This window comes from Kineosporia sp. R_H_3 (assembly GCF_002198675.1).
Taxonomy (GTDB): domain Bacteria; phylum Actinomycetota; class Actinomycetes; order Actinomycetales; family Kineosporiaceae; genus R-H-3.
In genome coordinates, this window is record NZ_MWLL01000088.1 from 1 (window position 1) to 41,686 (window position 41,686).

The following is a 41,686-nucleotide window of genomic DNA, read 5'->3' on the forward strand; positions in this document are numbered from 1 at the left end:
GCATGCACCGCGCGCCGTCGAAGGCAGGGGTCACGATCTTCACCCGGACGGCGCAGCGCGGGGCTCCGGGCCGGCCGGGGGTAGGCTCCTTCGATCGTGCGGGGCAGGGGGCGGGTCTGGTGGCGGCTGGTCGTCGCCGGCGTCCACGAGTCGGCCGCGTACCGGCTCGCCCTGTTCGGCGGCCTCGTCGCCAACGTGACCTTCGGCTTCCTCAAGTACGGCATCCTCACCGCGACCGTCGCCGCCTCGGGCGGGGTGGTCGCCGGGTACGACGCGAAGATCATGAGCACCTACATCTGGCTCTCCCAGGGGATGCTCGGGTCGGTCAACCTCTTCGGCCGCACCGAGCTCGCCGACCGGGTCAAGAGCGGTGACGTCGCCGTCGACTTCCTCCGGCCGTTGTCGGTGCAGACCGCTGCGTGCCTGCGGGACGTCGGTCGCGGCCTGTTCGCGCTGCTCCCCCGCGGGCTGCCGAGCGTCGCGATCGGGGCGCTGCTCGTCGGCATCGCGCTGCCGTCGTCCGCCGTCGGGTATCTGCTCGGTGCGCTGTCGGTGCTGCTCGCGATCGCGGTCTCCGCGACGACGGTGTACCTCGTCGCGGTGAGCGGCTTCTGGCTCGTCGAGACCCGGGGCCTGCAGGTGCTCTACATGGTGACGTCCGGGTTCTTCGCCGGGCTGTTCGTGCCCGTCGGGCTGCTGCCCGGCTGGCTGCAGGTCGCGGCGTACTCGACGCCGTTCCCCGCGATGATGATGTACCCGGTCGACGTGCTCTCCGGCCGGGTCTCCGGCTGGTCCGCCGCCGGCCTGGTGGCCGCCCAGGTCGGCTGGCTGCTCGCGACCGTCGCCGCCGGTGCCGTGCTGACCGCCGCCGGACGGCGCCGGCTGGAGGTGCAGGGTGGCTGACACCGGCGTTGCCGCTGCCCCGGCCGCCGTCCGCCGGGACCGGTGGCGGCCCTACCGCGCGGTCATCGGCTCCCGGGTCCGCTCCCAGCGCGCGTACCGGGCGAGCTTCCGGATGGACCTGTTCTCCACGGGCGTCATCGGGCTCGTCGAGCTCGCCGAGGTGCTCGTGCTCTACCGCACCGTCGACGCGCTCGGCGGCCTCGATCTCCACCAGATCCTCCTCGTCTTCGGCCTCGCCGACTTCGCGTTCTCGCTCGCCTCGGTCGTCGTCGGGCACGTCGACGAGCTGCCGAAGTTCATCCGGTCCGGCACCCTGGACGTGTTCTTCCTGCGCCCGCAACCCGTTCTCCTGCAGGTGGTCACGAGCGAGCTGAGCCTGCGGCGACTGTCCCGTGCGGTCGTCGGGCTCGCCGCGTTCTGCGTCGGGCTCGTCACCGCGGACGTCCCCGCGACCCCGCGGACCGCCGTCCTGCTGTCCCTCGCGCTCGTCAGCGCGACGGCCATCAGCGCGGCGCAGTACGTCACGGCGGGCGGTCTGCAGTTCTTCCTCGTGAACGGGCACGAGATGACGAACGCGTTCGTCTACGGCGGGCGCTACGCGGCGACCCAGCCCGCGGCGGTGTGGTCGGCCCCGGTGCGGGCCGTGTTCGGCTACGTCTTCCCGATGGCGTTCTGCGGCTACCTGCCCGTGCTCGCCGTGCTCGGGATGCCCGGCCCGCCGGGGCTGCCGGCCTGGCTCGCCTGGTGCACGCCGGTCGCAGCGCTGTGGGCGTGGTGCGCGGCGATGCTGTGCTGGCGATGGGGCACGAGGAGCTACCAGGGGGCGGGCGGATGACCGGTACGCAGAGCAGCACCGATGGCCTGCGGCAGAGCGGCCCGGCGATCCGCACCGAGGGCCTCACCCGGCGGTTCACCCGCCGCGAGGGCCTGCGGCGCGTGACCCTCACCGCCGTCGACGACCTCACGGTGACCGTGGAGCGCGGCGAGTCTGTCGGCTACATCGGCGCGAACGGCGCGGGCAAGTCGACGACGATCAAGATGCTCGTCGGGATCCTCGTGCCGACCTCGGGGACGGCGACGACGCTCGGCAGGGCGCCGCTGCGGGAGCGGGTCGCGCTCGTGCGCCAGGTCGGCGTCGTCTTCGGCCAGCGCTCGCAGCTGTGGTGGGACCTGCCCGTCGCGGAGTCGTTCCGGATCCTCGCCGCCGTCCACGAGCTGAGCGCGGACGACGAGCGCTCGCGCACCGCCGAGCTGCGCGAGCAGCTCGAGCTCGGCCCGTTCTGGACGACACCGGTGCGCCAGCTCTCGCTCGGCCAGCGGATGCGCGCGGAGGTCGCCGCGGCCCTGCTGCACCGGCCGCGCCTCGTCATTCTCGACGAGCCCACGATCGGCCTCGACGTCGTGAGCAAGCAGCGGCTGCGCGAGTTCCTCGTCGCCGAGCGCACCGAGCACGGCACGACCCTGCTGCTGACGACCCACGACATGGGCGACGTCCAGCGGCTGTGCCCGCGCGTGCTCGTCGTCGACCACGGCCGGCTCGCCTACGACGGCTCGCTCGACGGGCTGTCCCGGCTCGTCGGCGCGCAGCGGGTCCTCGTCGTCGACCTCGACGAGCCGGCCGGCGACCTCGTCGGCGTCCCGCACACGAACCACCTCGGCAGCGAGGCCGGCGGTCTGCGGCAGCGCCTCGCCGTCGACTCCGACGCGACGACCGTCGCCGCCGTCCTCGCCGCCGTCACCGACCGGGTCGCCGTACGCGACCTCGCCGTCGAGGAGCCCGACATCGAGGACGTCGTCCGGCGCCTCTACTCCGCGCAGCGCGACGGCTGACCCGGCACAATGGGGTCGATGGCTACCGCCCTGGAGATCACCGCCGCCTCGGTCGACCCTGAGATCCTCGGGCTCCCGTGGCGCACGCCGCTCGAGGAGTGGCCCGCCGAGCGGCTGGCGGCGTTCCCCCGCGGCATCTCGCGGCACGTCGTCCGGTTCGTCAAGCTCGGCAGCGCCGTCCTGGCCGTCAAGGAGATCGACGAGACGATCGCCCGCCGCGAGTACCAGCTGCTGCGGGTGCTGCGCCGGCTCGGGATGCCGTCGGTGGAGCCGGTCGGCGTGGTGAGCGGCCGCACCGACGTGAACGGCGAACCGCTCGACGCGGCGCTCGTCACCCGGCACCTGCAGTTCTCGCTGCCGTACCGCGCGCTGTTCTCCCAGACGCTGCGGGTCGACACCGCGACCCGGCTCGTCGACGCGCTCGCCGTCCTGCTCGTGCGCCTGCACCTGGCGGGCTTCTACTGGGGCGACGTGTCGCTGTCGAACACGCTCTTCCGGCGTGACGCCGGCGCGTTCGCGGCGTACCTCGTCGACGCCGAGACCGGCGACCTGCACGAGACGCTGTCGCGCGGCCAGCGCGAGTACGACGTCGAGCTCGCGGGGATGAACATCGCCGGCGAGGTCATGGACCTGCAGGCCGGGGGCTTCCTCGACGAGGAGTTCGACCCGCTGCGGGTCAGCGAGGTGCTCTCCGAGCGCTACTTCTCGCTGTGGGCCGAGCTCACCGCACCGGAGTCGTTCGAGACCGGGGACCGGTGGCGGGTCGACGCCCGGATCCGCCGCCTCAACGAGCTCGGCTTCGACGTCGGCGAGCTCACGCTGACGACGGACATCGACGGCACGACGGTGAGCATCCAGCCGAAGGTCGTCGACTCGGGCCACCACTCGCGCCGGCTGCTGCGCCTCACCGGCCTCGACGTCGAGGAGAACCAGGCCCGCCGGCTGCTCAACGACCTCGACGCCTTCCAGGCCGCCGAGGGCCGGCAGGCGGACGACGAGGAGGCCGTCGCGCACGAGTGGGTGCAGACCTGCTTCGAGCCGGTGGTCCGGGCCGTGCCGAAGAACCTGCGCGGCAAGCTCGAGCCCGCGGAGATCTTCCACGAGGTGCTCGAGCACCGGTGGTACCTGTCCGAGCAGAACGGCCACGACGTCGGCCTGCTCGACGCGGTCCGCTCGTACGTCGGCACCGTGCTGCCGAGCAAGCCCGACGAGGCCGCCGTGCTCGGTGTCGACACGCAGGAGATGCCGGTCGTCGCCGACCGCCCCGCGGACTGACGGCGCAGCGGGGCCCGCCGGGTCACTCGTCGAGCAGCAGCTCCACGACGACGACGTCCTTCCAGGCGCCGTCGAGCATGCCGTGCCGGTGGTACGTCCCGACCTCGCGGAAGCCCAGGCTGCGGCACAGCGCGAGGCTGCCGGTGTTCTCCGGGAAGATCCGGCTCACGAGCTTGCGGACGCCGGCCGGCGGGCAGAGCGCGAGCAGGCCGGTGAGCGCGACCCGGCCGACGCCGGCGCCGCGCGCGGCCCGGTCGACGTAGACCGAGAACTCGCGGATGTGGGCGTACGCGGCCCGGTTCGGCCGGTACGCGGAGGTCGACGCCCAGCCGACGACGGCGCCGTCGCGCTCCACGACGACGACGGGGCCCTGGTCGGGCCAGCCGGCGACGTCGGACGCCGTCCGCGGCGCGGTCTCGAACGTCGCGGTGCGGTCCTCGATGCCCTGGGTGTAGATCGCCGCGACCGCCTCCGCGTCGGCGGCCGTCATCGGGCGGACGACGAGCCCGTCCGGTGCGTCGCGCCCGCTCAGTGCATCGCGCCCGCTCACCGCGTCGCGCCCGGTCACTGCATCGCGCAGGTCAGCGCCGCCCGCAGCGCCGCGACCGCGGCGGGGCTGCCGGTGACCGTCACGTCGTCCTCGCGGCCGCGGCCCCACAGCCAGGTGTAGAGCGCGGACGGCGCACCGGTCACCGTGGCGTCGGCCGGGGTCGGCACCTCGTGCGTCTCGGTGATCCCGCCGTGCAGCCCGACGGTCCAGTGCCGATCGCCCGCGACGAGGGCGACGAGCTCACCGGTGCCGCCGGCCTCGGCGCCGAGACGGGTGCCGAGCCACAGCCGGACGACCTCGTCGACGCCGTCGAGCGCGACGTCGTCCGGCACCCACCAGACGCCGGATGCCTTGTCCGGCAACGTCTGCGCGACGTCGAGGGCGTGGATCGCGGCCTCGTGCGCAATCCGCCGGCGCCAGAACCCGCACGTCGCGTCCCAGGGCGACCAGGTCGCCGTCGGGGTGTCGGCGCCGCGGTCGTCGAGGAGCTCCTGGAGCGACCGCCAGCCGGCCGCGAACCAGGCGATGAGCTCGGCCGGGGCGGCGTCCGGCGCCGGCTGCGCGACCGTCGCGGGGCGCGGGCGACGTCCGCCCGCGACCCACGCGGCGACGAACCGGTGGATGAAGCCGAGGTGCCGGACGACGTCCGCGACGTCCCAGCCCGGGCAGGCCGGCACGGGCGTGACGAGCGCAGCGGTGTCCGGCGAGCCGTCCTCGGCCCGCACCCGGGCCTCGAGGTCGCGGCACGCCTGCTCGAGCGTGTCGAGGAAGGCCGGCCCGTCCATCGGCAGGCCGACCGCGTCGAGCTCCCAGAAGACGTCGGGGTAGAGCACCCGGCCGCGCAGCGCGGGGTCGTCGGGCCGGTCGGCGGACAGGCCGCGCACCTGGAAGGCGGCGGCCGGCGTCCGCTCCGACGGCCGGCGCAGTCCCCGCCCGGCCGCCGCGACGAACCCGAACCGGGAGTACATCGCCGGGTCGCCCTCGAGCACGACGAACGGCTCGCCGTCCGCGTCGGCCGCCGCGCACGCCGCCTCGACGAGCGCACGCCCGACCCCGCGCCCCTGCGCGTCGGGGCGCACCCCGAGCGGCGACAGGCACAGCACCTCACGGGCCGACCCGTCCTGCGCCTCCAGCGGGACCCGGGTGAGCATGACGTGCCCGACGACGTCCGGCCGCTCGGGGTCGTCCGAGTCGTCCGCGACGAGGGAGTACCGCCGGACGAACCCCTCCCCGGTGCGCAGCGCCGCCACGAGCGCCGGCACGACGTCGTCCCCGAAGGCGTCGCCGTGGAGCGCCTCGACGGCCGCGCGGTCCTGCAGGGTCTCGACCCGGATCAGCATGCGCCCAGCCCACCGCCTCGGGCGTCGTGCGCGCAAGCGCGGAGCCGGTGGCCGTCCTGATGCGGGCGGGCACCCGTCCGGGCCGTGGGTGCATCACCTCGGGGGTGGCGCCGCGGACGCCGCGCCGGCGTGACACCGCACCCGGACGACGCATCTCCGGGTGACGTCGTCTCGAAACGCTGTCGCAAATCACCGCATACCCGATGATAACGTGCCCGTGATGTCCACTTCCGATACCTCCACGAACCAGACCACCACCGCGCTCCCGCCGCCGGTCGCCGTCCGGAGCCTGGCCGGCGGGCTGCTGCTCATGGCCGGCTTCACCGTCGGCTGGGCGAGCCTGGCGCCCTACGGCTGGACCGGCGCCGCGGCCACGGGACCCGTCGTCCTCGCCGTCGCCGCGGCACTCGCGTTCGCCGCCGGAGCGGTCGCGCTGTTCCGCGACGCCGGCCGGTTCCCGCCGGTCACCGACGCCGTCGAGGCGGACCGCGGACGGCGGATCGGCCGCGCGTACGGCCTCACCTTCGGCGTCGAGGGGCTGGCGATCTTCGTCGTCGCCGCGACCCTGTCCCGCACCGGCAACGTCGACTACCAGGTCCCGGCGATCGCGCTGGTCGTCGGCCTGCACTTCTACCCGATGGCGCGGATCTTCGACCGCACGGTCGACCTCTGGATCGCGTCGTGGGTCGTCGCGGTCGCCGCGCTCGGGCTCGCCGCCGTCGCCGGGGCATGGGCCGCCGTCCCGGCGGTGTGGAGCGCCGTCGGCGTCGGCACCGCGCTCGGCACCGCCGCCTACGGCGTCTACATGCTCCGCGAGGGCCGCGGGCTGCTCGGCCGGCTGCACCGGGAGCACCCGCGGGACTGACCCCGGTTCACCCCCGCGGGCTCACTCCGCGGCGCGGCGCCGGGCCACCTCGTACAGCGCGACCCCGGCGGCGACACCGGCGTTGAGCGACTCCATCACCCCGGCCATCGGGATCGTGACGGTGACGTCGCAGGTCTCGCGGACGAGCCGGGACAGCCCCTTACCCTCGGAGCCGACGACGATGACGACCGGACCGGTCGCCGCCTCGAGCTCGTCGAGCGGCAGGTCGCCGTCCGCGGCGAGGCCGACGACGAAGCAGCCGGCCTTCTGCAGGTCGACGAGGGCGCGGGTGAGGTTCGTCGCGCGGGCGACCCGGATCCGCGCGGCCGCACCGGCGGAGACCTTCCACGCGGACGCCGTCATGCCGGCCGCGCGCCGCTCGGGGACGACGACGCCGTGGCCGCCGAACGCCGCGACCGACCGGACGACGGCCCCGAGGTTGCGCGGGTCGGTCACGCCGTCGAGGGCGACGAGCAGCGGCTGGGCGCCGGCGTCGTAGGCGAGGTCGAGCAGGTCGTCCGGGTGCGCGTAGTCGTACGCGGGCACCTGGATCGCCACGCCCTGGTGGACGCCGTCGCTCGTCATCCGGTCGAGGTCGACCTTGCTCACCTCGAGGATGGGCAGACCCATCTGGCCGGCGATCTTGACGGCCTCCTTGACGCGCTCGTCCGCCGCCACCTGGGAGGCGACGTAGAGCGCCCGCACCGGGACCCCCGCGCGCAGCGCCTCGACGACCGGGTTGCGGCCACCGACGTACTCGGGNGCCCTCCCGCCCCGGGTCGCCCCGGTCGTGCGGCCGCCGCCACCGGCCGACGTCCGCTTGGACGCCGCCCCGGCCCGCTTCGCCGCGACGTGCTTGGTGCGCTCGGTCGCCTTCGGGGTCGGGCCCTTGCCCTCGAGCCCCTGACGCTTCTGCCCGCCGGAACCGACGACGGGGCCCTTCTTCGACCCGGGCTTGCGCACTGCGCCGCGCCGGGAGCTGTTGCCGGCCATCAGGCCTTCTCCTCGAGAGTCCATCGTGCGCCGCCGGGAGTGTCCTCGACGGTGATGCCGGCTGCGGACAGCCGGGTGCGGATCGCGTCCGCGGTCGCGAAGTCCTTCGCGGCACGCGCCGCCGTGCGGGCGTCGAGCTCGGAGCGCACGAGCGCGTCGAGCGCCGTCCGCAGCCGGTCCTCGGCACGCCCGCCCACGGTGCCCCGCCAGTGCGGGTCGAGCGGGTCGACGCCGAGCACGTCGGCCATCGCCCGGACGGCGAGCGCCGCCGTGAGCGCGCCGTCCTTGTCGTCGGCGGCGAGCGCGGAGTTGCCCGCGCGCACCGTCTCGTGGAGCACCGCGACGGCCGCCGGGGTGCCGAGGTCGTCGTCCATCGCGTCGACGAAGCCCTGCGGCAGCGCGACGTCTGCGAGCGCGGCGTCCGTCACGACCGCCCCGAGCACCTCGGCGGCGCGCACGACGAAGTTCTCGATGCGCTCGTAGGCCGTCCGGGCCTCCTCGAGGGACCCGTCGACGATCTCGATGTTCGAGCGGTAGTGCGGCGTCGTGAGCAGGTACCGGACGACGACCGCGGGCACCTGCCGGGTCAGCGCCTCCATGCTCATCGTGTTGCCGAGCGACTTGCTCATCTTCTCGCCGCTCTGCACCACCCAGGCGTTGTGCATCCAGTACCGCGAGAACGGGTCACCGGCGGCGCGGGACTGGGCCTGCTCGTTCTCGTGGTGCGGGAAGCGCAGGTCGAGGCCGCCGCCGTGGATGTCGAACTCGGGTCCGAGGTACCGCGTCGCCATCGCCGAGCACTCCAGGTGCCAGCCCGGGCGGCCGCGGCCCCACGGCGTCGGCCAGGACGCCGTCGCCGGCTCACCGGCCTTGGCACCCTTCCACAGCGCGAAGTCGCGCGGGTCGCGCTTGCCGCGGGGGTCGGCGTCCCCGGCGGGCTCCATGTCGTCGAGCCCCTGGTTCGTCAGCTCGCCGTACTGCGCCCATGAGCGCACGTCGAAGTAGACGTCGCCCGACCCGTCGGCCGCCGGGTAGGCGTGACCGGCGTCGACGAGCCGCTGGATGAGGTCGACCATGTCGGTGACGTGCCCGGTCGCCCGCGGCTCGTACGTGGGCGGGGTGACGTTGACGCTGTCGTAGGCCGCGGCGAACTCGCGCTCGAACGTCAGCGCGTGCTGCCACCACGGGACGCCCGCCTCGACCGACTTCGCGAGGATCTTGTCGTCGATGTCGGTGACGTTGCGGACGAGGGTCACCCGGTACCCCGAGCGCTCGAGCCAGCGCTGCAGGACGTCGAAGACGACGGCCGAGCGCATGTGCCCGATGTGCGGGCCCGACTGCGGTGTGGCGCCGCAGACGTAGACGCCGGCCTGACCGGGGACGAGCGGGACGAAGTCCCGCACCTGCCGGGTGGCGGAGTCGAACAGTCGAAGGCTCACCTGTCAAGGTTACCGGCGCATCGCCGGACCTTCTTCCGGGTAACGCCGGCCGGACGCCGCCCGCACCGGGCCGTCGCCGCCGCCCGCCCGGCGGGACCCTGTTGATCAAGAGCGTCGTCACCCCCTACCGTCGACGACCGGCCCGGTCCCGGGCCGACGGATCTCATCGGAGAGGGCACTCATGACGCTGTTCCGGGGGGCGATCCGCAGGCGGGTCGCAGCTGCTGTCGCCGTCGCCGTCGCTGCGACCGGCCTGGCCTTCGCGGTGGCCGCACCGGCGAGCGCGGCGCCGCGGGTCGACGTCGACACGGACAAGCCCGTGTACGTCGGCTACGACACGAAGCGCAAGCGGTACCACTTCAAGATCACCGGCCGCTGGGCGGTCACGTGCGCCGGCAGCACCAAGTACTGCTACCCGAAGGGCGGCGGCACGGCCTCCCAGATCGGCAGCGACGACGCCCTGTGGATCAACACGGGCGCCGCGATGACCTGGGACTACGGGCGGGTCCGGACGTACGACTCCTGCGGCACGCTCACCTCCGACTCGGGCGTGAAGCGCAACACCGTCGCCGCGAACGACTACTTCTACACCGCGTTCGGTCTCGACGACCGGCTCACGCCCTCCTACTACGTGACGAAGAACAGCGCGGGTCGCGTGATCTCCGAGGGGGGCAGCTGCCGCACCGGCTTCATGCCGTCGCGCACCTACACGAGCACCACCGGCAGCACGACGTTCTGGTACAACCTCAAGACCCGCAGCTACACCATCGACGTCTGGGGCAACCCGGCGAACACGGGATGCCTGAAGGCCGGCAAGGCGATCAACGCCGGGTACCTGCACACCTGGTCGACCTGGGGTGTCGAGTGGGGGCTCGAGGCGGGGCTCGACGCGAGCAAGTTCGAGGTGGGGATCGGGGTCTCGGCGTCGCTGAGCAACCTCGACCACGCATGGGCGACGGGGTACCGCGAGGACGCCTTCGCGGACGCCAAGGCGTACATGCCCCGGATGTGCCACCACTGACACGCCCGGGCCGATGACATGGCGGACCGGCCTGCCGGCACGGCAGGCTGGTCCGCCATGGCACCCAGCACACGAGCCGGCAGCAGGCTCCCCGCGACGCTCACGGCCACGGTCCTCGGGGCCACGGTGGCCCAGCTCGCGGCGGCCACCTTCCTGCCGGGTCTGGAGCAGTTCGAGGGCAAGGCGTTCGGCGCCCGGCTCGTCGCCTACCCCGCGATGATGCTGCTCGTCCCCGGCCTGTGGTGGCTCGCGGCGCGGCGCCGTCCGGCGGGCGACCGGCCGGCAGCGCCGTGGGCGGCGTTCGGCTGGGTCATGCTGCCCTTCCTCGTCGACGTCACCGGCAACACCCTCGACCTCTACGACCGGGTCTGGTGGTGGGACGACGCGAACCACCTCGTGAACTGGTTCTTCCTCACCCTCGGCCTCGGGCTCCTCATGGCCCGCGCCGACGTCCGGCCGCGATGGGCGCTCTGGCTCGCGGTGACGGGGACCGGCGCCGCGCTCGCGATCGGCTGGGAGCTCGGCGAGTGGTGGACGTTCATCCGGCACGGCACCGAGCTGGGCACCGCGTACACCGACACCCTCGGCGACGAGACCCTCGGGACGCTCGGCGCCGCGCTCGCCGGCCTCGTCGTCGTCCGGCGGTAGACCGTCCGGCGGCAGCCCGCACCGCCGGACGACGAGACCAAGGACCCTCCAGGTCCGCCCGCCCCGCGCCGACAGGGACAGCAGGAGTTCCCTCGACGGGCGGGAGGCACGATGGACCAGACGCGGATCGAGCAGCTGCTGCTCGTCGCCGCCGCCGCGCTGCTCGTCGCCACCCAGGTCGGACTGTGGTGGCGCTCCGGCAAGGCCGCCCCGCAGGCGACCTGGATGTCCGCCTTCACCCAGGCCAGCGCGCTCGCCGTCCTGGCCCTCTACCTCGCCCAGGCCGGGCTGCGCTCGGTCGCCGTGGTGCTCGGCATCCTCGCCGTCACGGCGCTCGCCGGGGTCGCCAGCGGGACCCGGGCCACCCACCGGGTCGCCCGCGAGCACGGCACGTCGTGGGCCCAGGCCCACCGGCACGGCCTGAGGTCGGCCGTCGTCGCCGTCGAGGCGGTCGTCGCGGCCGTCGCGGTCGCCCTGGCGGTGTCCTGGGGGGCGGAGACGTTCAACGGCGACTTCAACGGCAACGCGGACGAGAGCCTGTGCAAGGTGCTGGGCGACGAGGCCTGCGGACGGTGACGTGGGCCGGCCTCAGGCGTACCAGACGACCTTGGTCGGCGTGACCCGGACGACGACCCGCTGGTCGCCGGGGCTGCCGCCGGTCCACGGCTCGCCCTCGTACTTGTGCGACATCGCGTCGATGAGGGCGGCGTCCGGGTCGTCGGTGAGCGTCGCCGTGCCGCGGATCTCCAGGTACTTGTACGGGTCGTCCTTGGGGTAGACGAGCACCGTCGCGCGCCCGTCGCGCTCGAGGTTGTTCGTCTTGCGCCGGCCGCGCAGCGTCGAGAAGAGCACGTCGTCGCCGTCGCGGCCGACCCAGACGACCGACAGGTGCGGCTGCCCGTCGGGCTCGATCGTCGCGACGGTCGCGAACTCCGGGCGATCGAGCAGGTCACGGGCCGTCTCGGGCAGCGATGCAGACATGGGGCGGACGTTACCGGGCCGCCGCCGCAGGGTCCGCGAGGCCCCTCCAGCGCGTCGTCCAGCAGTGCGCTTTCCGAAGATCAAGAGCACTCGCGGCAGTGAAATCCGCATGCAGGACCGTCACGGACAGCCGATCCCGACAGGTACGGCGGCTGCTGACGGTAGCCAAACCCGCCCCGGATCAGTCACACTCTCACCCTGAGCGAAGTCCGAGGCGCGGCCGCCGTGGCCGCCGCCCACCCCCTGGAGGACGCAATGACCACCCGCACCCCGATCGCCCTGGACCGGGCGCGCATCGCCGAGCTGACGGCGCGAGAGGCGACGCGGCTCGACGAGCGCACCCAGGCCTCGGCCCGGATGTACGAGCGGGCCCGCGAGACCCTCTCCGCCGGCGTCGCGTCGTCCTACCAGATGCGCGACCCGTGGCCGATCTACCTCGAGCGCGGCGAGGGCGCGTACGTCTGGGACGTCGACGGCAACCGGATGGTCGACTTCCACAACGGCTTCGGCTCCATGGTCCAGGGCCACGCGCACCCGGCGATCTCCGCCGCGGTGACGAACCGGCTCGAGCTCGGCACCCACTTCGCGGCCCCGACCGAGGACGCGATCGTCGTCGCCGAGGAGCTCAAGAAGCGCTGGGACCTGCCGCGCTGGCGCTACGTGAACTCCGGCTCCGAGGCGACGATGGACGCCATCCGGATCGCCCGGGCGAAGACGGGCCGCGAGACGATCGTCAAGATCTTCGGCTCGTACCACGGGCACCACGACTACGTCATGGTCTCGATCGGCGTCCCCTACGACAAGATCGGCGACCGGGAGAACCTCGCCTCGCTGCCGTACGGCGCAGGCATCCCGCAGTCGGTCGCGGACATGACCGTCGCCGTGCCCTTCAACGACGCCCCGGCCATGGAGCGCCGGATCGAGCGCCTCGTCGCCGAGGGCCGCGCGCCGGCCTGCGTGATCATGGAGGCGGCGATGATGAACCTCGGCATCGTGCTGCCCGAGCCGGGCTACCTCGAGGCGGTCCGCGAGATCACGCGCAAGCACGGCATCGTCCTCATCTTCGACGAGGTCAAGACCGGTCTGTGCATCGCGGCCGGTGGCGCCACGGAGCGGTTCGGCGTCAAGCCCGACATGGTCACCCTCGCGAAGGCGCTCGGCGCCGGTCTGCCGATGGGCGCCATCGGCGGCTCGGAGGACGTGTTCTCGGTCGTCGAGGACGGCTCTGTGTTCCAGGTCGGCACGTACAACGGCAACCCGCTCGGCGTCGCCGCCGCCCGGGCGAACCTCTTCGAGGTCATGACGCCGGCCGCCTACGCCCACCTCGACACCCTCAACGAGCACCTCGTGTCGGGCTGCCAGGCCGTGGTCGACAAGTACAACCTGCCCGGCTACGCCGTCGGCGTGGCCTCGAAGGGCTGCGTGACGTTCTCCCCGACGAAGGTCGTCGACTACGAGACCTTCAAGGAGCACCAGGACGGCGAGCTCGCGGACCTCGCGTGGCTCTACAACCTCAACCGCGGCGTCTTCATGACGCCCGGCCGCGAGGAGGAGTGGACGCTGTCGATCCAGCACACCATCGCCGACTGCGACCAGTTCATCGCCGCGTTCGAGGAGCTCGCGCACGACCTCACGAGCTGACCCACGAGCCGCTCATGCTCGCGGTACGTACCGTTCCGGCCCCGTCACAGCGGCCGGAACGGTACCGGCCGTGAGCATGAGCGGGGTCAGGCGAGGCGGTACTTCGCCGCGGCGAGGAGCCGCTCGGCGAGGAAGAGGTCGTGCGGGTAGGTGACCTTGAGGTTCGTCCGGCTGCCGGCGACGGCCTGGACGACGAGGCCGGAGAACGACTCGGCGCTGCAGGCGGTGTCCGTGCCCTGGTAGCCGACCTCGCGCGCGGCGTCGTAGGCGGCGAGCAGGTCCTTGGCCCGGAAGGCCTGCGGCGTCTGCACCCGGGTCAGCCCCTCAGTCTGGCCGCGCGGGGGCACCGGGTGGCCGTCGTCCCCGACCGGCAGGACGCCGCTCGCGGGCAGCGCGGGGACCGCACCGCCGACTGCGGCCGCGGTCTGGACGACGGAGCGCCACAGGGACGGGCCGGCGAGCGGCCGGGCGCCGTCGTGGATCGCGACGACGTCGACGTCGCCGCTGCCGATCGAGGGCGCGAGGTGCGCGAGCGCGGCCTCCTCGGACTCGTGCCGGGTGCCGCCGCCGACGACGACGTCGACCCTGAGGTGCGCGGCCTCGCGGCGCAGCGTCTGTGTCGCGAGCTCGGCGTCCTCGGGGCGCACGACGAGGACGAACCGGCCGATCTCGCTCACCTGCCCGGCCCACGTGAACGACCACGAGACGACCCGGCGACCGGCGAGCGGCAGGTAGACCTTGTTGAGCCCCGCCCCGACCCGGGTCCCGCTGCCCCCGGCGAGGACGACGGCCGCGGCCGTGCCGCGCGGCCGGCGCCGACGCAGGAACGGCCCGAGACCGGCGGAGGGGGTCGAGGGCACGCCACGACGATAGATCCGCACGGGGTCGCGTGCGTCCCCGACCCCGTGAAGACCACCCGACGCGGTCAGCGCGGGCGCAGGACCGTCTTCAGCTCCTCGACGATCTTGCCCGGCTGGCGCAGCACCGCACCGGGCAGGCCCATCAGGAACGTGAGCGGCTCGCTCACGGCACGGCGCACGAGACGCTGCGGCTTGGTGAGGAGCCGGTGCTCGAGGTCACGCAGGTAGGCGGACATGAGGTCGCGCTGCTCGTGGCGGACGACGTGGCCGCAGGCGGTGCACCGGGTCGAGTGCAGGAGCCGGCCGACGACCACCAGCTCGTGCTCGCACTCCTGCCCGCACGCGACGCACGTGAGGTCGGTCGTGCTGCTCACCATCGGGCTACCTCCCCGGCTCACGCCTCGCCGCTCACGGTCATTGTCGCCCACCTGTGCGCCGGCGCCGTCCCTCGGCAGGGGGACGGCGCCGGACGCGTCTCAGGCGAAGCCGCGCAGGGCGCTCTCGAGCTGCAGGCCGCCGCCCGCGAGCAGCCGGTCCTGGAGGCGACGCAGCATGACGACCGTCGAGGACTCGTCGAGCTCGACGTCGTCGTAGGTGAGCACCTGGTCCCGCGCGACGGGCCGCACGACCTTGGCCTTGTTGAGGATCCCGAGCGGCACGAGCCTCTCCGCCTTGGCGATCGCGGCGTCCTCGATCATGCCCCGGACGCAGTAGCCACCGATGCCGTCGATGGTGTCGCCGGGTGCGAGGTCCTTCTTCGCCGCGGCGGCGACCTCCGCCGTCCAGGCCTCGGTGATGAGGCTGGGCGTGCGGTCGAGCACCGCCTCGGGGATCGACAGCGGAGCCTCGATGCTCGCGAGGTGGTAGGGCCGGTACAGCGAGAAGTACGGCCCTTCGCCCATGCTCAGGTACGACATCTCGTGGACGACGTACGGGTGGTCGGAGCGGACGACGACGAAGACGCCGGGCGCGACCGGCCCGGTGCAGTAGTCGACGACGCCGGGACGGTCCAGGACGCCGCCGTCCTCCTTGAGCCGGAACGTCTCGTGCAGCGTCGGGACCGTGCTCTCGGGACCGTACATCCCGCGCCGGCTCACCTCGAGCCCGGTCGTGTTCGCCAGCGACGCCATCTCGATCATCGCCTTGGAGCCGTCGACGAACTCGCAGAGCATCTTCGGGTTCATCTTCTTCGCGGCCGCCTCGGCCTCGAGGCTGTCCGGCGTCTCGTGCGGGCGGAACGGGTTGTTCTTGCCCTTGCCGGCGCAGATGATCTCGAAGTTGAGGTCGCGGGCGAAGTCGACGAGCTTCTTCGTCTCGACCGGCTCGTCACCGCGGGCGATCGTGTAGACCTGCCCGGTCGCCCGGGCGATCTGCGCGAGCAGGATGCCGATCGTCACGTCCGACTCGACGTTGAGCCCGACGACGTCCTTGCCGTTGAGCAGCGCGGCCAGGGTCAGCTCGGCCCCGACGTTGGGCACGCCCGTGGCGTCGACGACGACGTCGACGGGCAGGCTCGCGACGGACTCGGCCCCCCGCAGGACGACGTGCTTGCCGTCGTCGACGGCACGCGCGATCTCGCCGAAGGCGTGGCTGCCGTCATCGACGACGACCTCGTCCACCCCGGCGTCCTTGAACGCGGCCTCGGCCCGGCCGGGGTCGACGTCCGCGACGACGCTCACCTGCAGACCGGGCATCCGCCCGACCTGCGCGGCGAGCCCGCGGCCCATCTGCCCCGCACCGACGAGGGCGACCCGGACGGGCCGGCCGACCTCACGCTGGCGGGCGAGCAGCCGCTCGCGGTAGCTCATGATGACTCCTCTGTCTCGTTCGGCCCCGGTCGCGCTCGGCGAGCGTGCCGTCGGGGCCTGGAGGGTGCGACGTGCGCCGGCGGCGCTGCCGTGACGTCGTCGCCCGGGTCTGTGCGCGCGGCCACGGCCGCGGCGGCGGCCGGCGGGGCGGCCCCGGCACGTCGTCGGGCCGGGGCGCCCCCGCCGGTCAGTCCGCCGGGCGGGCGAGGATGCGCATGGTGCTGCCGACACCGAGCTCGGGCAGCTCGCCGACCTCGACGCAGACGTCGCCGGGCAGCGGGGCCGTCGTGGAGCCGTCGGCCTTGAGGCTCATGTGTCCGAGCCGGATGAGGTTCTCGTTGACCACGTCCCCGACGGACGTGACGACGAAGGGTGAGCCGTCGAGCTCGACGACGTCCCCGGGGCGGGGGATCGAGTGGACGACGCCGGGGTTGTGCAGCAGGCAGAAGTCGTGCAGCTCCTCAGGTGCCGTCTCGTTGAAGAACACGAGCAGACCCTGGGCCCGGAACTCGGGGATGAGCGCCCCGACCGCGGTGACCACGGTCGAGTAGCGCACACCGTCCGCGGGCACGGCCTCGTCGGTCGCCACGTCCGCCTCCCCCGCCCCGGCCGCCGGAGCGGTGTCCGGACGGCCTGCGGGCGGGGTCGACATCACGCCTCCGCGACGTCGTCGGGCTTGACGCCCGACACGAAGAGGTCCTCGGTGATGAACATGGCGAGCGGGCCGGCAGGGCTCGTCGCGTGGATGTCCACCGTCGGCACCTTCTTCATCGGGTAGACCCCGACGCGGGCGGTGCCGCCGCAGTCGATGACCGCGACAGCGATCTTGTCGAACGGCGCGGACGACTTGAAGCCGTCGAAGACCTCACCGCCGGTCAGGTCGGCGATCCGCTGCGCGACCGGGTGGATGCCACCACCGGTGACGCAGTAGATGAGCGGCCTGCTGTCCGTCGGCTGGATGGTCAGGGGGCCACCCCAGCCACCACGACCCTTGGTGATCTTGACCTTCTTGTAGGGACCCGGCACGGGGAACCTCCTGGTGGTACGTCGTCGTTGTCATGACTGTCGGTGATGCGGTGCTGGTGCTCGGCCGGGTGGCCCTGGGGCGCGCGGTCGGGCGGTGCGGGAGTGGCCCCCGCGGCTGCGCCGTCGACGCGGACCGGACTCCGCTGCCACGGAGCCGGTCCCTGCTGCGAGGCCGCCGACGGCGGCCTCGCAGCAGGCCGGCTGGTGCTATGAGGAGTACAGCCCGAAGCTCGCCAGGTAGGCGATGACGACGGACAGCGGACCCGTGACGAGACGGGAGAAGAGAACGGCGGGGACGCCGATCTCGACCGTCTCGGGTTCGGCCTCGCCGAGGGCCAGGCCGACGGGGATGAAGTCGCAGCCGACCTGCGGGTTGATCGCGAAGAGCGCGGGCAGGGCGTACTGCGGCTGGATGTTGCCGGCCCCGATCCGCTCGCCGAGCAGGACGCCGACGATCTGGGCGATGACGGCGCCCGGGCCGAGCAGCGGCGAGAGCACGGGGATCGCGCAGAAGACCGAGATGAGCAGCAGGCCGGGCAGCGAGCCGGCGGCCGGCTCGATGAGGTGGGCGAGCTTGTCGCCGACCCCGGTCTTCTTGATGATGCCGACGATGACGCTGATGAACGCCATGAACGGCAGGATGTTGCGGATCACCATGTCGATGGTGTCGCGGCCCGCCTGGTAGAGGACGCCGACGACGCCACCCACCGACCGGCCGATCGTCACCAGGGTCTTGTTGATGGTCTCCATCAGGCCACCGCCTCCGCGTTCGCGGCGTCGCTCGCGGTGCGGCGCGCCATCATCCGAGCCGTGATGAACTCCGTGAGGACGCCACGGATGAAGATCACGACCATGCCGACGAGCAGGTAGCGCAGAGCCAGGTCACCGAGGGGCAGACCGAGCGTCTGGATACCGGCCGCGATGCCGAGGTAGACGAAGAGCTCGCCACCGTTGGCGTGCGGGAAGATGCCCGTGATGGGGTGGACGTACGAGACCGCCGAGTCGTAGAAGGCGGGCTTGTACCGCTCCGGGAGGAAGCGGCCCATCGTGTACGCCATCGGGTTCGTGAGGATGAACACCGAGAGCACCGGCAGGACGAGGTAGCGGATCGGGTAGTACTGCAGCCCGGGGCGGGCGGCCATCTCACCGACGCGGTCGATCCGGTCCGGACCGATCCAGCGGATGAGCGCGTTGACGGCCGTGAGCAGGACGATGAGGGTCGGGATGATGCCGGTCACGAGGCCGACGAAGTTCTCGCCACCGATCTTGAAGGTGTCGATGAACGCGTTCGCCCAGTTGGCGAGCACGCCCCAGAAACCCGAGGGCGGCGCGACCGTCGGTTCCGCCGCCACGAGGGCGGCAAGTGCCGAGAATGACATACTGACTCCTGGGGATCGGACGGCGACTGTGCCGTCACGTGGATCACTTTGGTCGTGGCTCCTAGGCGGGCTGTGCCTTCTCCTTTCCCTGCTCGACGCCTCCGGTGGGCTGCCACCCACCGGAGGCGTTCAACGTCTGGGCCGCCTGCCGGGCGGCCTGCCGCTCGATCGCGTCGATCCCGGGGATCGACGCGTCGCCGGCGAGCTTGCGGAGCGTGAGGCCGACGTAACGCTCGGCCTGCTTGCCGCGGGCGAACGTCGTGAGCCCCCGCAGGACGAGGGCGTCGACGACCCGGCCCTCCCTGGTCGCGAGCGCCACGTAGGCCTTGCGGCCGACGAGCCTGCGACCGCCGAGACCGACGGCGACCGTGCCGCGGCCCCGGAGCTGGTTCACCTGGGCGAGGAAGTCCTTGCTCTGCCGGGACGCGCTCCACAGCTGGAGCGCCATCGCCGCGGCGAGGGCCCCGAAGAACAGGCCGTACTCGATCACGTCGCGCTCCTTCCGTTGGCGGCCAGCGCCGCGACGGGGGACGTCGCCGCGACCGACCGGGGGGCCGGGCCGTGGGCGGCCAGCGAACGCTGCCCCACGCCCTCGGCACGCCGTGCCGCGCCCGCGGTCTCCGCGTTGAGCACCCCGCGCGCCGCGGCCGCGTCGCACACGAGGACGTCGACGAGCCGGCCGTGCAGGGCGGCGCGCAGGCCCTCGACCTTCTCCCGGCCGGCGGCGACGCCGACGACCGTGGGGATGTTGCGGACGTCGTCCAGGGTCACGGCGAGCACCCGGTCGTGGACCGCGCCGCGGACCTCACGGCCGTCGGCGTCGAAGAACCGGGCCGCGAGGTCGCCGACCGGCTGCGCCGTCTCGAACTCGGCGCGCTCGGCGTCGTCGAGGCGGATCGAGCGCAGGATCGCCGCGGACGAGCCCTGGCTCACCGTGCCGATCCCGACGACGGCGATGTCGGCGCGGCGGGCGAGCTCGAGCACCTTCTGCACGCTGGACTCGGCGAGCATCGCGTCGCGCGCGGTGGAGGACTCGAAGACCGCCGGCGCGTGCAGGTAGCGGTACTGCGCCCCGATCCGGGTCGCGAGCTCGCGGACGAGCTCCTGGCCGGTGATCTCGGACGCGACCGAGGACAGGCCCCCGACGAGCTGGACGACCTCGACGGACATCGGCGACTCGGCCTGGGCCGCCCAGACCACGGACTGGACCGATCTGCCCCACGAGAGGGCGAGCGTCATGCCGTCCTTGAGCTCGCTGCGCAGCCACTGCCACGCGAGGGCCCCGACCCGGTCGAGCGGGCGCATCCCCGGGTCGCTCGGGCGGACGGCGACGACGGCCGCCTCGAGCCCGAACCGCTGGACGAGGGCCCGCTCGAGCTCGGGGACGCGGCCGGCCGGGTCGTTGATCCGGATCTCGACGATGCCCTGCTCCTGGGCGGCCGTGAGCATCCGCGAGACGTTGGAACGGCTGGTGCCGAGCGCACGCGCCACGTCGTCCTGGGAGAGCCGCTGCTCGTAGTACAAGCGAGCGGCCCTGACCAGGAGGTCGGGGTCACGAGGGGCTGGCATCTGCACATCCGTTCGGTAGGGCTCATTTATGTGCACTAAAGCGTGTGGCCGCAGTCACAGTCAAGAGTGTTGCGAGGACATTTCCTGGCCGACCTCCGGACCCGTCGTCGCCCGGAGATCGACATCGTCGCGCGCTCGTCACCGACGGTGACCCTGCCCGGGCGCGCCGGTCCGCCGCGTCCCGATCGCCCCGCTCCTGAGCGGGGGCGACCGGGACGGCGTTCACGCACCGTGAAGGGCCTGTTTCACGCCGGCAGACGGCCTCCGACCGTGGTCAGGACGCGCGCCAGGACGTCGGTGCCGCGGGCCCAGGCGACCCCCGTCGCACTGATGCTCACGACTGTGCGGACGCCGAGGCCCTCGCCGACGGGGACGACGCGGTCCGCGGCGGCCCCGACCCCGACCGCGAGCGCCGCCGGGGCGACGACCTCGGCCGCGACCCGGTCGGCGTCCGGGACCACGACGACGACGGCGTCGGGCGGCGCCAGGAACGCGACGTCGACCCGGCCCTCGCGGGCCTGGGCGAGCCCGCGGGCCACGAGGTCCTCGAGGTCCGCCGGCGCGAGCGCCTGGGCCCCCGCGACGGTGAGGGTCACCGCACCCGCCGGGGTGGTCACGCGGACCCCGACCCGCGGCCTGGCCCGGACGGCGACGGGCCCGGCGTCCGCGAGCGCGGCCGCGACGCCGGCCACCACCCGCGCGAGGACCGCCACCTCGGACGGTGCGGGGCCCGCCTGCAACGTGACGTCCCGCCAGACGACCGCACCGGGGGTGGCGGCCTCCTCGGGGCGCGGCGCCAGCGCTGCCGCCCGCAGGGCCCACAGGGCGTCCGGGGACGCGTCGTGGGACGCCTCCTGCGGGGGCGGGGACACCGTCTGCGCCGCCGTGCCGGACGGCTGCACCGTGGCCGCCCCGGCGGGCGGCCCGCCAGGCACGACCGGAACCGCCGCCGGAACCGCCGCCGGCACCGCCGCGGACTGCGCCGCGAGCGCCGTCCGGACGTCCCCGAGCATGACCGCGCCCTTCGGCCCGGTACCGGCCACGGACGACAGGTCGAGCCCCTCGGCCGCGGCGAGCCGCCGGGCCCCGGGGATCGCGAGGACCGGGCCGGACGGCGCGGGCGCCGGCGGCGGACCGCCCCATGCCCTCGGCGCGGGCGCGGGTTCGACGGGCACCGAAGCGGGTCCACCGACGGGCTCGGCGACGGGCTCGGCAAAGGGTGTCGAGGCCGGCGCGGCGTCCGGTGCCCCGAAGAGGTCCTCGATGAGGCTGTCGGACTCGGTCTCGATCCACGCGAGCGGCGTCCCGACGGGCACCGAGTCGCCGACGTTGACGTCGATCTCGACGACCGTCCCCGTGGCCGGTGCCTCGACCTCCATGTCGACCTTGTCGGTGAGCACCTCGCAGACGACGTCCCCCTCGGCGACGACGTCCCCGACGGCGACCCGCCAGACCGTGAGCTCACCGGTCTCCATGGTCATCGACATCTTGGGCATCCGCAGGGGTGCCCGGTGCGCGACGGACATCAGCCGACCACCGCCAGCGCCCGGGCCGCGGCGACGACGTCGTCGACCTGCGGCACGACGGACCGCTCGAGCTGCGGCGCGTACGGGATCGGGGTGTCCAGGCCGCACAGCCGCTTCACCGGCGCGAGCAACCGGTAGAGCGACTCCGACTCCGCGATCCGGGCCGCGACCTCGCTCATGAAGCCGACGTGCCGCGGCGCCTCCTGGACGAGCAGCGCCCGTCCGGTCTCGTCGATCGCGCCGAGCACCGTCTCGGCGTCGAACGGCGTCAGGGTGCGGACGTCGACGACGGAGGCCGAGACGCCGTCCGCCTCGAGCCGGGCCGCCGCCTCGAGGCAGCGGCTCACCATGACGCCGGTCGCGACCATCGTCAGGTCGGTCCCCCGGCGCGGCACGGCGGCCTTGCCGATCGGCACCCGCACCGGCTCGACCGGGACCGGCCCGGACGTCTTGTAGAGCAGCTTGTGCTCGAGGACGACGACCGGGTCGGGGTCGTCGATCGCGGACAGCAGCAGGCCCTTGGCGTCCGCCGCGTTCGACGGCATGACGACCTTGAGGCCCGGGGTGTGCGCGAACCACGCCTCGAGGCTCTGCGAGTGCTGGCCCGCGGCACCGGTGCCGGAGCCGCCCGGCGCGCGCAGCACGAGCGGCACGTGCGCCGCGCCGCCGAGCATGAAGTGGATCTTCGCGGCCTGGTTGACGATCTGGTCCATCGCCTGGCACGTGAAGTCCGAGAACTGGATCTCGACGATCGGCAGCAGCCCGGACAGCGCCATCCCGACGCCGGCACCGACGATCCCCAGCTCGGAGATCGGGGTGTCCCGGACCCGCTCCCCGCCGAAGCGGCCGTGCAGGTCGCCCGAGACGCCGAACGCGCCGCCGTACACGCCGACGTCCTCGCCGAGCAGCACGACCCGGTCGTCGGCGGCCATCGCCTGGCCCATCGCCTCCCGGACGGCCTCGCTGTACGTGATGACCCGCTCGCCGGCGGTGGCGTCCGCGGGCGCGGAGCCCGCGACGTAGCCGAAGGCGGCCGGGGCCGCGGTGCCGTTGCTGTGCTCGACCGTGGCGGTCACTTCGACTCCTCCGTCGCGTCCAGGGCGGTGCCGAGCCCATGCGGCTCGACGGCCGGCGCACCGGCCACGTGCGAGCCGAGCGGCGCGGCGAACACCGCGGCCGCGGGGTCGGCGAGGAAGGCGCGCGGGTCGGCGTCCGGGGCCTGCATCGACCGGCGGACGGCGTCGCGCACCTCGTCACGGGCCTGCGTCCGCACGGCCTCGAGGTCCTCGACGGAGAGCGACCCGGCGTCGAGGATCTTGGCCTCGAAGTCGGCGATGGGGTCGTCGGCCCGCCACTGCTCGATCTCCTCGCGGGTGCGGTAGAGGTTCTTGTCGCTCTTGCTGTGGCCCTTCCAGCGGTACGTCATCGTCTCCAGCAGGGTCGGGCCGCCGCCGCTGCGGGCCCGGGCGACCGCCTCGGTCGCCGCGGCGAACACCGCCTCGACGTCGTTGCCGTCGACCCGCACGCCGGGGAACCCGTACGCGGCGGCGCGCTCGGCGACCGTCGCGACGTGCATCGACTTCTCGGTCGAGAAGCTCATCCCGTACTTGTTGTTCTCGCACACGAGGACGACGGGCAGCTGCCAGATCGCGGCGAGGTTCGCGGCCTCGTGGAAGGCGCCCTCGTTCGTCGCGCCGTCCCCGAAGAAGCACACGACGACGGCACCCGTGCCGCGCAGCTTCTGCGCGAGCGCCGAGCCGACGGCGATCGGGATGCCACCGCCGACGATGCCGTTCGCGCCGAGGTTGCCCTTGGCGACGTCCGCGATGTGCATCGAGCCGCCGCGGCCCCGGCAGTAGCCGGAGTCCTTCGCGAGCAGCTCGGCCATCATCGGCAGCAGGTCCGCGCCCTTGGCGATGCAGTGCCCGTGACCGCGGTGCGTCGAGGCGATGAGGTCGCCCTCGGCGAGCGCCGCGCAGACGCCGGTCGCGCTGGCCTCCTGGCCGATCGACAGGTGCATCGTCCCGTGCATCATGCCGCGGGCGAAGAGGTCGTCGACCGCCTCCTCGAAACGCCGGATCCGGTACATCGTCAGGAGCGCCTCGCGGGCCCAGCGCGGGTCCGCGGCGCCGGCGTCGGACGCCGCGGGCGCCTCTGCGAGCTCCGTCATGGATTCCTCCGTCATCGTTCCGTGCTGCGTCTGCACGAATGTGCTGATTGCATTCACGTTCGTGTGTATTGCAGCATGGTGACTCACGTCACGACAAGGCCACTGGCCCCGGGCCGGGAGGTCCGGGCAGGCCGATCGGCGGACGGCGCGCACACGTGTGAGCGCACCGTCACGTCGGTCCGGGCAGACCGTCACGCCGACGGGCTGGACGTGACGCCAGGATGTGCGAGAGTCGGGCCCCCCAGGTCCGTACCGGAGAGGAGCACGCAGTGCCGCAGCGCAGCGTTGTCATCGCGTCGAGCGTCGGGCTGCATGCCCGCCCCGCGGCGCTGTTCACCAAGGCCGCGGCCGGAGCCGGGATCCCGGTGACGATCCGCAAGGGCGACGGCGCCCCGGTGCCGGCCTCGAGCATCCTGTCGGTGCTCACGCTCAACGTCGGTCACGGCGACGAGGTGACGATCGAGGCCGAGGGCGCGAACGCCGACCAGGTCCTCGACGACCTCGTGACCCTGCTGGGGACCGACCACGACGCCTGATCGCGCGTCCGGCACCCTGGTCCCGTGACCCCTGCGTACCCGCTGCCCCGGACCGGGATCGGCGTCGACGTCCACGCGTTCGCCGATCCCGCGTCGGGGCGCCCGATGCGGATGGCCGGGCTCGACTGGCCCGGTGAGACCGGCCTGGCCGGGCACTCCGACGCGGACGCCGCGGCGCACGCCTGCTGCGACGCGCTGCTGTCCGCGGCCGGCCTCGGCGACCTCGGCAGCAACTTCGGCACGTCCGACCCGCGCTGGGCCGGGGCGCCCGGGGCCGCGCTGCTCGAGGAGACCGCGCGCCGGGTCCGGGCGGCCGGCTACGAGATCGGCAACGTCGCCGTCCAGGTCGTCGGCAACCGGCCGAAGATCGGGCCGCGACGGGCCGAGGCGCAGGCGGCGCTGTCCGCCGCGTGCGGTGCGCCGGTGACGGTGTCCGCGACGACGACCGACGGGCTGGGCCTCACCGGCCGCGGCGAGGGCGTCGCGGCGATCGCGACGGCGCTCGTCGTCCCGGTGGGCTGACCGGGCTCAGCGCGCGGGCGCCCGCTCGTCGTCGACGTCCGCACCGACGTGCAGCATCGCCTCGGCGAGGACGAGGTCGTCCGCCGTCCCGACCCGGAACACCTCACCGGGCGCGAGCACCGAGGAGAGCCGGCCGCCGCCGGTCTGCACGAGCCGCGGCAGGACGTCGGCGCCCGGGTCCCGCAGGTCGGCCTCGGTGGCCGCCTCGAGCGCGGCGACGAGCGCGCCGGCCCGGTAGGCCTGCGGGCTGTAGACCATCCGGAAGCCCTCGCGGTCGACGGTGGCCGTGACGACGTCGTCCTCGTCGACCCGCTTGAGCGTGTCGGTCACCGGCCGGACCGGGACGACGGCCGCGACCTGCTCCTGCGCGGCGCCGTCGAGCGCCGCGACGACCGCGCGGACGAGGGCCGCCGGCGCGAGCGGGAAGAGCGGGTCGTGGACGACGACCGTCGAGGCGGCGTCCGGCCGGCGGGCCCGCAGCGCCGCCCGCACCCGCAGCCCGGGCCCGTTCTCCTGCGCGGCGAGGACCTCGACCGGCACGTCGCCCGGCAGCCCCGCGACGAGCGCCCCGACCGGCTCGACGAGCGCGGGCGGGGTGACGACGACGACCGCGTCGACGACCCCGGAGCGCACGAGCGCCCCGACGGCCCGCCGCACGAGCGGCACCTCCCGCAGCGGGCGCAGCGCCGCGCACCCGGCGGGCGCCAGCCGGTCGTCGTGCCCGACCGGCACGATCCCCAGGGTCGTCACGTGAGCCGGGCGAAGACGAGCCTGCCGTTGGCGGTGACGAGCACGCTCGTCACCGTCGCACCGACCTCGGTGCCCACCCGCTCCCGCGACTTCTCCACGACGACCATTGTGCCGTCGTCCAGGTAGCCCACCGCCTGCCCGGCCTCCTTGCCCGGCCGGGTGAGCAGCACGCTCACCGTGTCGCCCGCGGTGACCGGCGGGCGCAGCGCGAGTGCGAGCGCGTGCAGGTTCATGACCCGGCAGCCGGACAGCGCCGCCGCCTTCGCGAGGTTCGTGTCGAGGGTCAGCAGCGCGGCCGGCCGGTCGAGGCACATCCGGACGAGCTTCGCGTCGACCTCGACGACCTCGGGCGCGAGGTCGGCGACGTACTCGACGTCGATGCTGCGCTCGCGGCGCAGCGCCTCGAGCGTCTCGAGGCCTCGCCGGCCCTTGGCGCGCCGCAGGTCGTCCCCGGCGTCCGCGAGCCCCTGCAGCTCGGCGACGACCGGCGCGCTGACGAGCATCGTGCCGTGGAGGAACCCCGCGCGGACGACGTCGAGCACCCGGCCGTCGATCGCGACCGACGTGTCGACCATCCGGGCCAGCGTCGCGACCGGGGCGACGTGCCCGTGGAGGCCGCCGATGCCGGCGCTCGGGCCGAGCAGGGACAGGACCCGCTCGCGCTGGGCCATCCCGACCCGGTAGCCGAGGGTGGCGACCGTGACGCAGACGAAGACGAACACCGGGATCGTCAGCGACGTCGACCCGACGAGGAGCATCGGCCAGGCCAGCCCGGCGGCGAGCAGGGTGCCGAGCACCGCGCCGGTGAGGCCGGCGAGCACCTGCTCGGCGGAGCGGCTGCGCAGCGCGCGCTCGGTCTGGGTCAGGGTGCGGCCGGTGAGCCGGCCGACGACGCCGCCGAGGACGTAGCCGAACGCGGCGCCGAGGATGATCCCGGTGCCCTCGGCGTCGAACGGGCCCATCCGCACCCGGTCGCTGTCGAGCCCGTGCGCGACCTGGTAGCCGACCCCCGCGAGGAACACGACGACGCAGAAGCGCAGCACCTCGACGACCACCGGCGGGACCCCCGACCCGAGGGGCTCGGCCGGCCGGCCGGCCGTCTCGGCCCCGGGGGCAGCCGCCTGGGCCGGAACGCGCGAGACGGCGCCCTCGTGGTCGAGGACGCCGTCCCGTGGCGCACCGATGTCGTGCGACTCAGACTCAGTTACAGAACGTGCGCGTGCGGTCACGCACTCAGGATGCCAGAACCTCGTCCAGGAGAGCCTCTGCCTTGTCCTCGTTCGTGTGCTCGGCGAGTGCGAGCTCCGACACGAGGATCTGGCGGGCCTTGGCGAGCATCCGCTTCTCACCGGCGGAGAGGCCACGGTCCTGGTCGCGGCGCCACAGGTCGCGGACGACCTCGGCCACCTTGATCACGTCACCGGAGGCGAGCTTCTCGAGGTTCGCCTTGTAGCGGCGCGACCAGTTGGTCGGCTCCTCCGCGTACGGCGCCCGGAGAACCTGGAAGACCTTGTCCAGCCCTTCCTGACCCACCACGTCACGGACGCCGACGAGGTCGACGTTCATGGCCGGTACTTCGATGGTGAGATCGCCCTGGGCGACCTTCAGGACCAGGTACTGACGCTCTTCCCCCTTGATGACCCTGGTCTTGATCTCCTCGATGAGTGCGGCCCCGTGATGGGGGTACACAACCGTCTCGCCGACCGTGAAAGCCATGTGGTCTTTTCCCCTTTCGCGACCTCTACCTTACCACGGCAGGGGGTGGACGTCACCGGGGCCGGGATCCGTTTGCGCAGGTCAGAGGCCTAATCGGCCTCACGGTGGGCCTTGACAGACCTCGGGGGGACGTGCTCCGCGCACGATCGGTCACGCGACTGCGCCACCTGAGGCGGGTCACGGGCGGCGGACGGATACTGCTGCAGTGACCGTGCCGGACGACGCGCGCACCCTCGAGGCGGACCGCGCCGTCTGGGTCGCCGAGGAGCGCCGGCGACGCCGCCGCAGACGGCTGCGCCGGCTCGTCCTGACCCGTCGCTGGGAGCGTTTCGGGCTCTCCGGGCCGATCCTCACGCTCTGCCTCCTGCTCACCGCCGGGGTCGGCTCGCTCGCGGTCGTCCTCGTCCCGCGTCCCCGGACCCCGCCGCCGGCCGCGGCGCCGCTGGCCGCCGTCCCACGGGTCGCCGTCCCGGCGGCGGACGCGCCCGCGCCGCCGGAGCCCGCCCCGGTCCTCGAGCGCGGCGGCGACATCCTCGGTCGCAGGCTGCCCGCCGCGGTGCTCACGGCGGACCTCGGCACGGTGACGACGGACGACGTCCGGCCCGCCGTGCTCCTGCTCGCCCCGGCGGACTGCGGCTGCGCACCGGCCGTACGCACGCTGTACGTGCAGGCCCGCGAGTTCCGGCTGAGCACGTGGCTCGTCGCGCCGGGAGGACGCGACGCCGCCTCGACGGCAGCGGCCCGGCGCGGCCTCGACGCCCTCGACGCGCAGGCGGCCGCCGGCGGGGCGCGCTGGGCCCTCGACCCGGACGACGTCCTCGCCCGCGGGACCCGCGCCCGCGGCCTCACCGTCGTCCTCGTCCGGCCGGACGGCACCGTCGCGGTCGTGCTCCGCGACGTCGCCCCGGACGGGCGCGGACTGCCTGCGATGGAGATCGCACTCGCCGCGCTCGCCCCTCGCCGGTGAGCGCCGCCCGGGCCGGTAGGCTGCGTGCCGACCCGGGCGAGGTCCGGGACAGCGCTCGCACGAAGGAGGCACGGCCCGTGACGTTCAGGACCGCATCGACGGCGGCCACCGTCCGACTCGCGGCTGCCGGCGTGGCCGTCGCCGCGGTGCTCACGGGGTGCTCGTTCACCAACCCGGCGACGATCGCGACGCCCTACGCGCCGAGCGACGGCACGGCGAGCACCATCGAGGACCCCGCCACGGGCGGCGTCGTCCGCCTGCGCAACTTCCTCCTCGTGACGAGCGAGGCCGGCGCCGCGGGTGTCGTGGCCGGCGCGATCGCCAACGAGGGCACCAAGCCCGTCACCGTCTCGCTCTCCGTGCAGGACGCGACCGGTGCGGCCGTCGGCCAGCCCGTCGACGTCGAGGTGACGCCCGGCACGCTGGCCCAGGTCGGCACCGGCGGCACCGCGCTCACCCTGCCCACGGTCCCGACCGGGCCCGGCACGAACCTGCGGATCAAGGCCTCGACGGGGGCCGGGTCCACGACATTCGCGCTGCCCGTGCTCGCCGCCTCCGGCCCGTACGCGACACTCACGCCGACGGCGACGCCCGAGGACTGACGCCTGCCGGGTCCGCCCGGAGAACGCCGCGAAGGCCGCACGAGGAGCTTCCTCGCGCGGCCTTCGTCGTCGTCCGGGGTAGGCCTACGGGCCTCAGCCGGTGCTCTCGAACTTGTAGCCGAGCCCGCGGACCGTCACGAGGTACTTGGGGTTGGCCGGGTCGGGCTCGATCTTGCTGCGCAGCCGCTTGACGTGGACGTCGAGCGTCTTGGTGTCGCCGACGTAGTCCGAGCCCCAGACCCGGTCGATGAGCTGCATCCGGGTCAGGACGCGGCCCGCGTTGCGCAGCAGGATCTCGAGCAGCTCGAACTCCTTGAGCGGCATCGCGACGGTCTGGTTGTCGACGGTGACGACGTGCCGCTCGACGTCCATCCGGACCGGGCCGGCCTCGATCGTCGCGGGTGCGAGCGACTCCGGTTCGGTGCCCCGGCGCAGGACGGCCCGGACCCGCGCCACGAGCTCGCGCGAGGAGTAGGGCTTCGTCACGTAGTCGTCGGCCCCGAGCTCGAGCCCGACGACCTTGTCGATCTCGCTGTCCTTGGCCGTGAGCATGATGACGGGGACGTTGCTCCGGGCGCGCAGCTGGCGGCACACCTCGGTCCCGGGCAGGCCCGGGAGCATGAGGTCGAGCAGGACGAGATCGGCGCCGTGGCGGTCGAACTCCGCCAGGGCGGCCGGGCCGTCGTCGGCGACGGCCACCTCGTAGCCCTCCTTGCGCAGGAGGTACGACAGCGGGTCGCTGAACGACTCCTCGTCCTCGACCACGAGGATGCGGGTCACAGTGCGGCTCCCCTCGGTTCTGCGTGCGCGCCGTCGTGGTCGGGGCGCGCGGTGGTGACGTGCGACGGGTCCGTCGCGACGTAGGTGTCGGCCGGGGGTTCCCCCTGCGCGACGGCGTCCGGCAGGCGCAGGGTGAAGGTCGAGCCCTCACCCTCCACGCTCCAGACGGTGACCTCGCCGCCGTGGTTGGCGGCGACGTGCTTGACGATCGACAGGCCGAGACCGGTGCCGCCGGTGGCCCGCGAGCGGGCCGGGTCGACGCGGTAGAACCGCTCGAAGATCCGGGCCTGCTCGGCCGGCGGGATCCCGATGCCCTGGTCGCTCACGGCGACCTCGACGAGGCCGTCGACCCGCCGGACGGCGACCCCGACGCGGGTCATCTCCGGCGAGTAGGCGATCGCATTGTCGATGAGGTTGCGGACGGCGGTCACGAGGAGGTTGTCGTCACCGAAGACGACCCCGCCGTCGTCCCCGCCGGTGACGACCTCGATCCGCTTGGCCTGGGCCGCGAGCCGGCACCGGTCGACGGCGTCGGCGATGATCTCGTCGACGTCGCACGGCTCGGGCGGGTGCGTGGCGTCGGCGACCTGCAGCCGGGAGAGGTCGATGATCTCCTGCACGAGCGTGGACAGCCGCATGGACTCGCGCTGCATCCGCTCGGAGAAGTGCTGGACGGCGTCCGGGTCGTCGGAGGCGTCGTGGACCGCCTCGGCGAGCAGGTGCAGCGCGCCGATCGGGGTCTTCAGCTCGTGGCTGACGTTCGCGACGAAGTCCCGGCGGATCTCCTCGACGCGGCGGGCCTCGGTGCGGTCCTCGACGAGCACGAGGACGTGCTCCGGGCCGAGCGGGGCGACCCGGGCGTGGACGACGAGCCGGGCCCGCCCGAGCGGGCCCCGGGCAAGCTCGAGCTCGCGCTCGCGGACCAGGCCGAAGCGGCGGGCCTCGGCGGCCATCTCGCGCAGCTCGGCGTGGACGATGTCGTGCCCGCGGACGAGGCCGAACGCGTACGCCGCCGGGCTGGCCTTGACGACGCCGTCCGCGGTGTCGAGGACGACGGCCGCCGACCGCAGCACGGAGAGCACCTCCCCGACGCCCGGCGGCAGCTCGGGCTCGGGCAGGCTGGCCAGGCCGAGCCGCTCGGTCTCGCTGATCCGGAACGCGAAGACGGCCAGGGCGCCGACCAGGAGGCCGACGAGCCCGGCGAGCACCGCCGCCGCAGACGCGTCCACGTCGTTCAGCGTAGGGCCGGATCCGGCCGGCGGAAGGCCACGGGCGGCCGACCGGGTGATCCCTTCGCCGCGAGTTCACCTTGCGGCCGGGACCCGTTCAACCCCCGCTCCCGCCCGCCTGCCACCGTTCACCGGGGCGCCGCCGTGGGGTCGGGGGCCGCATGTCGTCCCGCGGGTCGTCGCCGCAGGTCAGCCGTAGTCAGCAGCAGTCAGCCGTAGTTCAGAACCGTCGAGGAGACACCAGCGATGCGAGAGCACTTCCACGGCGAGCTGGCCGTGCTGTCCGAGGGCATGGTCGAGATGACCCGGCTCGTGGGGTCCGCGATCGCCCGCGGCACGACCGCTCTCCTGGACGCCGACCTCGGCCTGGCCGAGAGCGTCATCGCGGCGGACGAGCAGATCGACGCCCTCCAGATCGACCTCGAGGAGCGGTCCTTCGGCCTCATCGCCCGGCAGCAGCCGGTCGCGACCGACCTGCGGGTCATCATCACCGGGCTGCGGATGACCGCCGACCTGGAGCGGATGGGCGACCTCGCCCGGCACGTCGCCAAGCTCGCCCGGATGCGCTACCCCGGGTCGGCGATCCCCGCCGAGCTGCGCGGCACGATCGTCGAGATGGGCCAGGTCGCCGAGCGCGTCGTCGCGAAGACCGGTTCGGTCATCGCGACCCGCGACCTCACGCTCGCCGCCGAGCTCGAGACGGACGACGACGCGATGGACCAGCTGCACCGCACGCTGTTCGCGGTGCTGCTGTCGCCCGACTGGGAGCACGGCATCGAGACCGCGATCGACGTCACGCTCTGCGGGCGGTACTACGAGCGCTTCGCCGACCACGCGGTGTCGGTCGCGCGCCGCGTCGTCTACCTCGTGACGGGCGAGCGCCCGCACGTGACGTCGTCCGAGCACCAGACCGGCCTGCGCCCCGCCTGACCCCGTCACCCTCCCCGCGAGTTACCAGCGCGTATGACCCATCTAGCGGGTCATACGCGCTAGTAGCTGCTGGGGACGGGGTGGGTCAGCGGCCCTGGTTGGCGACGGCTGCGGCGGCGGCCGCGGCGGCCTCGGGGTCGAGGTAGGTGCCTCCGGGCACGGTCGGCGCGAGGTTCTCGTCGAGCTCGTAGACCAGGGGCATGCCGGTCGGGATGTTCAGGCCGGCGATCGCCTCGTCGCTGATGCCGTCGAGGTGCTTGACGAGCGCGCGCAGCGAGTTGCCGTGCGCCGCGACGAGCACGACCTTGCCCGCGCGCAGGTCCGGGACGATGTCGGTGTCCCAGTAGGGCAGCATCCGGACGACGACGTCCTTGAGGCACTCGCTCGCGGGCATGTCCGCGCCGAGGCCGGCGTACCGCGGGTCGCCCGCCTGGCTGAACTCGTCGCCGTCCTCGATGGGCGGCGGCGGGACGTCGTACGAGCGGCGCCAGAGCATGAACTGCTCCTCGCCGTACGTGTCGAGCGTCTGCTTCTTGTCCTTGCCCTGGAGCGCGCCGTAGTGCCGCTCGTTGAGGCGCCAGTGCCGCTTGACGGGGATCCAGTGCCGGTCCGCGGCGTCGAGCGCGAGGTTCGCGGTCGTGATGGCGCGGCGCAGCAGCGAGGTGTGGACGACGTCCGGCAGGACGCCGGCCTCGGTGAGGAGCCGGCCACCGGCCTCGGCCTCGGCGCGGCCCTTGTCCGACAGCGGGACGTCGACCCAGCCGGTGAAGAGGTTCTTCGCGTTCCAGTCGCTCTCGCCGTGGCGGAGCAGGACGAGCGTGTAGGTCATGCGGGAAAGGCTAGTGGGCCGCGGCAGGGCCCTCGGGGGCCGTCCGGTCCTCGGAACCCGGCGCCTGCGACGGCTGCTCCGACGACGGCTCCGACGACGGCTCCGACGACGGCTCGAGCAGATGCCGGAACGCCTCGAGGTTGTGCGTCGGCTCGCCGCGCGACACCCGCCACGCCCACTCCCGCTTCATCGAGCTGACGAAGCCGATCGCGAGGAGCTCGTTGAAGGCCCCGTCGGACGCCGTGAGCACCGCACCGAGGAGCCGGTCGAGCTCGTCCTCGGTGACGGCGTCGACGGGCAGCCGGCCGACGACGAAGACGTCCCCGGCGGGGTCGAGGGCGAAGGCGATGCCGGGCAGGCGCAGGTTGCGCCGCAGGAGCCAGCGGTAGAACTCCTCGTGGTTCTCGTCCGGGCGGCGGACGACGAACGCCGACGCGGTGAGCGCGGCGTCACCGACGAGGATCGAGACGGCCGTGCGCAGCTTCGCCTCACCGGGCAGGACGACGACGACCTCGCCGGGGCGGGCCCCGAGGTCCGACTCGACCCCGGCGCCCGCGACCCAGGCGTGCACCGCGGCCTCGGCGCGCTCGCGGGGCGACATCCCGTCGGTCACGGCGCCACGGCCAGGCCGCTGCCCAGACCCGCCAGCGCCGGCCCGGCGGGCACGAGGAGCGGCCCGGAACCGGCGCCCAGCGGGGCCCGGAGCAGGTTGCGGTGCCGGTCGACGGCCTCGGCGTACGCCTCGAGCGTGCGGTCGACGGTCGCCTCCCAGCTGAACCGGCTCGCGTGCAGCACCGCGGCGGCCGCCATCGCGTCCCGGCGCGGCCGGTCGGCGAGCAGACCGCCGAGCACCCGGGCCCAGTCGAGCGGGTCGTGCCCGTCGACGAGGAGCCCGCTCACGCCGTCCGACACGGCGGTGGGCAGCCCGCCGACCGCGGCGGCGACGACCGGCGAGCCGCAGGCCTGCGCCTCGACGGCGACCAGCCCGAACGACTCGTTGTACGACGGCACGGTGACGACGTCGGCCGCCCGGTACCAGTGCGCGAGCAGCGCCCGCGGGGCCGGCGGGTGGAACGTCACGACGCCGCCGAGGCCCAGGTCGGCGACGAGCCGCTGGAGCTCCTCGGGGCGGTCGAGCCCGCTGCCGCTCGGGCCGCCGACGATCGCGACCTGGAGCGGGCGGGCCACGCCGCCGGCGGCCCGCTCGCGGACCAGGTGCGCGGCGGCCCGCACGAGCACGTCGGGCGCCTTGAGCGGCTGGATCCGGCCGACGAAGAGCAGCAGGTCGGCGTCCTGCGGGACGCCGAGGCGCCGCCGGGCCGCGGCGCGGCCGTCCGGGCCCCCTGGGGTGAAGACGTCGAGGTCGACCCCGGGCGGGACGACGGAGACGCGCTCGGGGCGGGCGCCGTAGAGCTCGACGAGCTGGCGGGCCTCGTCGTCGGTGTTCGCGACGAGCCCGTCGGCGGCGTCGACGACCTGCTCCTCGCCGATGACGCGGACGGCCGGCTCGGGCCGGTCGCCGTCCGCGAGCATGGCGTTCTTCACCTTGGCCATGGTGTGCATCGTGTGGACGAGCGGGGTGCACCAGCGGTCGGCGGCGAGCCAGCCGACCTGGCCGGAGAGCCAGTAGTGCGAGTGCACGAGGTCGTACCAGCCCGGCTCGCGGCGGGCCTCGACGCGCATGACGCCCGCGGTGAACGCGCAGAGCTGGCCGGGCAGGTCGTCCTTCGACAGCCCCTCGAACGGGCCGGCGGTGACGTGCCGGACGAGCACGCCCGGCGCCAGCTCGGTGACCGGCTCGGCACCGCTCGACGTGGCCCGGGTGAAGATCTCGACCTCGGTGCCGCGGGCCGCCAGCCGGCGGGCGGTCTCGACGATGTAGACGTTCATCCCGCCGGCGTCACCCGTGCCGGGCTGCTCGAGCGGCGAGGTGTGCACCGTGAGCATCGCGACCCGGCGCGGCGTGCGGTCACGCCCGGCGCGGCCGGACAGCCCTCTGCCGGGCACGGCGGTCGGGGACACTCGCGGCTCCTTCGTCGGCGGCACGTCGCGCGGGGCCACCCGGCCCCTCTCGCCGCAGGGTGCGAACGCGCCCGGCGGCCGATTGCTTCCGCACCGGCTGCTGCACCCGGACCCGTCGTGCGCCCGGGCCCGGGCGTCCGGGCCCGGTTCCTGCTGCCGACGCTAGCGCGGCGCACCGACGGGCACCTCGTCGAACCGGTCCCTGGGCCCGGACGAGTCGCCACGATCCGGGGCATCTCCCCCGCGGACGTCGCCGATCTCACGCGTGCGCGAGCCGCGGGGCCCGCCCCTAGGCTTGCCGTCGTGGCGCGCGCCGGCAGGCCGACCCGTCCGGTCGGCACCATCACCCGCGGCACGACCAACCCCAACCGGCTGCGCCGCGTCGACCGCTGGCTCGCCGGCCCCCAGGCCTGGCGGCTGCGCCGGGCCGCCGACCCCGTCGTCGTCGACCTCGGTTACGGCGCGACCCCGGTGACCGCGGTCGAGCTGCGGGACCGGCTGCGCGCCGTCCGGGCCGACGTCGAGGTCGTCGGCGTCGAGATCGACCCGGTGCGGGTCACGGCCGCGCTGCCGCTGGCGGGTGACGGTCTGTCGTTCGCCCTCGGGGGCTTCGAGGTGCCGCTGCCCGGCGGCCGCCGGCCGGTCGTCGTCCGGGCCTTCAACGTGCTGCGGCAGTACGACGAGGCGGACGTCGCGGGGGCCTGGTCCGCGGTCCGGGAGCGGCTCGCCCCCGGCGGGCTGCTCGTCGACGGCACGTGCGACGAGATCGGCCGGCGCGCCGCCTGGGTCGCCGTGACCGCCGAGGACGGCCCGGTCTCGCTGACGCTCTCCCTGCGTTTCGGCGCCTTCGAGCGCCCGTCGGACGTCGCGGAGCGGCTGCCGAAGGTCCTCATCCACCGCAACGTCCCCGGCGAGCGGGTGCACGACGCGCTCGGGGCGCTCGACGCGGCGTGGGCCCGCGCCGCCCACCGGGCGACGTTCGGGGCCCGGCAGCGCTGGGTCGAGACCGCACGGACGCTGCGGGCCGAGGGCTGGCCGGTCCTCGACGGACCGTCCCGCTGGCGGCTCGGGGAGCTCACGCTGGCGTGGGACGCCGTCCGGCCGGACCAGGTGCCGGGGCGGACCAGCGGCTAGATCTGGTACTCCCCCGGCACCTCGTCGATGAGCTGGTTCATCTCCATCGCGGGCCGGTCGCAGCCCCCGTGCCCGACGACCCGGGCCGGGACGCCGACGGCGGTCGAGCGCGGCGGCACCGGCTTGAGGACGACGCTGCCGGCGCCGATCCGGCTGTACTCGCCGATCTCGGTGTTGCCGAGGACCTTCGCGCCGGCCCCGATCATGACCCCGCGCCGGACCTTCGGGTGCCGGTCGCCGGACTCCTTGCCGGTGCCGCCGAGGGTGACGCCCTGCAGGAGCGAGACGTCGTCCTCGACGACGGCGGTCTCGCCGATGACGACCCCGGTGCCGTGGTCGATCATGACCCCGCAGCCGATCCGGGCCGCCGGGTGGATGTCGACCCCGAACACCTCGGAGATCCGGCTCTGGAAGTGGAAGGCCAGCGCCGTGCGGTCCTTGCCCCACAGCCAGTGCGTCACGCGGTACGCCTGGAGCGAGTGGAAGCCCTTGAAGAAGAGGAACGGCTCGACGAGCGTGCGGACGGCGGGGTCGCGGTCGTAGATCGCCGACAGGTCCCGGCGGACGTGCTCGCCGAGCATCTCGTCGTCCTCGAACGCCTCGTCGAAGACCTGGTGCACCTGGAGCGCACCGACGTCGTCGTTCGCGAGCTTGTGCGCGAGGTGGTAGCTGAGCGCCCGCTCCATCCGGTCGTGCCCGAGGATCGTCGCGTGGACGAAGCTGGCGAGCACCGGCTCGCCCGCCGCCATCCGGGTGGCGTCGTCCCGCAGCCGCGCCCAGATCGGGTCACGGACCACGGAGGGGACGACGGAGATCGCGCGGTCGGCCATGCTCCGAGGGTAAGCCGACCGCCCCCGCCCCGGCGACCCGCGCCCCACGACGGCGCCCGCCGCCCACCGCTCATGCTCGCGGTGGGTACCGCTCCACGGCTCCCGGAGCGCCCTGAACGGTACGCACCGCGAGCACGGGCGGCAGGCGGGATCGGTGTGCCGGGCTCAGGGCTCGAGCACGACCTTGCCCCGGACCCGGCCGGAGCCGACCCGGCGGACGGCGTCGGCGGCGTCCGCGAGCGGGTAGGTCGCGTCGACGACCGGGCGCAGCGCCCCGGCCTCGACCCGCTCGGTGAGCAGGGCGAGCGACCGGGTGCTCGTCACCGAGGCGAGCGGTGCGAGCCGCTGCCGGACGAACGGGTTGAGCAGCAGGGCACGCAGCTGACGGCTGAAGCCGCCGAGCGGGCCGCCCTTGCCCTCGCCGCCGACGAGGACGGCTGCCCCGGTCGGCGTGAGCAGAGCCCGTAGCCGGCGCAGGGACCGGTTGCCGGCGGTGTCGACGACGACGTCGAACGACCTGTCCGCCTGCGCCGCAACGGGTCCGGCGTCGAAGACCGCCCGGTCGACGACCTCGTCGGCGCCGAGCGCCCGGACGTGGTCGGCCTTGTCCGCACCGCAGACGCCGGTGACGTGCGCACCGGCGGCCTTCGCGAGCTGGACGACCAGGCTGCCGACACCGCCGCCCGCACCGAGCACGAGCACCCGCCTACCCGGCGCGACCGCGCCCTCCCCGGCCGCGCGGACCGCGAGCACCGCCGTCACGCCGCTCACCGCGAGTGCGGCGGCCTCGGCGAAGGACAGCCCGGAGGGCTTGGTGTGCAACGACTTCGCGGCACCGAGCGCCTTCTGCGCGAACGAGCCGCGGACGACGCCGTAGACCTCGTCGCCGACGCGGAAGCCGGTGACCCGCTCACCGACCGCCTCGACGACGCCGGCGGCCTCGAGCCCCGGCGTGCGCTGCCGCGGGCGGCGCAGGCCGGTGGCGACCCGCACCCCCTTCGGCAGACCGGTCACGAGGTGCCAGGCGCCGCGGTCGACGCCGGCGGCACGGACGGCGACGAGCACGTCGTCCGGGCCGGGTCGCGGGACGGCGACGTCCTCGACGGCGAGCGCGCGGCCGAGCGCGTCGCCGTCGGCATAGGCGTTCTGCACCAGGGCTTTCATCGTGGCGGGCGGAGCGCTCATGAGGGGTCCTCGGGATAGTGGAAGACGGCGTCGAGCGGGACGCCGAAGGCACGGGCGATCTGGAACGCGACCTCGAGCGACGGGCTGTACCGGCCCTGCTCGATCGCGATGAGGGTCTGCCGGGTGACGCCGATCCGGTCGGCGAGCTGGGCCTGGGTCATCTCGCCGTGACTGAAGCGCAGCGCCCGGATCGAGTTCGTGACCCGCGTCGGCCTCACCACGGCAGGCCCACGCGGTACATGACGACCTTGGCGACCGACCCGACGACGGCCGAGAGCACGAACCCGAGGTAGATCGCGTTGGCGATCCAGAACGGGTGCTGCTCGGCGAGCGCGAGGAGCATCGCCGTGACGGCGCCGATGACGAGGAAGGCCTGGCCGACCTGGTCCCCGAGACGGCCGATCTCGGCGTCCCGGTCGTCCGTCGTCCGCGGGTCCCGCGGCCGCAGGACGCCGAGCGCGACCTCGACGGCGACGTTCGCCACGATCGCGCCGCCGACCGACCACAGGAGCGCCCCGGCGTAGGGGACGCCGGGCAGCGACACCCCGTCGCCGAGCCGCCCCAGGACGACCACGACGTACGCGGCGTAGGCGAGCACGGCGACGACGAGCATCGTCCACGCGCGCTTCTCGAGGAAGGTCATGACGGTCCTCCGGACGGGTCCGACCCTGCGATGTACAGAATCTTTGACATCTCGAAGGTAAAGCAGAGTGGACACGAGGTCAAGAATTCTTTACATGCCGTCGCTGACGAAGCCCCCTTGCGAGGAGGGCGCGACCGGTCAGACCTCGAGAACGAGCGTGAAGGGACCGTCGTTGACGAGCTCGACGGCCATGTCGGCCCCGAACCGGCCGCGCGCGACCTCGAGCCCGAGGTCGGCGACCGCGGCGGCGAAGGCGTCGACGAGCGGTTCGGCGACCGGGCCGGGCGCGGCGTCGACCCACGACGGCCGGCGGCCCTTGCGCGTGTCGCCGTAGAGGGTGAACTGGCTGACGACGAGGACGGCGGCCCCGACGTCGAGCGCGGACGCCTCGTCGGCGCGACCGGTCCCCGAGGCGCTGCCGTCGGGGTCGCGCATGATCCGCAGGTCGCACACCTTGCGCGCGAGGCGCTGCGCGGTCTGCGCGGTGTCGGCGTGGGTCACGCCGACGAGCACCGCCAGGCCCGGCCGGGAGATCTCCCCGACGACCTCGCCCGCGACCGTGACGCACGCACGGGAGACCCGCTGGACGACGACCCTCACGCCCCGCTCCCCTCGCGGCCGTACCCGGGGCCGCGCATCAGAACGCGACCTCGACGACCCCGACCTCCCGGCCGTGCCCGAGCACCGGCACGTGCGCGAGCGCGTCGAGCGCCGCGCCGTCCACGCCGTCGGCCCCGTCCTCGACGCCGAGCCGGCGCAGCAGCGCGACGAGGGTCTGCACCCGGGCCCGGTCGGAGCCGTCGGCGACCTTGACCGCGACCGCGCGACCGTCGGGCAGCGCCGCCGCGTAGACCGCCTCGGCGCCGTCCTTGGCGACGAGCCCGGGGACGGCGCGGAGCACGGCGGTGACGTCGCGGCCGGTGCCGCCGAGCCACTCCGGATGCGTCCGGACGGCGTCCGCGACACGCGCCTCGGGGGTCCCGGCCGGGGCCGTCGAGATCCGCGCGAACGCGCGCGCGAGCCCGACGGTCGAGATGGCGAGCACCGGTGCCCCGCAGCCGTCGACGCCGGTCGCGGCGACGGCCTCGCCGGCGAGGTCGGCGACCGTCGCCGCGATCGTGGTCTGCAGCGGGTGCACGGGGTCGAGGTAGGTGTCGAGCGGCCAGTCGTTCTCCGCGCACGTCGCGAGCATCGCCGCGTGCTTGCCGGAGCAGTTCTGCGCCTGCGCCGTCGGCGCCCTGCCGGCGACCTGCCAGGCGAGCCGGTCGACCTCGTCCAGCGGCAGGTCGGCGGTGTTCCGCAACGCGTCGACGGTGAGGCCGGCGGCACCGAGCACGCGCGCGACGCCGTCCTGGTGGTACCGCTCGCCGGAGTGGCTGGACGCCGCGAGCGCGAGCAGGTGCCCGTCGAGCCGCAGCCCCGCGCGGAGCATCGCGACGGCCTGCATCGGCTTGTTCGACGACCGCGGGAAGATCGGCGCGGTGACGTCCCCGACGGCGGCGACGACCGCGCCGGCCGGGTCGAGCGCCACCGCGGTCCCGCGGTGCTCCCCCTCGACGAACCCGGAACGGACGACGCGTGCGAGGAGGCCGTAGGTCACGCGCGGAGCCTACTGGCGACGCCCGCGCGCCCCGGCCGGCAGGTCAGGGCCGGGGTCAGGAGCCGGTACCGACCGGCACACCGCCGGCCGCGTAGCGCCGGGCGATCTCCGCGGTCAGCGCGTCGACGACGCCCTGCACCTCGCGCCGCACCCGGCTGACCCGGGCTTCTACGTCGACGAGCTTCGCGACCGCCGCGGCGAGCGCCTCGTCCGACATGTCGTCGGTCGCCGAGCCGCCGACGTCCGCGACGGCCCGCTCGGCCTCGCGGCGGTGCTCACCGATCCGGCTGGGCTCGGAGACCGTGTGGCGGCCCATCCCGTGGTCCTGCCGGCGCTCGTCGGCCAGCACGAGGGACAGCGCCTTGACGATCTCCTCGTCGGTGCGCGGGTGCCCGGACATCGGCCCGTCACCGCGGCGCGCCGCCTGCTCGGCCCGCAGGATGTCGATCCGGCCCTGGAGCAGCCGCCGCGCGTACGACAGGTCGGTCTCCTCCTGGTCCGCCTCGGCACGGCGGGCCCGGATGTCGTCGAGGTCGAGACCGTCGAGACCGGCCACGAAGTCGGGTGCGAGCACCCGGTCGACACGGCGCCGCCCGCCGGGCAGGTAGTCCGTCATCGTCTCTCCTGAACGCTCGCGTGCCGGGGAGGTCACGACCTCCCCGGTCTTCCGGCACCAAACCTACCGCCCATCATGCACGCATGACGCCGGATAGTGACGGCTCGCTTACTCAGAAGTACCCAAGAAGTCGGTGAGGACCTCCCGCAGCCGGTCCCGCCCGGTCCAGAGCACCCCGCCCGGCGGCAGCACGACGAGCTCCGCGGCCGGCAGCGCGGCCGCGAGCCGGCGGGCCCCGTCGACCGGGTGGACGTCGTCCCCCTCCTGGGCGAGGACGAGCACCGGCAGCCGGACGGCGGCCAGCACGGCCGGGGCGGTGTCCAGGTCCGCGAGCGGCGCGGCACCGGCGAACGCGCGGAGCACGGGCGGCAGCCCCGGCCCGACGATCTCGGCGGCCCGCCGCCGGGCCCACAGCCCCACCGACGGCAGCCGCCGGACGGCCTCGGGCTGCTGGTCGCGCAGGAGCGCCGCGGCCCGGACGGCGTCCCGCGCCTCGAGCGCGTCGGCGAGGTCGAGCAGCCGCAACCGGCCCGGGTCCTGCTCCGGCGCCGGGTCGTGGAGCGCCGCGGGCAGCGCGAGGACGACCCGCTCGTACGGCAGGGGCGCACCGTCAGCGGCCGCCCCGGCGAGCGAGCGCAGCAGGGCGCCGGCGCCGAGACTCACCCCGAGCGCGCGGGTCGCCCCGGTCGCCGACCGGACCGCCTCGACCTCGGCCGCGAGGTCCGCGTAGGTGCCGGGCCCGTCGGGCGGGACGACGGTGCCGCCGTGCCCGCGCAGGTGGGGCAGCACCTTCGTGCCGGGCAGCCCGGAGCCGAACGGACGGGTCTGGGCGACGGAGCCGGCCAGACCGTGCACGAGGAGGGTGACCGGGGAGCCGGTCCCGGTGACGAGGTACTCGACCGGGCCGGACGCCGCGGCTGTGACGAGGTAGCCGGGGGCGGCCGGGGCGGCCGCCCCCGGCTACCTCGTCA

The 41,686-nt window shown here is 74.2% G+C and carries 47 protein-coding genes and 2 pseudogenes; 15 read left to right on the top strand and 34 right to left on the bottom strand.

What is annotated here, in order from left to right:
- Nucleotides 1–96 precede the first annotated feature (96 nt).
- From ECOMGDLI_RS06975 to ECOMGDLI_RS06990, 4 genes are read left to right on the top strand one after another with little or no spacing between them, the layout of a single operon-like run.
- On the top strand, nucleotides 97–903 hold the full coding sequence (locus tag ECOMGDLI_RS06975) for an ABC-2 family transporter protein (protein ID WP_088315466.1): 807 nt from the start codon (nucleotides 97–99) through the stop codon (nucleotides 901–903).
- Nucleotides 896–1,738 (top strand): ABC transporter permease, encoded by an 843-nt coding sequence (locus ECOMGDLI_RS06980; RefSeq protein WP_233153345.1) that lies wholly within the window; start codon nucleotides 896–898, stop codon nucleotides 1,736–1,738. Before ECOMGDLI_RS06975 ends, ECOMGDLI_RS06980 begins: the two co-directional genes overlap by 8 nt.
- A complete protein-coding gene (locus tag ECOMGDLI_RS06985; RefSeq protein WP_088315468.1) occupies nucleotides 1,735–2,733 on the top strand; it encodes an ATP-binding cassette domain-containing protein in 999 nt (332 codons plus the stop codon). The genes ECOMGDLI_RS06980 and ECOMGDLI_RS06985 overlap by 4 nt, the downstream gene beginning before the upstream one ends.
- 18 nt (nucleotides 2,734–2,751) lie before the next feature.
- Nucleotides 2,752–4,008 (top strand): DUF4032 domain-containing protein, encoded by a 1,257-nt coding sequence (locus ECOMGDLI_RS06990; protein WP_088315537.1) that lies wholly within the window; start codon nucleotides 2,752–2,754, stop codon nucleotides 4,006–4,008.
- Between the two features lie 22 nt (nucleotides 4,009–4,030).
- Here the strand turns inward: ECOMGDLI_RS06990 and ECOMGDLI_RS06995 are convergent, their stop codons facing one another.
- Entirely contained in the window at nucleotides 4,031–4,558 is a 528-nt protein-coding gene (locus tag ECOMGDLI_RS06995) for an arsinothricin resistance N-acetyltransferase ArsN1 family A (protein WP_198954633.1), read from the bottom strand.
- A gap of 14 nt (nucleotides 4,559–4,572) precedes the next feature.
- A complete protein-coding gene (locus ECOMGDLI_RS07000) occupies nucleotides 4,573–5,898 on the bottom strand; it encodes a GNAT family N-acetyltransferase (protein WP_088315470.1) in 1,326 nt (441 codons plus the stop codon).
- 220 nt (nucleotides 5,899–6,118) lie between these two features.
- On the opposite strand from ECOMGDLI_RS07000, the gene ECOMGDLI_RS07005 reads away from it, so the two are divergent.
- Complete coding sequence (locus ECOMGDLI_RS07005) at nucleotides 6,119–6,763, top strand: hypothetical protein (RefSeq protein WP_143447551.1); 645 nt, start codon at nucleotides 6,119–6,121, stop codon at nucleotides 6,761–6,763.
- A 21-nt stretch (nucleotides 6,764–6,784) separates the two neighbouring features.
- Here the strand turns inward: ECOMGDLI_RS07005 and rlmB are convergent.
- The 3 genes and pseudogenes from rlmB to cysS form a co-directional block, all read right to left on the bottom strand.
- Nucleotides 6,785–7,525: 23S rRNA (guanosine(2251)-2'-O)-methyltransferase RlmB (gene rlmB / locus ECOMGDLI_RS07010; protein WP_233153346.1), on the bottom strand; the 741-nt coding region annotated here is incomplete at its 5' end.
- Nucleotide 7,526: 1 nt separating this feature from the next.
- A pseudogene (locus ECOMGDLI_RS36720) lies at nucleotides 7,527–7,756 on the bottom strand (23S rRNA (guanosine(2251)-2'-O)-methyltransferase RlmB); the annotation flags it as partial.
- Nucleotides 7,756–9,195 (bottom strand): cysteine--tRNA ligase, encoded by a 1,440-nt coding sequence (cysS, locus tag ECOMGDLI_RS07015; protein WP_088315475.1) that lies wholly within the window; start codon nucleotides 9,193–9,195, stop codon nucleotides 7,756–7,758. The gene cysS and the pseudogene ECOMGDLI_RS36720, both read right to left, overlap by 1 nt.
- Nucleotides 9,196–9,376: 181 nt before the next feature.
- Between cysS and ECOMGDLI_RS07020 the strand changes: the two genes are divergently transcribed.
- The 3 genes from ECOMGDLI_RS07020 to ECOMGDLI_RS07030 all read left to right on the top strand — a co-directional run bounded on the left by ECOMGDLI_RS07020 (nucleotide 9,377) and on the right by ECOMGDLI_RS07030 (nucleotide 11,440).
- The gene (locus ECOMGDLI_RS07020; protein WP_088315477.1) at nucleotides 9,377–10,216 is read left to right on the top strand and encodes a hypothetical protein; all 840 of its coding nucleotides are present in this window, start codon (nucleotides 9,377–9,379) and stop codon (nucleotides 10,214–10,216) included.
- 57 nt (nucleotides 10,217–10,273) lie between these two features.
- Nucleotides 10,274–10,864 (top strand): hypothetical protein, encoded by a 591-nt coding sequence (locus ECOMGDLI_RS07025; protein WP_088315541.1) that lies wholly within the window; start codon nucleotides 10,274–10,276, stop codon nucleotides 10,862–10,864.
- A gap of 111 nt (nucleotides 10,865–10,975) precedes the next feature.
- Complete coding sequence (locus tag ECOMGDLI_RS07030) at nucleotides 10,976–11,440, top strand: hypothetical protein (protein ID WP_088315479.1); 465 nt, start codon at nucleotides 10,976–10,978, stop codon at nucleotides 11,438–11,440.
- A 12-nt stretch (nucleotides 11,441–11,452) separates the two neighbouring features.
- Here the strand turns inward: ECOMGDLI_RS07030 and ECOMGDLI_RS07035 are convergent, their stop codons facing one another.
- Entirely contained in the window at nucleotides 11,453–11,845 is a 393-nt protein-coding gene (locus ECOMGDLI_RS07035; RefSeq protein WP_088315481.1) for a PPOX class F420-dependent oxidoreductase, read from the bottom strand.
- 255 nt (nucleotides 11,846–12,100) lie between these two features.
- Here ECOMGDLI_RS07035 and ECOMGDLI_RS07040 point away from each other — a divergent pair, with 255 nt between their 5' ends.
- The gene (locus tag ECOMGDLI_RS07040) at nucleotides 12,101–13,486 is read left to right on the top strand and encodes an aspartate aminotransferase family protein (protein ID WP_088315483.1); all 1,386 of its coding nucleotides are present in this window, start codon (nucleotides 12,101–12,103) and stop codon (nucleotides 13,484–13,486) included.
- Nucleotides 13,487–13,572: 86 nt separating this feature from the next.
- On the opposite strand, the gene ECOMGDLI_RS07045 is transcribed toward ECOMGDLI_RS07040, so the two are convergent.
- The 12 genes and pseudogenes from ECOMGDLI_RS07045 to ECOMGDLI_RS07100 all read right to left on the bottom strand — a co-directional run bounded on the left by ECOMGDLI_RS07045 (nucleotide 13,573) and on the right by ECOMGDLI_RS07100 (nucleotide 23,824).
- On the bottom strand, nucleotides 13,573–14,346 hold the full coding sequence (locus tag ECOMGDLI_RS07045) for a 2-C-methyl-D-erythritol 4-phosphate cytidylyltransferase (protein WP_198954634.1): 774 nt from the start codon (nucleotides 14,344–14,346) through the stop codon (nucleotides 13,573–13,575).
- A gap of 65 nt (nucleotides 14,347–14,411) precedes the next feature.
- On the bottom strand, nucleotides 14,412–14,723 hold the full coding sequence (locus ECOMGDLI_RS07050) for a hypothetical protein (protein ID WP_088315485.1): 312 nt from the start codon (nucleotides 14,721–14,723) through the stop codon (nucleotides 14,412–14,414).
- A gap of 99 nt (nucleotides 14,724–14,822) precedes the next feature.
- A complete protein-coding gene (locus ECOMGDLI_RS07055; RefSeq protein WP_088315487.1) occupies nucleotides 14,823–16,154 on the bottom strand; it encodes an NAD(P)H-dependent oxidoreductase in 1,332 nt (443 codons plus the stop codon).
- Nucleotides 16,155–16,341: 187 nt separating this feature from the next.
- Nucleotides 16,342–16,743, bottom strand: coding sequence for a PTS glucitol/sorbitol transporter subunit IIA (locus ECOMGDLI_RS07060; RefSeq protein ID WP_158220923.1), 402 nt, complete (start codon nucleotides 16,741–16,743; stop codon nucleotides 16,342–16,344).
- Nucleotides 16,744–16,805: 62 nt separating this feature from the next.
- Nucleotides 16,806–17,180 (bottom strand): PTS sorbitol transporter, encoded by a 375-nt coding sequence (locus ECOMGDLI_RS07065; protein WP_088315491.1) that lies wholly within the window; start codon nucleotides 17,178–17,180, stop codon nucleotides 16,806–16,808.
- 207 nt (nucleotides 17,181–17,387) lie between these two features.
- Nucleotides 17,388–17,900: pseudogene (locus ECOMGDLI_RS07070) on the bottom strand (PTS sorbitol transporter subunit IIB); the annotation flags it as partial.
- A 29-nt stretch (nucleotides 17,901–17,929) separates the two neighbouring features.
- Nucleotides 17,930–18,559: a PTS glucitol/sorbitol transporter subunit IIC gene (locus tag ECOMGDLI_RS07075; RefSeq protein ID WP_088315495.1), complete on the bottom strand. Its 630-nt coding sequence runs from the start codon at nucleotides 18,557–18,559 to the stop codon at nucleotides 17,930–17,932.
- Between the two features lie 61 nt (nucleotides 18,560–18,620).
- Nucleotides 18,621–19,049, bottom strand: a complete 429-nt coding sequence (locus ECOMGDLI_RS07080; protein ID WP_088315497.1) for a transcriptional regulator GutM — start codon at nucleotides 19,047–19,049, stop codon at nucleotides 18,621–18,623.
- The gene (locus ECOMGDLI_RS07085) at nucleotides 19,046–20,128 is read right to left on the bottom strand and encodes a sugar-binding transcriptional regulator (protein WP_088315546.1); all 1,083 of its coding nucleotides are present in this window, start codon (nucleotides 20,126–20,128) and stop codon (nucleotides 19,046–19,048) included. The genes ECOMGDLI_RS07080 and ECOMGDLI_RS07085 overlap by 4 nt, the downstream gene beginning before the upstream one ends.
- Before the next feature lie 245 nt (nucleotides 20,129–20,373).
- The gene (locus ECOMGDLI_RS07090; protein ID WP_088315499.1) at nucleotides 20,374–21,654 is read right to left on the bottom strand and encodes a biotin/lipoyl-containing protein; all 1,281 of its coding nucleotides are present in this window, start codon (nucleotides 21,652–21,654) and stop codon (nucleotides 20,374–20,376) included.
- On the bottom strand, nucleotides 21,654–22,598 hold the full coding sequence (locus tag ECOMGDLI_RS07095) for an alpha-ketoacid dehydrogenase subunit beta (RefSeq protein ID WP_088315549.1): 945 nt from the start codon (nucleotides 22,596–22,598) through the stop codon (nucleotides 21,654–21,656). The genes ECOMGDLI_RS07090 and ECOMGDLI_RS07095 overlap by 1 nt, the downstream gene beginning before the upstream one ends.
- A gap of 128 nt (nucleotides 22,599–22,726) precedes the next feature.
- Nucleotides 22,727–23,824 (bottom strand): thiamine pyrophosphate-dependent dehydrogenase E1 component subunit alpha, encoded by a 1,098-nt coding sequence (locus ECOMGDLI_RS07100; RefSeq protein WP_088315501.1) that lies wholly within the window; start codon nucleotides 23,822–23,824, stop codon nucleotides 22,727–22,729.
- A 269-nt stretch (nucleotides 23,825–24,093) separates the two neighbouring features.
- On the opposite strand from ECOMGDLI_RS07100, the gene ECOMGDLI_RS07105 reads away from it, so the two are divergent.
- A complete protein-coding gene (locus tag ECOMGDLI_RS07105) occupies nucleotides 24,094–24,360 on the top strand; it encodes an HPr family phosphocarrier protein (RefSeq protein ID WP_088282510.1) in 267 nt (88 codons plus the stop codon).
- A gap of 24 nt (nucleotides 24,361–24,384) precedes the next feature.
- Entirely contained in the window at nucleotides 24,385–24,882 is a 498-nt protein-coding gene (ispF, locus tag ECOMGDLI_RS07110; RefSeq protein WP_088315503.1) for a 2-C-methyl-D-erythritol 2,4-cyclodiphosphate synthase, read from the top strand.
- Between the two features lie 6 nt (nucleotides 24,883–24,888).
- On the opposite strand, the gene ECOMGDLI_RS07115 is transcribed toward ispF, so the two are convergent.
- The 3 genes from ECOMGDLI_RS07115 to ECOMGDLI_RS07120 are packed head-to-tail and all read right to left on the bottom strand — an operon-like array spanning nucleotide 24,889 to nucleotide 27,348.
- Nucleotides 24,889–25,614, bottom strand: coding sequence for a 2-C-methyl-D-erythritol 4-phosphate cytidylyltransferase (locus tag ECOMGDLI_RS07115; RefSeq protein WP_233153347.1), 726 nt, complete (start codon nucleotides 25,612–25,614; stop codon nucleotides 24,889–24,891).
- Between the two features lie 14 nt (nucleotides 25,615–25,628).
- Nucleotides 25,629–26,861, bottom strand: a complete 1,233-nt coding sequence (locus ECOMGDLI_RS33680) for a PIN/TRAM domain-containing protein (protein ID WP_143447553.1) — start codon at nucleotides 26,859–26,861, stop codon at nucleotides 25,629–25,631.
- 4 nt (nucleotides 26,862–26,865) lie between these two features.
- Nucleotides 26,866–27,348, bottom strand: a complete 483-nt coding sequence (locus ECOMGDLI_RS07120; RefSeq protein WP_088282516.1) for a CarD family transcriptional regulator — start codon at nucleotides 27,346–27,348, stop codon at nucleotides 26,866–26,868.
- Between the two features lie 205 nt (nucleotides 27,349–27,553).
- Here ECOMGDLI_RS07120 and ECOMGDLI_RS07125 point away from each other — a divergent pair, with 205 nt between their 5' ends.
- Nucleotides 27,554–28,315: a hypothetical protein gene (locus ECOMGDLI_RS07125; protein WP_088315508.1), complete on the top strand. Its 762-nt coding sequence runs from the start codon at nucleotides 27,554–27,556 to the stop codon at nucleotides 28,313–28,315.
- 77 nt (nucleotides 28,316–28,392) lie between these two features.
- On the top strand, nucleotides 28,393–28,917 hold the full coding sequence (locus ECOMGDLI_RS07130; RefSeq protein WP_143447554.1) for a hypothetical protein: 525 nt from the start codon (nucleotides 28,393–28,395) through the stop codon (nucleotides 28,915–28,917).
- A gap of 93 nt (nucleotides 28,918–29,010) precedes the next feature.
- On the opposite strand, the gene ECOMGDLI_RS07135 is transcribed toward ECOMGDLI_RS07130, so the two are convergent.
- The gene (locus ECOMGDLI_RS07135) at nucleotides 29,011–29,697 is read right to left on the bottom strand and encodes a response regulator transcription factor (RefSeq protein ID WP_088282854.1); all 687 of its coding nucleotides are present in this window, start codon (nucleotides 29,695–29,697) and stop codon (nucleotides 29,011–29,013) included.
- Complete coding sequence (locus ECOMGDLI_RS07140; RefSeq protein ID WP_088315512.1) at nucleotides 29,694–30,926, bottom strand: cell wall metabolism sensor histidine kinase WalK; 1,233 nt, start codon at nucleotides 30,924–30,926, stop codon at nucleotides 29,694–29,696. Before ECOMGDLI_RS07140 ends, ECOMGDLI_RS07135 begins: the two co-directional genes overlap by 4 nt.
- Before the next feature lie 246 nt (nucleotides 30,927–31,172).
- On the opposite strand from ECOMGDLI_RS07140, the gene phoU reads away from it, so the two are divergent.
- Complete coding sequence (gene phoU, locus ECOMGDLI_RS07145; RefSeq protein ID WP_088315514.1) at nucleotides 31,173–31,856, top strand: phosphate signaling complex protein PhoU; 684 nt, start codon at nucleotides 31,173–31,175, stop codon at nucleotides 31,854–31,856.
- Nucleotides 31,857–31,941: 85 nt separating this feature from the next.
- On the opposite strand, the gene ECOMGDLI_RS07150 is transcribed toward phoU, so the two are convergent.
- The 3 genes from ECOMGDLI_RS07150 to mshA are packed head-to-tail and all read right to left on the bottom strand — an operon-like array spanning nucleotide 31,942 to nucleotide 34,632.
- Nucleotides 31,942–32,685 (bottom strand): phosphoglyceromutase, encoded by a 744-nt coding sequence (locus ECOMGDLI_RS07150; protein WP_088315516.1) that lies wholly within the window; start codon nucleotides 32,683–32,685, stop codon nucleotides 31,942–31,944.
- 10 nt (nucleotides 32,686–32,695) lie between these two features.
- Nucleotides 32,696–33,298 (bottom strand): YbjN domain-containing protein, encoded by a 603-nt coding sequence (locus tag ECOMGDLI_RS07155; RefSeq protein ID WP_233153348.1) that lies wholly within the window; start codon nucleotides 33,296–33,298, stop codon nucleotides 32,696–32,698.
- Nucleotides 33,295–34,632, bottom strand: coding sequence for a D-inositol-3-phosphate glycosyltransferase (mshA, locus tag ECOMGDLI_RS07160; RefSeq protein WP_088315551.1), 1,338 nt, complete (start codon nucleotides 34,630–34,632; stop codon nucleotides 33,295–33,297). Before mshA ends, ECOMGDLI_RS07155 begins: the two co-directional genes overlap by 4 nt.
- A 378-nt stretch (nucleotides 34,633–35,010) precedes the next feature.
- On the opposite strand from mshA, the gene ECOMGDLI_RS07165 reads away from it, so the two are divergent.
- The gene (locus ECOMGDLI_RS07165; protein ID WP_088315517.1) at nucleotides 35,011–35,841 is read left to right on the top strand and encodes an SAM-dependent methyltransferase; all 831 of its coding nucleotides are present in this window, start codon (nucleotides 35,011–35,013) and stop codon (nucleotides 35,839–35,841) included.
- Here the strand turns inward: ECOMGDLI_RS07165 and cysE are convergent.
- The 8 genes from cysE to ECOMGDLI_RS07205 form a co-directional block, all read right to left on the bottom strand.
- Complete coding sequence (gene cysE, locus ECOMGDLI_RS07170) at nucleotides 35,838–36,671, bottom strand: serine O-acetyltransferase (RefSeq protein WP_088315519.1); 834 nt, start codon at nucleotides 36,669–36,671, stop codon at nucleotides 35,838–35,840. The genes ECOMGDLI_RS07165 and cysE overlap by 4 nt on opposite strands.
- Nucleotides 36,672–36,836: 165 nt before the next feature.
- Nucleotides 36,837–37,856, bottom strand: coding sequence for an NAD(P)-dependent alcohol dehydrogenase (locus tag ECOMGDLI_RS07175; RefSeq protein ID WP_198954636.1), 1,020 nt, complete (start codon nucleotides 37,854–37,856; stop codon nucleotides 36,837–36,839).
- The gene (locus tag ECOMGDLI_RS07180) at nucleotides 37,853–38,077 is read right to left on the bottom strand and encodes a helix-turn-helix transcriptional regulator (RefSeq protein ID WP_088315523.1); all 225 of its coding nucleotides are present in this window, start codon (nucleotides 38,075–38,077) and stop codon (nucleotides 37,853–37,855) included. Before ECOMGDLI_RS07180 ends, ECOMGDLI_RS07175 begins: the two co-directional genes overlap by 4 nt.
- A complete protein-coding gene (locus ECOMGDLI_RS07185) occupies nucleotides 38,071–38,499 on the bottom strand; it encodes a hypothetical protein (protein WP_088315525.1) in 429 nt (142 codons plus the stop codon). The genes ECOMGDLI_RS07180 and ECOMGDLI_RS07185 overlap by 7 nt, the downstream gene beginning before the upstream one ends.
- A gap of 138 nt (nucleotides 38,500–38,637) precedes the next feature.
- On the bottom strand, nucleotides 38,638–39,099 hold the full coding sequence (gene dtd, locus ECOMGDLI_RS07190; RefSeq protein WP_088315527.1) for a D-aminoacyl-tRNA deacylase: 462 nt from the start codon (nucleotides 39,097–39,099) through the stop codon (nucleotides 38,638–38,640).
- A gap of 37 nt (nucleotides 39,100–39,136) precedes the next feature.
- Nucleotides 39,137–40,099 carry an asparaginase gene (locus ECOMGDLI_RS07195; RefSeq protein ID WP_088315529.1) on the bottom strand — a complete coding sequence of 321 codons (963 nt, stop codon included), beginning with the start codon at nucleotides 40,097–40,099 and terminating at the stop codon, nucleotides 39,137–39,139.
- Between the two features lie 55 nt (nucleotides 40,100–40,154).
- The gene (locus ECOMGDLI_RS07200) at nucleotides 40,155–40,715 is read right to left on the bottom strand and encodes an aerial mycelium formation protein (protein ID WP_088315531.1); all 561 of its coding nucleotides are present in this window, start codon (nucleotides 40,713–40,715) and stop codon (nucleotides 40,155–40,157) included.
- A 108-nt stretch (nucleotides 40,716–40,823) separates the two neighbouring features.
- Nucleotides 40,824–41,570, bottom strand: a complete 747-nt coding sequence (locus tag ECOMGDLI_RS07205) for an alpha/beta fold hydrolase (RefSeq protein ID WP_088315533.1) — start codon at nucleotides 41,568–41,570, stop codon at nucleotides 40,824–40,826.
- Nucleotides 41,571–41,686: the final 116 nt, after the last annotated feature.

Excerpts from the sequence above, each read along its gene's own strand:
- mshA (WP_088315551.1), bottom strand. The coding sequence starts at position 34,632 with ATGCTCACGGTGCACACCTCGCCGCTCGAGCAGCCCGGCACGGGTGAC.
- ECOMGDLI_RS07055 (WP_088315487.1), bottom strand. The coding sequence starts at position 16,154 with ATGAGCTACCGCGAGCGGCTGCTCGCCCGCCAGCGTGAGGTCGGCCGG.
- ECOMGDLI_RS07090 (WP_088315499.1), bottom strand. The coding sequence starts at position 21,654 with ATGTCCGTCGCGCACCGGGCACCCCTGCGGATGCCCAAGATGTCGATG.
- ECOMGDLI_RS07005 (WP_143447551.1), top strand. The coding sequence starts at position 6,119 with ATGTCCACTTCCGATACCTCCACGAACCAGACCACCACCGCGCTCCCG.
- ECOMGDLI_RS07025 (WP_088315541.1), top strand. The coding sequence starts at position 10,274 with ATGGCACCCAGCACACGAGCCGGCAGCAGGCTCCCCGCGACGCTCACG.
- ECOMGDLI_RS07085 (WP_088315546.1), bottom strand. The coding sequence starts at position 20,128 with ATGCCAGCCCCTCGTGACCCCGACCTCCTGGTCAGGGCCGCTCGCTTG.
- ECOMGDLI_RS06985 (WP_088315468.1), top strand. The coding sequence starts at position 1,735 with ATGACCGGTACGCAGAGCAGCACCGATGGCCTGCGGCAGAGCGGCCCG.
- ECOMGDLI_RS07095 (WP_088315549.1), bottom strand. The coding sequence starts at position 22,598 with ATGGGCCAGGCGATGGCCGCCGACGACCGGGTCGTGCTGCTCGGCGAG.
- ECOMGDLI_RS07030 (WP_088315479.1), top strand. The coding sequence starts at position 10,976 with ATGGACCAGACGCGGATCGAGCAGCTGCTGCTCGTCGCCGCCGCCGCG.
- ECOMGDLI_RS07050 (WP_088315485.1), bottom strand. The coding sequence starts at position 14,723 with ATGGTGAGCAGCACGACCGACCTCACGTGCGTCGCGTGCGGGCAGGAG.
- ECOMGDLI_RS07000 (WP_088315470.1), bottom strand. The coding sequence starts at position 5,898 with ATGCTGATCCGGGTCGAGACCCTGCAGGACCGCGCGGCCGTCGAGGCG.
- ECOMGDLI_RS07120 (WP_088282516.1), bottom strand. The coding sequence starts at position 27,348 with ATGGCTTTCACGGTCGGCGAGACGGTTGTGTACCCCCATCACGGGGCC.
- ECOMGDLI_RS07185 (WP_088315525.1), bottom strand. The coding sequence starts at position 38,499 with ATGACCTTCCTCGAGAAGCGCGCGTGGACGATGCTCGTCGTCGCCGTG.
- ECOMGDLI_RS07200 (WP_088315531.1), bottom strand. The coding sequence starts at position 40,715 with ATGACGGACTACCTGCCCGGCGGGCGGCGCCGTGTCGACCGGGTGCTC.
- ECOMGDLI_RS07075 (WP_088315495.1), bottom strand. The coding sequence starts at position 18,559 with ATGTCATTCTCGGCACTTGCCGCCCTCGTGGCGGCGGAACCGACGGTC.
- ECOMGDLI_RS07175 (WP_198954636.1), bottom strand. The coding sequence starts at position 37,856 with ATGAGCGCTCCGCCCGCCACGATGAAAGCCCTGGTGCAGAACGCCTAT.
- ECOMGDLI_RS07100 (WP_088315501.1), bottom strand. The coding sequence starts at position 23,824 with ATGACGGAGCTCGCAGAGGCGCCCGCGGCGTCCGACGCCGGCGCCGCG.
- cysE (WP_088315519.1), bottom strand. The coding sequence starts at position 36,671 with ATGGCCGACCGCGCGATCTCCGTCGTCCCCTCCGTGGTCCGTGACCCG.
- ECOMGDLI_RS07040 (WP_088315483.1), top strand. The coding sequence starts at position 12,101 with ATGACCACCCGCACCCCGATCGCCCTGGACCGGGCGCGCATCGCCGAG.
- phoU (WP_088315514.1), top strand. The coding sequence starts at position 31,173 with ATGCGAGAGCACTTCCACGGCGAGCTGGCCGTGCTGTCCGAGGGCATG.
- ECOMGDLI_RS07035 (WP_088315481.1), bottom strand. The coding sequence starts at position 11,845 with ATGTCTGCATCGCTGCCCGAGACGGCCCGTGACCTGCTCGATCGCCCG.
- ECOMGDLI_RS06990 (WP_088315537.1), top strand. The coding sequence starts at position 2,752 with ATGGCTACCGCCCTGGAGATCACCGCCGCCTCGGTCGACCCTGAGATC.
- ECOMGDLI_RS07020 (WP_088315477.1), top strand. The coding sequence starts at position 9,377 with ATGACGCTGTTCCGGGGGGCGATCCGCAGGCGGGTCGCAGCTGCTGTC.
- ECOMGDLI_RS07150 (WP_088315516.1), bottom strand. The coding sequence starts at position 32,685 with ATGACCTACACGCTCGTCCTGCTCCGCCACGGCGAGAGCGACTGGAAC.